We start from the raw sequence: 57,671 nt of genomic DNA, 5'->3' as shown, positions 1-57,671 counted from the left end.
TATAGCAGCATTTGTGAAGTTACTGGCTTGGGCAATACTTTTGATAAACACGGTAATTATGATATTTACGATTTTCGTAGTCCAGATGACACACGCATTACTAACCAGTTTGCAGCTGGGTTAAATGGTGAATTCAACACTGGTAACATTCAGCATCAAGTAGCTTTTGAATTACAACGTACTTATAAAACCTTAAAGCACCATACACCTTTGAATGTAGCGGTAGGAACAGGCAATATCTATGAAGATACGGTCGACTACAGTCCATCATCAGAAAGTCCAGGCGATCGTTACAAAGCTCTAGAGAGTGATCAGACTGCATTTACTGTATCTGACCGAGTTCAATTTAATGATCAGTGGTCAACTTTATTGGGTGGGAAACTTATTCACCTTGATGAGCAAGCTTATAATTCAGATGGGCAGCAAAGCCGTGATACGGATTTAAACAAATTCTTGCCACAATTAGCGCTCATGTATAGCCCAACTACTACAACTAATCTTTATGCTTCATATGCTAAAGGTTTATCAGATGGTGGTGAAGCACCATGGTTTGCTAATAATGCTTTAGAAGTTCTATCACCTAAAAACTCTGAACAATATGAACTTGGAGTTAAACAACAGATACGCAACTTCTTGGTAACAGCAGCTATTTTTGATTTAAAACAAGATAATCAATATAGCAAAGTAAATGCAGATGGAACTTTCGATTTTGTTGAACAAGGTGAGCAACACAATCAAGGTATTGAGTTAGGTTTAACGGGTGCCTTAACCGATACACTCGATGTAAGTTCAGGTGTTACCTATACCAAATCTCGTCTTGTTGATATTGATACTGACAACTACAAAGGTCATCAGACTCAAAATGTACCGAAAATCCGCGCAACTGCGCAGCTATCTTATAAAGTTCCTTCTATTGAAGGATTACGATTACTGAGTGGTATGCAATACAGCAGCAGTAAATATGCAAATAAAGAGGCAACGGCAAAAGTAGGTGGGTACAGTGTCTTTAATATTGGTGCTGCCTATAAAACAAATTTTGCTGGGCATGACACAACTTTTAGACTCAATATTGATAACTTATTTAATAAGAAATATTGGCGTGATGTAGGGGCATTTATGGGTGATGACTATTTATTCTTAGGTAATCCACGTACAGCCCAGTTCTCTACAACGTTTAGTTTTTAAAAAATTATGAAACAAATAAAAAGGAGCTTTAAAAGCTCCTTTTTATTTTTCAGGAATTAAGCCGACATTTTTGGTTTAACCATATTATTAATCGACAAGATATCATCAAGCACTTGAGTTGATAATAAACCTTCTTTTTGAACTAAAACCAATACGCTTTGTCCAGTTTCGTTTGCAGTTTTAGCAATACGAGTTGTAGTTTCATAACCTAGGTATGGGTTGAGTGCAGTCACAATACCAATTGAGTTTTCAACTAAAGCTTTACAGTGTTCAGGATTCGCTGTAATTGTATCAATACACTTGCTTTGGAACATTGCCATTGCTCTACCAAGTAAGTCCATAGACTCAAATAGTTTGAATGCAATAAGTGGTTCCATTGCATTTAACTGTAGTTGACCTGCTTCAGCAGCTAAAGTTACAGCCAAATCGTTTGCAATAATTTGGAAGCAAGCAAGGTTCATCGCTTCAGGAATAACAGGGTTTACTTTACCCGGCATAATTGAACTACCAGGTTGACGCGCTTCTAAGTTAATTTCATTAATGCCAGTACGTGGGCCACTAGAAAGTAAACGCAAGTCATTAGCAATTTTTGAAAGTTTCGTAGCAGTACGTTTTAATAGACCAGATAAAAGAACAAAGTCACCCATATCTGAAGTTGCTTCAATTAAATCTGGAGCTGACTTAATTTTCTTATCAGAGATTTTTGCAAGTGCCTGAATAGCCAGTTCACGGTAATTATATTCAGTCGTAATTCCCGTACCAATTGCTGTACCACCAAGGTTCATATAAGCTAAAACATTTGGAATAAGCGTATTAATTTGCTCAAGATCTTTCTGCAAGGTAACTGCAAATGCACCAAACTCTTGACCTAAAGTCATAGGTACAGCGTCTTGTAATTGAGTACGGCCCATTTTTAAAATGTGCGCAAACTCTTGAGATTTGTTAAGAAAACTTAAAATTAAATTGTTAAAAGGAAGATTTAACTCATCTAAGCTTAATAACAGACCTAAACGGATTGCAGTAGGGTATACGTCATTTGTTGACTGCGACATATTAATGTCGTTATTTGGATGCAAGTATTGATATTGCCCTTTAGAATGGCCCATATATTCCAAAGCAACATTTGCTAATACTTCATTTGCATTCATATTAGTTGAAGTACCAGCACCGCCTTGCATCATGTCGATTGGGAACTGGTCATGGAAATTACCACGAATAAGCTGATTACAGCTGTATTCAATTGCTTCGAATTTAGTTTGATCTAGGTTTTTAAGATTATAGTTTGCTTCAGCACAAGCTAGTTTAACCATAGCTAATGCTTTAATTAAATTAGGAAAATTTCCAACTTTACTATTTGTTAAGTTGAAATTTTCTAAAGCACGTAATGTTTGAACTCCGTAATAATGGTCATTGTTGATTTCTCGATGACCAATAAGATCCTTCTCAATACGGGTAGTAATATCAGCGTTCATCATTAAACTTCGATTCATTAAAGATGATTCATCTTAGAATTCGAAATGCTTCACTTCTAATGCATTTATTAAAGCAATTATGCATTTTTTGCATATCGAAAAATGAGTTAAGCAAAAATGAATAGTTAAAAATTGAATAGATCAATAGACTGCATTTTTATTAATATTTAATTATTTCAAATAATTATATTCATAGTTAATGTGCAGAATTGTAAAAATGATTACGTCAATTGAGTGTTTTAAATATGGTTAGGAGATAATTTTATTTTTTAAAAACAGTAAATTTAATTGAAATTTCATGTGAATATTAATTTTAAAGAATAAATAGTGAGCTTTGTTTAATAAATTTTAATAAAATTGTGATGCATTTCACATAAAAATACATATAATACAGAAAATTTTGATTTATTAAGTTTATGTTAAAAGTAACTGCTGGATTATTAATATTGGGAAGTTTTGCTTGCTATTTTCTTTGGGGCACTGAAGAAAAAGCTGAAACCAAAAGTTCACACATGCTTAAAGAGGCTGAGCAATCAATAAAAAATGCTGAGCTATCCATTCAAAAAGCAAAGCAAAATATTCCAACTGCATCGTATCGATGAGTTATAGCTTGAGATTGTTGTCTATTAAATAATCTCTTGATTCAAAATTATTGAGATGTAAGCGCTGTAAGAGACAAATGCATGAGAATGAAGTTTATTGCATATGACCCTAATTCTGGTGAAAAATTAAGCTTAAAAGAGCATGTTCATCACATGGATAAATATACAACTTATGTTTTTTTTAGCGATGAAAAAGACAACATGGTATTTAATCCACAAAAAAAACAAATATTTGAAATTAGTCAATATACTGCAAATATGATGGTTGAAATTTCAAGAAAATTATACTACTTGATTGGAGAGTATTAGTTTGCTTTGAATATCTCCTGTGTCCATAAAGTCATTATTGTGAATGATGACTTTATAAGTTCAAAATAAGCAAATCGATACTTTAGTATAATAGTCGGAATTGAATTTTCACTTTATACTCTTTATAAATATTGTATGAAATACAATTAATTATTATCACTACATAGAACTTGAAAATAAGTTGTAGTAATTATTCATTAAATTTATTTTTACTTTATAAGCTATTGTAAGAGTAAATAAAAGATTCTTATTTCTTGGTGAAATAAAAATGGAAAATGTTGTTTAATCAGATTTTATGATTGCTCTTAAAGTTGAATAGTGTACTAATTTAATAGCATCAAAATTTAGTCAATAACTTAACAATGGGTTATTGAAACAGTTCATAGTCCGCATTCTTCCCCAAGGTGCGGACTTTTTTTATCCAAATTTTACTTCATTCCTGAAGCTATATTTTTTATAAAAAATGATTAAATAAAAGCCTATAGTTATTTCTAAAACTTATTTGGTTGAACTGAATTATTTATTTTTCTGATGTTCTTTTATTCATTGATTTCAAAAATTTTTTTTATTAGATCGTACTTATGTTCATCTCTTAACGTGTTAAAACAAAACCTATTATTCTCTTATCTTGTTTTCTATGTCAGAATTATTAAATACTTCATTTTCATAGTTTGGCATTGTCCAATCTTTTCTCGCATTTTTGCAGGTACTCCCTATGTTTTACCATTTTTATTCATCTCTACATTTATTCATACGACTTCCCAAAAATATCAATTAATAAAATTATAAATATAAAAGGGAATAGATAAGATGAATTTAGAAGTTCGCTGGGTAGAGGATCTCCTCACTCTAGAGCGTGAACGCTCAATTTCAAAAGCAGCAGAGAAAAGGTTCATTAGCCAATCTGCCTTTACTCGAAGAATTCAGCAAATTGAAGAAATGATTGGTGCTGAAGTCATTATTAGAAACAATAAGAACAATATCGAATTTACAGACATTGGACGAATTTTGTTGGTAATGTCTAAAAATATTGAAAAGCAAGTCGAGGAGACCGCAAAACTCATTAAAAATATTAAAAATGAAACTGAATCTACTATTCGTTTTTGTGTTGTTCACTCACTAGCTTCAGGTTTTTTAACAACATTTTTAAAGAAATTTCCTACTCTTATTCGTGATTTAAAAATTGAAATTGTCGCAACGAATAGTGGAGAAGGCCTGTCTTTGTTAAAAGAAGGTGCCTGTGATTTCATGATTTGCTATGCAGATAAAAGCAATATTAGAAAAGTCGGAGATGATATTTTAAGTGGTATTAAAATTGCCGAGACAGTTATTGTTCCTGTTTCTGCTACAGAACCTGACCATAGCCCTAAACATACAATACAAAGCAATTTTGCATTGCTTGCTTATAGCAAACATGCTTACTTAAGAAAATTGGTAGACCAACTGATAGAAGGTAAACTTGTTTATAAAACGTTATATGAAACGGACAATGCAACTAACTTAAAAGAACTGGTTTTACAAGGTTTAGGGGTTGCATGGATTCCGAAAATTAACGTTGAAGAAGACCTTGCAGCTGGAAAATTAGTTATTTTAGATCAGCAAGAATATTGCCTCGCACAAGATATTTATATCTTTAAAAATAATTTGAGCGATAATAAATCGGTACAACAAATATGGAATGGTTTTAAAGCCCAGCAAGAACAATAACGCATACTCATTCGCAAGATGAAGTACACGATATTTATATATAAATTAATCAAATAAGTAGATTATGCTTGGGTCTTTATGATGAAAGGCATGATAAAGCATTGCCCCTCATCTAAGTTCTTTGCTAATTTAGAGTAAATTTCAATAAGTCAAAAGTAGGGCATAGGAATCTTTCTATCATTTATACCTGCTTTTGAACTTATTTCACTGGATTATTGAGTCCAAGCGGAGACAATTTTGTTTGATCTAGACAGTAGATTATTAAATATTTTTTATCATATTTATCGGTTTAAAAGTGTTTCAATGGCTGCAGATGCTATTGGTTTAACACAGCCGAGTGTAAGTAACGGTCTAAACAAAATTCGCCAACATTTTAATGATCCATTGTTTATTCGAGTTGGAAATGAAATGATTCCGACTGAACTTGCAAAGCAGATTTTTCCTCTGATTAGTGAAGTGATTGATAAAGTTGAAAGTATTAATAACTTTAATGTGAACTTTGATCCGCTAACGTCAGATCAGCTGTTTACCATTGCAATGACTGATGTATCACATTTGGTTTTATTGCCTCAGTTAACTAACTATTTAAAAGAAAAAGCACCTCTCATTCGTTTAAATATTAGACCAATTACGCCAGAAACCAGTTATCAAATGGCAAATGGTGAAATTGATTTGGCGATAGGTTTCTTGCCACAATTAGAAGAAGGTTTTTATCAACAGAAGTTTTTCCGTCAACACTATGTTGTGATTAGCTCAAAAAGCCATCCGCGTTTAGACCCGAATAACTTTACTTTAGAAGATTATATGCGCGAATATCATATCGATATTGATGCAGGTATTGGGCATTATCACATTAAAAATGAGTTGCAGAATAAAGGGTTGGATCGAAATATTTTGATTCGATTACCAAGTTATCTAGGGGTAGGTTTAGTTGTTCAGGAAACAGATGCAATTGCCACTGTTCCATATTATTTAAGCCAAGTTTTATTGGTTAGAGAGAATTTACAGATTTTACCTGCACCGCTTGATTTTCCAACTTATGACGTTAAGCAACATTGGCATATGTCTTGCCACCATAAGAGTAGTCATAAATGGTTCCGTCAAACTTGCTATGAGCTATTTAAAACAGCCTAAGAATTTTATTTATAAAAAAGAAGATGCAAGGAAAGTCCTTACATCTTCTTTTATTTTTTAATTAGATTTCAATTGCAACAGCAGTTGCTTCACCGCCACCAATACATAGGGCTGCAACACCTTTCTTTTTACCTAAACGTTTTAGTGCATAAATAAGAGAAAGGATAATTCTTGAACCTGTAGCGCCAATTGGATGACCTAACGCACAAGCACCACCATGTACGTTCACTTTTGCTTCATCTATTCCTAGCTCTTGAATTGGTGCCATTGCTACCATTGCAAAAGCTTCATTAATTTCCCAAGTATCTACTTCATCAACTGACCAACCAGCACGCTCAAGCACTTTTTGAATCGCACTAATTGGAGCAATTGTGAATTCGCTTGGATGCTGTGAGTGAGTAGAAGTTGCAACAATTTTCGCCAAAGTATTTAAGCCATGGCTTTGAGCATATTCTTCAGTAGCAAGTACTAATGCAGCAGCACCATCTGAAATTGAGCTTGAGTTCGCTGCTGTAATTGTACCGTCCTTACTAAAAGCTGGGCGCAATGTTGGGATCTTATCAAGATTTGCTTTTAATGGCTGTTCGTCTTGATCAACAACTTCCACGCCTTTACGTGTTTTTACTTCAACAGGAACAATCTCTTCTTTGAAATAACCTTCTGTAATGGCAGTTTGCGCTTTTTTAAGTGAAGAAATCGCAAAGTTATCCATTTGCTCACGGGTAAAGCCTTTGGTGTTTGCCATGTCTTGAGCAAAAGAACCCATTAAACGGCCTGTTTCAGCATCTTCAAGGCCATCTAAAAACATGTGGTCCTTAATTTCGCCGTGGCCCATACGGTAACCACCGCGAGCTTTCGGCAAAATATAAGGTGCATTGGTCATAGATTCCATGCCGCCAGCCACAATAATATTGGCACTGCCTGCTATTAAGGTATCCGATGCCATTAATACGGCTTTCATCGCAGAGCCGCAAAGCTTGTTTATGGTCACAGCTCCGACATGATCAGGTACACCAGCTTTACGCATAGCTTGGCGAGCAGGGCCTTGACCAATACCTGCACTGAGTACGCAACCGAAAATAACTTCATCTACTTGTTCAGGTTTAACACCTGCACGTTGGATCGATTCACGGATGACAGCAGCGCCAAGATCTGGAGCGGTTAGAGAAGATAAACTACCCTGAAAACCACCCATTGCCGTACGGCTACCTGAAACTATAACTATTGAACTCATCTTAATATCTCTTATTGGTGTTTTTGCTAAATTTGCCTTTAGCCTAAACCAAAGGCGCCACTAAATTAAAAAGTTGGAGGGGTGTAACTGAGCGTTCTACCAAAGAACCACAGCAAGAATAAAACTAATGGAAAATGCACAACGAGCTGAGTGACTGTAAACCCAATCACATCTTTTGCTTTTAGTTTTAAAATGCCTAACATTGGAAGCATAAAAAATGGATTGATTAAGTTTGGTAAAGCTTCAGCTGCATTATAAATTTGTACAGACCAGCCCAAATGAACCTTTAAATCATTTGCTGCTTGCATGACATATGGGGCTTCGATAATCCATTTTCCACCACCTGACGGTACAAAGAATCCAAGTACAGCAGAGTAAACTCCCATCACAATCGCAAAGGTTTCTTTTGACGCGATTGAAACGAAAAACTCGGCAACATAATGAGACAGTGATAAATCCTGACTGTTTAAAGCTTGCGTCATAATAAATGCAATACTTCCGTACAGAGGGAACTGAATTAAAATTCCTGAGACAGCCGGAACTGCCTTTGCAACAGCATTTAAGAAGTTTCGAGGTGTGCCATGTAATGCTAAGCCAAGCATTAAAAACACAAAGTTGTATGTGTTTAAACTTGAAATGGCAATAATTGGATTACTTTTTGAAAATTCAAAAAACATCCAGATTAAGCCTAATGCCACTACAATGACCGTTAAAATAGGCGAGTTTTCTAACCAATCGCCCGGACGATTTGATTTCTCCTCATATGGTTTGTCTTCTTCAAACTGCACATCAAAACTATCAATCGTTTTAACACTATTGCCTTTTGGAGCTGAAAAATATGCAATCGCGATTGAAACAATCACCAAAATAATGGTCATTGCAATTGATTGCCAAAGGAAAATCGTTTCAGTAAATGGAATAACACCAGTTAGGTTGTAAATTGACTCAGGTAAGCTACTTTTATTTGCCTGAAGCTGTGCTGCTGAAGAGCTGATTCCTAGTGCCCAAGTCGCCCCCATACCAATGATTGCTGCCGCAGCTGCTGCACGGTAATCCATATTCAGCTCTTTACGTTTAGCTAATGCAATCACTAAAAGCGCTGTAAGGATTGTACTAACAGCCCAATTGACCAGTGAAATTAATAAGCTGACAGTTGCTACCAAAACAATGGCACCGCGACCAGAGCTTGGAATACGTGCCATTTTTTGGATGAGGTATTTGACGGGCTTAGATACAGAAACGACATAACCTACAATAATGAGCATCGTCATTTGCAGGGTAAATGGAATAAGACTCCAAAAACCGTTACCAAATGAAGTCGCTACATCATGGATTGGGGCGCCAATACTCAAAGCAGCAATAGACACAATAATGACGCCAAGCAAAGCAAAAATATATGAATCAGGAAACCATTTTTCAGACCAGTCACTAATCCGAAGAGCAAATCTTTCAAAAATTCCTTGCTGTTTTTCCATAGCTGAAAAATCCTTCTCGTTCTTATTTATAAACAGCACATCCGGTGCTTAAAAGGGCTAAGACTCAAGCTCACTTTCTAACTTGAGTCTTGTACAGCTAACTAAATCTTAGAATTTACGCGACTAACGTTTTATAAAACTCGACACCTGTAGCGGCTTGAATTTGTTCAAGCGTGACATCTTTAGCAAGTTCAATCAGCTCTACGCCTTGTGGGGTAATATCCATTACACCCAAGTCAGTAATGACTCGATGAACTACGCCTTTACCTGTTAAAGGTAAACTACAGTTTTTTACGATTTTTGGTGTACCATCTTTTGCACAATGTTCCATAAGCACTACAACTTTTTGGACACCAACAACCAAGTCCATTGCGCCGCCCATACCTTTGACTTTCTTACCTGGAATCATCCAGTTGGCTAAGTCACCATTTTCAGAAACCTCCATTGCACCTAAAATTGCAATGTTGACATGACCACCACGGATCATGGCAAAAGATTCAGAGCTTGAGAAAAATGCAGCACCAGCGCGAGCAGTAACCGTTTGTTTACCAGCGTTAATTAAATCAGCATCGACAGTTTCTTCTGTTGGGAACTCACCAATACCTAATAGACCATTTTCAGACTGAAGCCAAACATTAATATTTTCTGGAATATAGTTAGCAACAAGGGTAGGTAAGCCAATACCTAAATTGACATAAAAACCGTCTTTAAGTTCTTTTGCAGCACGTTGTGCCATTTCGTTACGTGACCAAGCCATTTTATACTGCCTCCGTGCTTAAAGTTTTATGCTCAATACGTTTTTCAGGTGATGCATTCAGTACAATGCGGTTTACATAGATACCCGGCAAATGGATTTCATCCGGATCCAATTCACCAATTTCAACCACTTGTTCCACTTCTGCGATTGTAATTTTTCCAGCCATCGCACATTCAGGGTTAAAATTTTGAGCAGTTTTACGGAATACTAAATTACCTGCTTTATCTGCCTTATATGCTTTTACAAGAGCAACATCAGCTGTCAAAGATTCTTCTAGAATGTAGTTTTTGCCATGAAAAGTACGTTCTTCTTTACCTTCCGCAATGAGAGTACCTACGCCAGTTTGAGTATAAAATGCAGGAATCCCAGCACCGCCAGCACGTAACTTTTCAGCTAAAGTGCCTTGTGGTGTAAGCTCTACATCAAGTTCACCATTTAAATATTGGCGTTCAAACTCTTTGTTTTCACCAACATAAGAAGAAATCATTTTTTTGATTTGTTTGGTTTTAAGTAAAATGCCTAAACCAAAATCATCTACACCTGCATTATTTGAAATACAAGTTAGACCAGTTACACCGCTTTGCTTAACTGCAACAATTAGTTTTTCAGGAATTCCGCATAAACCAAAACCACCTACGGCAAGGGTTTGATTGTCTGCAATAACATCTTTCAGTGCTGCCTCTGCATTGGCATAAACTTTATTCATTCTGTTGTTTTCCTATATCCCTTAGTAGTTTAGTTTTAGCATCACAATTTGCGTTATAGAAGTTAATTTTTTTAAAGGATTAATAAGTATAATCAATGAATGGTATTAAATTTATAACAAAAGATCAGTTTTGGACTATGTAAAAAACTTTAAAAAATAATTTTAATTTATTGAAAAGTATCATTATTAATTAATTTTTATTAAACATGAGCGAAACTCATCCTAAAATACAGTATTTAATTTTTTAAAATTTATATTGAACCAAAGCTTCAATAAATTGAGTAGAAATATTTGAAATTTCAAAGTTCTTCTTATAAACAATTCCCACAGTCTTATGAATAGATTCATCCTTTAACTCAATCAACACGTTATGTTCTTTATCAATATGTTTTGCAAAGTGTCTAGGTATTGCACTTACCCCTATACCGTAAGCCACAAAACTTGAGAGTGATGAAATTTGATGACATTCCACTTTTAAATCGAGCGTTATGTTATTTCGCAGACAATTTTGCTCAACTAAATAACGAACAATTGAAGGTTTTTGTAAGGTCACAAATGGATTTGAACAAAGCTCATGCCATGTAATAGAAGATGATCGAGCAAGTGGATGAGTCTTTGGCAATAGAGCCAAGAAATCTTCTTCAAATAGAGGCTTAAATTCTAAGCCTTCTGTGAGATCGGGTTCAAAACAAATACCAAGCTCAAAAATACCATCTTGTACTTTTTCTATAATGGTCTCATTTGGAATATCGTGAATTGAAAAATTAAGATTGGGGTGAACAGCTAAAAACTGGTGAATTACTTCAGGTAAAATTGCATGAGTCACAAAAGGCATAGATGCAATACTTAAAGTCCCCCGATTAAGTTTAAAGCGTTGTTTAACATCATTTTCCATCTCATCCCAGTTGGCTAGTAACTTTTTTGCATAGGGAATAAGAGATTTACCTTCCTGTGTAAGCTCAACACGGCGTGTATTACGGTTAAAGAGTTTACCGCCTAACTCTTCTTCTAAACTTTTGATGGTAAGACTTAAGGCAGATTGGCTTAGATGTAGCTCTAAAGAAGCATTGGCATAGTTGAGGGTACGTGCAAGAGCTAAAAAAGCTTTTAATTGTTTAAGCGTCATTTCTTACCTTTAGATTACTCAACTTACGTTGAAGGGTAATTTATACGAAAATTTGCCTAGAATTATGTTTTTTGACAAAAAAATTAAGAAAAAGACTGATCAAATTCTTACTTAATATGGAACAAGCAATAGATATTAAAAATACTAGCTACTTTAGTAAGTCGTTCCAGCAAAATTCATCCTTATTATTTGCAAAATATATGAACATGCCAATTAGATTAAAAAATAAATAACCCATCCAAATTTTTTGAGGGGTAACTTTCAAACCCTCTAATAATATAGTTATAGAATAGATAGTGATCATAAACGTGAAAAAGATAATATAGGTCGTACTTACTATCAATTTATGTTTTGGTGCTAATTGAGCAATTTTATATCCAATCAAAATTTGCATTCCCCAATTTATAATGAGTGTAATTATAGTCAAAAGTAATTTTGGTGCATTTAAGCTTTCTAAGGAAACCTGTTCGATTAGGAAAATAGTTTGCCACAGTACAAACATACCAAGAGGATACAAGACAAATTTAAGCCACATAGTTTTTCATTTTCTTATAAATATTTATCTGGGTATTCTATTGAATTATAAAAATAAAATAAATACTATTGTGCAAAAAATATATCTACATGCAAAGTCGCCCTTATTTCAATTAAAATATTTGTGAAGTTTAAATTCTTTAGAACTTAATTTAAAAGATAAATGAAATTGTGCAAAGGTAAAATTGATGAATAAAAATGTTCTTGGCTTAGTATTGATACCATTTATATTGAGTGGTTGCGTCAAAAAAGCAGAAGAGAAAACTACAGAGAAAATAGAAAAAACACCAACTACAAAGGTGAAAGAACCGCCTCCAAAAGAAGAGAATGTTATTCCTGCCATGATAGCGCGCAATTTTGTTGTAAAGTTTGAACAGCCCAAAATTTGTGGACCTAATCCCGATGTAGAGGGGATTGTATGCACATCTAAAGAAGCTATTGCACTTAAAAGTAATATTAATTGGATTGATGAAATAATTGATAAAGAAATCCGAAAGGATTATGCAGATGCTATTACCCCTCCATCAGAAAAGCAAAAGCAATTAAATCAAACCCAAGCTGAAGGTCTTAATAACTGGTCAGAAAGTGTAGCTTATCGCTTTAATGGACAGTTTGGTCAATATGTGCAAATTTCAAAAGTTAGCTCGGAATATTCTGGTGGAGCACATGGCATATCCACTTTTGAAGATTATGTTTTTGACTTAAAAAGTAAAAAACGCATTGGATTAAAAGATATTGTAGTCACTGGAAAAATGAATGCACTTAAAGACGAACTGTGGAAACAATACGAATATTGGTGTCAAGAAAAAGATATGGAACCCTATATTAGTAAAGAAGACTTTAAAGTAAGTGAAAATTTCTATATTAACCAATCAGGTGGGATTACATTTGATTTTCAGATTTACGAGTTAGCTCCATATGTCTTAGGTCCTGTGAGTTTAGAGCTACATGATACAGACCAATTGATAAAAACTGAGTTTTTACCACCAAGGCCTGCTTTAAAAACTGAAGTGTAGAGATTCATAATAGTTTGTAAATTGATTAAACCACCTTCGGGTGGTTTTTTAATGCATGAGATGTTAAATTCCATCTCTAACAATATTGGGTAATATCATGAAAAAGATATTTTTTTTAGGATTAGTTTTAAGCTTAACTGGGTGTTCAACAGCTCCAGTTGTTTCAAATATTGCAAAATCAGTACCTAATGAAAGAATTTACAATCAAAAGTATTTAAAGAAACAGACCCCTGAACAAGCAAAAGTTACTTTTTTAAGAGATAAAGGTTTTTTAGGCTCTGGTTGTACTCATGATATTTATGTTAATAATGAAAAGGTATTTTCAATTCGCTCAAATGAAATCGCTACAATTTATCTTGAGCCTAAATATTATATTTTTAGATTAGAAACAGGTGCAGGAATGTGCCCGAATATTGCAACTTCTCAAGAAACGGAAGTCAAACCTGGAGCGGAGATCGAATATCGAATCTTACTTCCATCTGACTTTAACTTAAGACTAACTCGAATGAAGTAAGAGATTAAAAATTTCTACACCAATGAGTTGATTAAAATTAATGTTCATTAAGTTTTGATTAAACCCACTCATTGTTAAGTGGTTTTTTTCTTAATTGAACTAAGAATTATTAATTGCTTTAAAATTATTCTTTATGCAATTGAAGCCGTTTTTAGAAGAATTACCCTTAATATAAGAAATTTTAGATCCATATTTTTCGTTTAGTTAAACTTACCAATGGTAGAAATAATAAACCTCTGAATTAAATTGAAAATATGAGTTAAAACTTATAGTTAGCTAGTTATATTGGTCATACTTTAGTCTTGTTTTAAGAATTAAGGCTACCGATGCACAGACTGTAAGAACAAGTCCTAACTGTTGTACTAAACCAGCAAGTCCGAGCATACAACCCAACAGTAAATAATACGTTAAGCCGAATAAAGCACCAGCTTTTCCTGCTTGTTCTCGATAATGACGCAGTGCCAGACTAAGTATGTTTGGGATGACAATACCATAAGCAAGAACGACGCCAGCCATCGGAATCAAGATCCATATGGTTGTTTGTAACATCCAGGCAAACATGCTTGATAACATTGCGATGTGACAAGCATATCTTACCAATATTTCTGGTTCTATATTTGAGGCAAGTAGTTTTCTATTTAGTAAACTACCCATAAGAGAAGAGATTGCTAATAATAATCCTGTCCAGCCAAATTTTTCTGAACTCCAGCCAAGTTGATTAAAAAGAAATGGGGCAAGGCTGTAATAACTGAAAATCATTGTATTAAACAAGGCAATTAGCATGGCATTTTGCCAAAGCGAATTATCAAGGAACATACGGCCAGCTAATGTTCGTATGCGAGTGTGAGTTATTGGGTGAGACTGAGTTTCAGGAAGAAAAGCAGCACTTAGTATTAACAATAGTATGGCAAGTAAAAATAAGGCAATAAATACGCCCATATAACCCCAATGACTTACTAACCAGCCTCCACTTACTAAACCAAAAACAGGGCTTATAGCTAGTGCGGCTCCCATAAGGGAAAATACACTTGCTAGTTTTGTCGATTCATAACTGTCCCGAAGCATGGTTTGTACTACAACAGACCCAGCGGCAGCGCCAAAAGCTGAAATCATACGGGCGAATAACAAAATTTTGAAATTTACTGTTGTAATAGCTAATAATGTCCCAGCCCCATAACAGATAAGTCCTAACATCATGGCAGAGCGGCGACCAATTTGGTCACTTAACCATCCCCATAACCCTACACCTATAGCAAAAGCGATGAAATAAACTGAAAGCGTCTGAGCTGCCTGTTTACTATTAACTTCAAATGTGTGGGAAATGTAAGGTAGTGCCGGGCTGTATATGGTTTCAACTAATTGAGGGAACATAATCAGAAGTGTTAAAAGCCACAAGGGTGGACGATGTATGGCATTCATAAAATGTCTTAATAAATGAATATTAAAGGTTATTATTCTTGAAAGATGAAAGTCTGATTATCATAATAAGGACTGAATATATTAATTATTGGACAGATTTTGAAAATTGCATCAGATAGTATTTTTGATCCAGATATTTTCGCTGATCCAGTGATTGGTATTGCATCAGATATAGGAAAACATGATTCTGGTAAGCATTGTCATCTTCGTCATCAGTTACTGTTTTCGGCTGCTGGTAGTATCACAATAGAAATAGGTAAAATGACTTTTTTACTTCCACCACGACGTGCTGCATGGATTCCTGCAGGCACAACTCATCGAGCGATCATGCGTGGTGTAATGGCTTACCGCTCACTATATTTTTTACCAACATCAAATTTATCTCAGTTGCCAGTACAGATTGTTGAAGTCAATCCATTATTTTTTGAAGTAATTGAAAGAATGGCATTTTGGCCATGGGGAATGCAGGCCGAACAACAGGTAAGTTTAATTACTGTTTTTTGTGAAGAGATATGTGCTGCACGAAGTGAAAATTGGCAATTAATGTATCCATCAGATACTCGTCTAGAATCTTGGTTAGAGCACGTCCGTATGGGAGAACTACCTCCACGTTTAGGTCAGCTGGCTCAGATAGTAGGTGCTTGCGAACGTACTATTAGCCGAATATTTATTCGTGATACAGGAATGAATTATCAGAACTGGAGACAACAATGGAGATTATTAAGAGCAATAGAAATGCTATCTGAAGGTATACAAATAAGTGAGGTGGCGCAACAACTGGAGTTTATCAGTGATAGTGCATTTATCGTTTTTTTCCGTCAACATACAGGTACTACTCCAGTCCGTTATCTACAGAATATTTTTAGCGAAAGCTTGTATAAATAAAATTTTCTCTATCGGTAATATTAGAGTTAATCTTAAAACAAGTAGCAAAAAGACTCTCTTTTAGTACTTTAATTTAATCCATGTTCTTCATAAAAATTGATCTTATTAAAACTATTGGAAATAGGAAAGTGTTTAGAAAAGTTAAAGTATCTTCTGGATTTTTTATTCGAATTAATTTATTACTTTTATGTTAAAAAGCAGTTCCTTATACAGAATTTCTACTAAAATCCCTGTTTTTTACTGATTGCATTATGGTTATTTATGGGAAATTTAAGAATTTTAGGTGAATCTCTGGAAAATGCGGAAATATTAAAAGACGTTCAATATCATATTAAAGACAGGAGATTACCTATCTCTTTAAAAGATGATTTAAACAAACAAGTTATTGAGATTGAAAAATATTTTGGTGAAGATGACTTTGAGAAACTCGAAGTTAAGAAAAACAAAATTAACATCTGGACAGGAATTCTTGCAGTTCCTATCTTAATTTATTGTATTGCCTTGTTCTTAAGTCGATATGTACATAATTTTGGAATTAATATTGATGTAGACATGATGAATCATATGTTATTTGAAAATATATTGAAGTACATATGGGCTATTATTCTTTATGCAGCAGTATTTTTTGGATTAATTTTTTACTTTTATTTAATGAATAATCAAAGTAAAAAATTAATTGAAAAGAATGTTGAGAAGCTTCTGAGTAAATAAATTTTAGAACATTTAAGCCTCGCATTGGCGAGGTTTTTTTTGTCGGCATATTTAAACATTCTCTGGGCAATTTTTTCTAAAATTTCTTCTAAAAGAAATAGTAATAATAATTTTTAAAACTCAGAAAATAAATTATGTATGATTGACGTGATGATAGTGATAAGAGGATCCTTAAAATATTTAGGCATAAATTAGCAAGAAAATAATTAATGTTTAAAAAATGAATTATTTCAAGTATAAAAGAACCTATTACTTTATAAAAATGAGTTATTAAAAATGTCTCCTATCAAAGTACTTTTTGTTGCTGGATTTGGACCAATTACAAGAGTTAATGAAGAGAGTAAAGCACTCTATCAAGATACATTAAACCTTCCAATAAAAGCGATGGAAGGTAATGAATCTTATATGAGTACAGAAGATAGCGAGCTGGGTGGTGTAAAACACTTTGCACTGTGGCCATTACATCAAGCAGCAGAGTCCTGCTTTGGTCGAAAAGAATGGCCCGAGGAGTTTACTGTTCCTCAAAGTTGGATTGAGTTTGAAGTTGAGGATATTAATGAAGCTTCAGCTCATATGATTTCTAAAGGATATCAACTACTGGTAAATAATCGTTTAGAACCATGGGGGCAGTCAGTTACTCGCTTTTTAAGTCCTGAAGGAGTACTTACTGGGTTAACAGTTACGCCATGGCTACGTACCGCAAATGAATAAATTAGTAACTTTATCTAAAACATATGAGAAAAAATGTTTACTCAGGAATACCGTAGTTTGGTTTTCTTTGTCAAAATCTTGATAATCTTAAAGACCTGATTATTCAGTCTTATTTTTTGATGAACGGTGGCATTGTCAAGTTGATCCCATAGTTCAAATGGTAAAAACTCTGAACTATGATCAAATACCCATAACCATTGGTAACTATGATTCAGTGTATTACTATCAAAACGAACATCTTGAACTTTGACAATCTTAAATTGTTTATGATGTTCGTCTTGAAGAGTGATTTCATGGTTCTCCATTAGACATCCACAAATTAAAGACAGTTTTAATTTTACTAAAATTAAAAGTATCTGTTTAGTTGATTAAGTTGGCATTCATTTACAAAAGATTTCTGCTTGTTAAAGTTTGTCATTTTCAAAATGATAATAATCTTTACTTTTGAAATACAAGGTTTTAAGTAGGTTGCATTGTAAGGATAGTATGTAAGTGTCAGAATGCACCATTGACATTTACCTTCGAGTTATCGCTATGAGTTTAATAGGCTTTATGTATGCAAGTAAAACCAATAGTGAACATAGTCAAATAAAACAAGATTTAATTGATATTCTTACAGAAGCTGTCAAATTTAATTCTAAAAATGACATTACTGGTGTGCTTTACTATGGTAATGGGTACTTCTTACAATACTTAGAAGGAGAGAAAGAAAAAGTTGAGGCGCTGTTCTATAAATCAATTTTGAAAGATTCAAGACATCAAAACTGCGAAATCATCTTTTTGGAACCGTCTGAACAACGGTTATTTAAACATTGGAGTATGAAATTTGCTCCTATCAATACAAAAATAAAAGATTTCTTTTTTCATCATCATGTTGATGACTTTAATCCATATTTGCTTAACACTACATCAATTCCATCTTTTATTGAATTACTTGTAGATCAACCCAATTTGAAAGCGGATCAATATCAAGTTTAACCAATATTATAATTTTTGATTAGATATAACTTGAACAGGAAAATAGTAAAGGGCGATTATATTACAGCTTCTAAAAAAGCCCTGCATGACCAGGGCTTTTAAATTTTTATCAAATATAAATATGACAACTTAATGTTTATGGATGACTACTCACTAGTGATTTTTCAAACGCCATTTCCGCATCTTTTACAATACTAGAAAGTTTTTCTGGTTGAATAAATGCATTGGTTTGTCCAGCATCTTTACGCGCCTTATTGCCCAAGACATCTGCAACTTCTGGATGGCTAGTAAGCACAATATCTGCCTTCATATTTTTCAAAAGCTCAAAACTCTTACGATAATCTGCAACAATATTTGGATACTGATGATTATTTTGTAAAACATTACCAGCTACAGAAAGACTGCAAGGGAAAACAACAGTTAGGTTCTTACCGTTAGATTTAATTTCAGTTGACCAAGTTGTACAACCCGGAGTATGGCCCGGGGTAAGCGTGGCTTTAAGTTTTAATTTTCCTAGTTTAACTACTTCTCCATCGTGAATGACTTTATCAACTTTAACTGGAGTAAAAGGAATAGTTTGGAAGGTGTTTTCACCTATAGGTTTTCCTATTTCTAAAGCCTTAACATCCTGCTGCATTGCAATTAATTTAGCACCAGTATCTTGTTTAATGCGTGCAAGTGCACCTACATGGTCCCAATGAGCATGGCTTGTAACCATAATTTTTACATCTGATAACTTAAAACCTAATTGTTTAATGTTCTGCTCTATTTGCTCTGTATTTTCTGGAAGGCCCGTATCTATCAATAGAGCTTGATGACCAGAAGCTAACAAATAAGCTGCAAGACCATGAGTACCTACATAGTATATATTTTCAGTAATTTGAAATGGCTGAGTATTTTGAGTCCAGTCATCGGGTAACTTTATTGGTGCAGCTGAGGTAGATAAAGAAGTCAACAATATACTTCCTATAAACAACATCTTTTTCTTCATCTTTATTGGACTCGTAGGTTGGTCGCAGTAATTAAAGTTTTATATTTTAACGCCTTTGCCATGATTAGACCCTAATCTATTCATAAAAAACCTGATTATTCGTATAAAAAATTTCTGCTTAATTGTTAATGTAAAGGATGGAATGTATTTAGTAATGAGAAGTTAACCTTCTTAATATTTATTAATTTAATGATGTAATTAAACTAATTTAAAAAATATATTATTTAATTATCTTTATTAAATAATATAGAGATATTAATTTAATTTACTCAATAATTAATAAGTTTTATTAAAAAATAATGGTTTTTAAATGGTGTATTTTTACCATTTAAATTATTTAAGTTTCTGTATTTTATTGATATTTTAAAAATTAAATAAATTACATTGTTTTTAAATATTTTAGTGATATTTTATTTTTAAGCTCATTTACCTATTACCACTCATAGATACTGTGATTTTTATCATTTTAGGTTTGGGATAACCTAAATATCTTTTGGTAATTTTATTGAACCTAGTATTTATTCTTTAGGGAGAAAGAATATATGTGGGAATTATTTGTAATTCTACTTTCGCTTGGGCTGTTAATGTATACAGCTTACAAGGGCTTTTCAGTCATTCTCATGGCCCCCATTTGTGCCTTACTTGCAGTTTTACTGATTAACCCAGCCAATGTTTTACCGTTTTATTCGGGTGTATTTATGCCCAAAATGGTGAACTTTATTAAAGATTACTTTCTTGTATTTTTACTCGGGGCAATTTTCGGTAAAGTCGTTGAAATGTCAGGAATTGCTGAGTCTATTGCTAGAACCATAGTAAGATGGATTGGAGCAAAAAAAGCAATTTTAACCGTTGTATTGTTAGGTGCAATTTTAACATATAGCGGTGTAAGTTTATTTGTTGCTGTATTTGCCATTTATCCTTTTGCAAACCAGCTATTTAGACAAGCCAATATTCCAAAACGTTTAATTCCGGGAACTATCGCGCTTGGTGCATTTACATTCACCATGGATGCATTGCCGGGTACTCCACAAATCCAAAACGTAATTCCAACCACTTTCTTTGGTACCAATATTTATGCCGCACCTTTCTTAGGAATTATTGGTGCTATTTTTGTTTTATGCATGGGTTTAAGCTACTTAGAATGGCGTCGCCGTGCTGCTGCAAAAGCTGGGGAAGGATTCTCTGGTTTTGGTATAGACAATATGCACTCTCAAGAAATTGAAGCTGATATGGCTCTACAAAATAATGGAAGTTCGGCTCGTCAGTTTCTAGCATTTGTACCGCTCATTCTTGTTGCAGTAATGAACAAATATTTATCTAAAGCAATCAAAGAATGGTATCCAAATGGCTTTGATTTTTCCTCAGTTGGTCTTGCTGATTACACCGTAGATGTTGCAAAAACTGGTGCGATCTGGGCGGTTGGTCTTGCGCTAATTGTCGGGATTATTACTGCAATTTTGTTTGATTACCAACGTGTAGTGACGAACTTTAAAGAAGGCATTAATGCCAGTATTGGTGGCTCACTTTTAGCAGTGATGAATACGGCTTCTGAGTATGGCTTTGGTGCAATTATTGCGTCATTACCGGGCTTTGCCATGATTAGTCATGCAATGAGCAGTACCTTCACAAATCCTTTAGTCAATGGGGCGGTGACCACAACCGTATTAGCAGGTATTACTGGTTCAGCTTCTGGTGGTATGAGTATCGCTTTAAGTGCGATGGCGGAACATTATAACGCCGCGATTTTAGCTGCGGGTATTCCACCAGAAGTTATGCACCGCGTGGTTGCAATGGCGTCGGGTGGTATGGATACGCTTCCGCATAATGGTGCTGTAATTACTTTACTCGCTGTTACAGGTTTAACCCATAAACAATCGTATAAAGATATTTTTGCAGTTACGGTAATTAAAACATTAGCGGTATTTGTAGTGATTACGGTCTTTACCGTAACGGGTATTGTTTAAATCAGCACGTTATAAGTATTAAGGAGTAAATAGATGACTAAACTTTTAGACGGTAAAGTTGCTTTTATTACAGGCTCTGCAAGTGGTATCGGTCTAGAGATTGCTAAGAAATTTGCTCAAGAAGGTGCCAAAGTTGTTATTTCTGATATGAATGCCGAAAAGTGCCAAGAAACGGCGAATTCACTTAAAGAGCAAGGCTTTGAAGCATTATCTGCACCATGTGATGTGACCGATGAAGACGCTTATAAACAAGCAATTGAGCTTACTCAAAAGACCTTTGGCACGGTTGATATCTTAATTAATAATGCTGGCTTTCAACATGTTGCACCTATTGAAGAGTTTCCAACGACTGTTTTTCAAAAGCTAGTTCAGGTCATGTTAACAGGAGCATTTATTGGTATTAAACATGTTTTACCAATCATGAAAGCTCAAAAATATGGACGTATTATTAATATGGCTTCAATTAATGGCTTGATTGGTTTTGCTGGAAAGGCAGGTTATAACAGCGCGAAACACGGTGTGATTGGTCTAACAAAAGTTGCCGCTTTAGAATGTGCACGTGACGGTATTACGGTAAATGCTTTATGCCCAGGTTATGTAGATACGCCATTGGTTCGTGGGCAAATTGCAGATTTGGCTAAAACCCGTAATGTAAGTTTAGATAGTGCACTTGAAGATGTAATTTTGGCAATGGTTCCTCAAAAACGTTTACTCTCTGTTGAAGAAATCGCTGATTACGCAATTTTCCTTGCGAGTAGTAAAGCAGGTGGGGTAACAGGTCAAGCTGTCGTGATGGATGGTGGTTACACCGCCCAATAATTTAAGTGTTTTAAAAGCCGCTTATTTTAAATAGGCGGTTTTTTTATTCATTAAAATTTACGGTAGTCTACTGTTCAAAATAATGATTTATATCTACTCTATTTGTTTATAAAAAATCTAATAAAATAAGTTTGTTAAAGTATGAAATTATACTTTAAAGGTATTTAACTTATTTCCATTTTTAAAATCTAATAGAATATGAGAAAGTAATCTTTACTCTCTTTCTTGATTAGATATTTTTCAGGAAAATTCGTCAATTAAAGGATATTAATTGGCATACAAGTTGCTTTTTAAGCAATAAGTTATTTAGCTAGGTGAAAAGGATATGATATCACTCAGCCAACAGACGGAACTCAATCATTATTCTCGCAAAGCTGAATTTGCGCAGAATTTGATGTCCACAATTTGTGGTGAACACCGTCTAGACACAATTTACAAAGACACTCTCGATTTTCACTATGACGGAATGCGTTTGCCTAATAAAAAAATGGCAATCGGTACAATCAGTTATGGTGCAAACGTTGCCATTAACATCTCAAATTTAAAAGCATATAGCATTAGTTTGCCGATACAAGGTCGACAAGCCCTCAACATTCGTGGTGCTCATTATCAATCTGATGAAAACAAGGGCCTTATTGTTTCAAATAACGATCAGCAAGATTTGATTATCGATAAAGATTGCAGAAAATTTCAGGTGGTTATTCCTGAACGAAGTATGCAGATTGTCCTTGCGGATCTACTGAATAAGCCCATAGAGTCGCCTATCATTTTTAATCCTGAAATGCATTTGGACTCGGAGCAACTTATTGGTGCATGGTGGAAGAACATTCAAAATTTTTTACAGCTAAAATCGCAATATAGCAATTTTTATGGTTTGCAGATGTTGTCTGAAGACTATGAAAATTTTGTAATTAAAGCCTTACTATTATCTCAAGAAAACAACTACTCTGAAGCCTTAAAGTCACTCTCACATCAGGATGAGCCAGCTTATATTCGTAAGGTTCGTAATTTTATTATTGAACATGCGCACGAAGAAATCTGTGCAGAAGATTTGCAGCGTCTCGCTGGAGTTTCAAAATCAAAATTGTATGACGAATTTCAACAATACTACGGCACCAGTCCAATGTCGTATTTAAAAAAATATCGTCTCCAACAAATTTATAAAATCCTGAGCACAACAGGAGCAGATAGAAAGGTTTCTATTTCAAAGCTTGCCTATGACTGGGGCTTTAACCATTTAAGTCGTTTTTCTCAAGAATATCGCGAAGAGTTCGGCGAAAATCCAAGTGAGACTAAAGGCAAAATTTTCTAATATTTAATTTTTCCAAATAAAAAAACTGATTTAATTATTTAAATCAGTTTTTTTATTTATCGATTAATATTTATAGACTTTCTTCTAGCTTTAACACTTGTTTATTTTTAGATTTCTCATAAATCACTTTCAGGCTAAGTGCAATAAATGAGATGAAAGTTGGTAGTGCAAGAATAAAGAAAATACCGCTTAAGCTTAGGTTGAAAGTGAAAATAAGAGATCCAAAGAAAGCACCTAAAATTGCACCAATACGACCAATACCATGCATCCATGAAACGCCAACTGCGCGGCACACTGCCGGATAGAACATAGCTGCAAGTGGCAGTAATGAAGACTGAGCACCTGCGAGTAATGCACCAATTAAGAAAATAGTAAGGCCTAATAAGAAAATATTTGTGCTCACTAGACCTGCAACAATGAATAGTCCAAAAGCAATCAGGTATGAATATTTAATGACTGTAGTTGGATTCAGTTTATCCATGTACCATCCCATAATGGTTGCACCAATTACACCACCAAAAGGGAAAATCGCGGCAATTAAACTAAACTGTTGCGTACTAAAACCTGCTGTTTTTAAAATCGTTGGCATCCAGCTTGTTAAAAGATAAAACACCAAAAGACTGGTAAAGCAGCAGAGCCAAAGCATGCTTGAACCCCACAGGTATTTACCTAAAACGACTTTAACTGGATTTTCATCTGAAGCATTTTCTGCTTGAGTTAAAACAAGTTTTACCGGCTCTTGAAAAGAATGACCTTGAATGTTTTCTAAAATACGCTGAGCTTTGTCTTGTTGATGACGTGTAATTAAGTATTGAGTTGATTCAGGTAATTTAAGCAATAAAGCAACTACTAAAATGAGCGGAATGCTTCCGCCAATAATAATCACCTTAGCCCAGCCATAACTTTCTAATAGATAAGCTGACAACACACCACCACAAGAAATACCCAGCATAAAACCACAGCCAGCAAGACCTGTAAGGAATGCTTTACGCTTTACAGGCATATATTCAGACACAATGGTACTAATGTTTGGCATGGCTGCACCTAAACCAACACCTGTAATAAATCTATAAATCATTAAGTCTTGGGTTGAATTAGCAAAGCCACACAAAATCGTAAATATGGAAAATAAAAGACTTGTAAAAACAATGACGCCTTTACGTCCAAATTTATCGGACAAAGGCCCAGAAATGATTGCACCTATCGACATACCGACTAAGGCAGCACTTAAAACTGGAGCAAGTTGGGGCTTGGTAATTCCCCAATCATCTAGCAATGCAGGGGCAACAAAACCAATAATTCCTGTGTCTAGACCATCACAGAAGAAGACAAAAAAGCCTAGGATAAAAACCATCCACTGTAGTGGAGATAGTTTCTCACGGTTGATAATCGTGTTTGCATCTATCGTTTTCATACGTATTCCTTATTCATTAAAATTTTTTGCTGTAATTGACGAAGAAACGGTTTTCAGAGAAATCATTTCCATGCTTAACGTCATAATTGATGAAGATATACTGAAGCGCTAAGCCTTTGAGGAATGGCTGTTGAAGGGCATAATTGACAATAACGTTTGCTTCACTTTCTTTATTTTTTAAGCCATCTGCTGTCTTAAAGTGATCGCCATATACATATTTGAAAGTGGTATTTAAGCCAGGCACATAATCTTTAAAGTCATAGCCATAAATAAAGTGATAGGACTTTTCATCTTTTTTGAAGAAACCAGTCGTGTTCCAGTTAATGAAATAAGTTTCAGGCAAGAAACCATCTGGTAACGGGTAAGCAGACTCACCAATAATTTGCTGATAACCCACACCAAAACTATGATTTTTTACTTTAAGCGTTTCTAGTAGCCCTACATTTTGTGCATCGATGTCAAAAAGATTTCCATTATCTTTGGCATTGAAATATTTGAACTTTGAATTAACTGAAAAATTAGAATTTTTCCATATATAGTCAACGCCGACATAATGTTTGTTATATAAATCCTCCATATTCCCAAAGTAATATTCACCCTTCAACGCAGGCGTAAATTGATAGCGAAGATCTATGTAGTTAAGTCCATCGGAGTAGCCAGTCACACCTTTTGAAGTAAAAGAAAATCTGTGAAAGTCTTCTTCATTTCGCGGTGATACTTTTTCAATACGGCCAATTTCAGCAAAAAGCTTATCGTTTAGCTGACTCTTAAGATTAGTTCCCCAATAAGATGTCAGGAGTTGTCGACTTGCATCTACAGTGGTTACGGGTAAATCCAGCCATAACTCACCAATGCTGAGTACTGTCTTGTTGTAGCCTAGCTTTAAGGTCGCGCCATATTTTAGGTAATCAGGTGCTTGGGACTGCGTGGCTTTATCAAAAGGTAATACCGTATCTGCAACATGTTTATCTTGGCTTAAACGAACCGCATATTGTGCTGAAGCATTTGCGCCAATTTGAATTGGGGTTCCACCAATTTCTAACGGCGTATCATGCATATTTGAGTTGTAAAATAGAGAAACTGATTGTGACCAGCTACCTGTATCTTTTACATCTGGATTGTCATAGTTTCTGTCTATATATGCATTTTTTGATGTAAATTTCCATTCTTCATCCGCTGAATAAGCCTGAGTAGAAAATGCACTACAACATAAAATATTGATGAGCATTAACGTTTTTTGTTGTCCATAAATTGGCCATGGTCGATGCATAAATAAAACGCCTTAATTTAGAAAATGACTGGGCTTTTTTTATGTAATCAAACGAATTACATGACTTGATTGAACTATTTTTAGCCAATCGTCACTATCCAATAAGTCCTAATCTTCATCCATTTTTTCCAAATGAGATAAAAAGTATTAATTTAATTTTTTAATTTAAACTTTTGAAATATAGGTATTTCTTATTTTTTTAGTTTTTATCCAGTTTGATGGATTTTGATAATTGCGCAGAGATTGGATAGTGCTTGCAGCTTTTGGACAGTCTAAAAAAAATTTCGGATAGAAGATAAAGCCATAACAATGTCAGGAGTTGACACTATGGCTGGTCAAACCATTCAAATTAAAACAGCATCTGGAAAGCAGTTCAGTGCATATCTAGCGACGCCAGAAACAGGAAAAGGACCCGGTGTGGTGCTTTGTCAGGAAATCTTTGGGGTGAATGCAGCCATGCGAGAAAAAGCAGAATTTCTTGCAGAAGAAGGCTATACCGTTTTAGTTCCTGATTTATTTTGGCGTGTAGCACCTAATATTGAACTGGGTTATACACCAGAAGATTTTCAAAAGGCTTTTGAACTTTATCAGCAATATGATGAAAATCTTGGGGTTGAAGATATTCAGGACAGCTTATCTTTTTTAAAGACTCGACCAGAATGTGACACTTCTACAGGCCTCGGAGTTGTGGGGTACTGTTTGGGTGGAAAGCTTGCGTATCTGGCAGGTTGTCGACTTTCGGAAGTGGCATGTGCTGTAGGTTATTACGGTGTAGGCATTGAAAAAGCGTTAGATGAGTTAGCTAACGTAAAGGGTCGTTTGGTTTTACATATTGCAGAACTGGACCAATTTACACCGCCAGATGCAAGACAAGCGATTGTTAATGCAGCCAACCAATATTCAAATGTACAGACCTATGTTTACGAAGGTGTTGATCATGCCTTTGCACGCCCTAAAAGCAATCATTATCACAAACCGTCAGCACGTTTTGCCCACGAGCGTACAGTAACCGCTCTACATGACACGATTGGACCGAAATATGACTTAGTTGCGCTATGGGAAGAGCATATTCGTCATGAGTTTGATACGCGTGATGTGCCAGCAACCATGGCAACGATGGTTGCAGAACCTTATGTCAACCATATTCCAACTTTAACTGGTGGTGTAGGCCAAAGCCAGCTTGCCCGTTTTTATCAATATCACTTTGTTCATCAAAATCCGAAAGATATGAAGATCACTTCGATCTCTCGTACGGTTGGCTCAACGCAAGTAGTAGACGAGTTCATAATGAGCTTCACACATGACGTTGAAATTGACTGGTTATTACCGGGTGTAAAACCGACTGGTAAATATGTCGAAATTCCAATGTTAGGTGTAATTCAGTTCAGAGGTTCAAAGTTGTGCCATGAGCATATTTACTGGGACCAAGCATCGGTGCTCGTTCAAATTGGTTTATTAGACCCAACAGGTTTGCCAGTTGCAGGTGTCGAGACAGCACGAAAACTTCTTGATGAAGATCTTCCTTCAAATACGTTGATGCCATCTTGGTCAAGTAGTGAAGGCAAACCAGTCAATTAAGGAGGATCTGCAATGAATATAGATTTAAAAGGAAAAGTCGCTGTGGTGAGTGGCGGTGCAACACTGATTGGTAAAGCTGTGGTACAAGCCTTAGTCAGTGCAGGTGCTCATGTCGCTATTTTAGATATTGATGCCAAAGGTAAGGCGATTGCCGAAAGCTTTAACCATGATGTGATGTTTATTCAAACCGATTTAACCAGTGATGCAGCTATTCAACAAGCTGTGGCAGATATTCATCAACATTTAGGTGAAGTGAGTTACTTGGTCAATCTGGCATGTACATATTTAGATGAAGGTTTCAAATCTTCACGTCAAGACTGGTTACAAGCACTCGATATTAATTTGGTCTCTACAGTTGAGCTGAGCCGTGCTTTATACCATGACCTAAAAAAGCAGCAAGGTTCAATCGTTAATTTTACTTCAATCTCGGCCAAAGTAGCACAAACAGGGCGCTGGTTATATCCAGTGTCTAAAGCCGCGATTCGTCAACTCACACAAAGCATGGCAATGGATTTTGCTGCCGATGGTATTCGCGTCAACTCAGTTTCACCAGGTTGGACATGGTCTCGAGTCATTGCAGAAGTCAGCGGTAATAACCGCGAAAAGGCCGATAGCGTGGCAGCCGATTATCACTTGCTAGGCCGATTGGGTCATCCCGAAGAAGTTGCCAATGTTGTTTTGTTTTTATTGTCACCCGCTGCGAGTTTTGTCACCGGAGCAGATTATGCGGTCGACGGTGGATATTCAGTAATGGGCCCTGAAGGATCACAGCCCGCTATTCCACGTTTAGCCGAATAGCACAGCGTTTTAAAAGCACATTTAGAAAATTATGGAGAAGATTATGCGCCGTATTGCAATTGTTGGAGCAGGACAGTCTGGTTTACAGCTTGGTTTAGGCTTATTAGATACAGGCTATGACGTGACCATGATCACCAATCGAACTGCCGATGAAATCCGTAAAGGTAAAGTCATGTCAAGCCAGTGTATGTTTCATACCGCTTTACAAACTGAACGTGACTTGGGACTAAATTTTTGGGAAGAACAATGTCCAGCGGTAGAAGGCATTGGACTAGCTTTAGTTAATCCTGAAAATGGTGATAAAGCATTTGAATGGAGTGCTCGTCTTGAGCGCTACGCCCAATCGGTCGATCAACGCGTCAAAATGCCATATTGGATGGAAGAATTTGAACGCCGTGGTGGCCGATTGGTAATTCAGGATGTGGGAATAGACGAGTTAGAACAACTCGCAAACGACTACGAACTTGTATTACTCGCGGCTGGTAAAGGTGAAGTCGTTAAGCAGTTTGAGCGTGATGATGCACGTAGCGTTTTTGATAAGCCACAGCGCGCTTTGGCATTGACCTATGTCAAAAACATGAAGCCAATTTCGCCATACTCTCGTGTGACTTTTAATATTATTCCAGAAGTGGGCGAATACTTTTCATTTCCAGCACTTACCGTGAATGGTCCTTGCGACATTATGGTGTTTGAAGGTATTCCAAATGGGCCAATGGATTGCTGGCAAGATGTCAAAACATCTGAACAGCATCTGCAATGCAGTTTGGACTTACTCAAGAAATTTGTGCCTTGGGAATATGAACGCTGCGCGAATGTTGAGTTAACCGATGCTGGTGGATATTTAGCAGGACGTTTCCCGCCGACAGTACGTAAACCCGTTTTAACCTTACCGTCTGGCAAGAAAATTTTTGGTATGGCAGATGCCTTGGTGGTGAATGATCCGATTACTGGTCAAGGCTCAAACAACGCTGCTAAGTGCAGCAAAATCTATTTCGATGCCATTTTAGCCAATGATAATCAAAACTTTAGCGAACAATGGATGGTTCAAACTTTTGAACGTTATTGGGCTTATGCAGAAAAAGTGGTGGCTTGGACCAATAGCCTATTAGTACCACCGCAGCCCCATGTTGTTGAACTCCTAGCAGCTGCAAGCCAAAACCAAAGCATTGCTTCAATTATGGCCAATAACTTTGATGACCCTCGTGCCTTTGCTCCTTGGTGGTTTGATGCAAATCAGGCTCAAGCATTCATGGCCTCAAAAACCGCAGCAAAAGTAGCCTAGGTCATAGTCAAAGAGAGATATGAAAAATGGACACAATTGAAACTTTAGCTTTACAAGCGATTAATGCTGAAAACCCAAGAGAAATCCGTAATTTGCTTGGACAGTTTGCAACTGGCGTTACCGTGATTACAACTCGTGGTAAAGATGGTCGGAAAATAGGAATGACGGCCAATTCATTTTCGTCGCTGTCTTTAGACCCACCATTAATTTTGTGGAGTCTTTCAAAAACAGCGCCAAGTTTGTCTGATTTTGTAGAGGCTGAATATTTTGCCATTCACATGTTGGCACAAGAGCATCATCAGCTTTCAGGACATTTTGCTCGGGGTGCTGAAGATAAATTTGCAGGCATTGCCCATCAGCAATGCAATGCAGGTGTTCCTATTTTGACCGATGCACTCGCGACCTTGGTTTGCCGCAATGTAAATCAGTATGAAGGCGGCGATCACCTGATTTTTATTGGTCAAATTGAACAATACCAACAACGCCAAGGTGAACCATTGGTATTCCACGCAGGAAAGTATCGGATTGCCGCAGAGCATCCAGAATTAGCACATTAATTCACCACAATCACGATCAATCCGGTCGTGATTTTTTTATAGGAAATAAGAAGATGAAAAGCACTTTAATTAAGCATGGCTTTTTAGCAGGGACATTGTTGGGTTTGCCATTAGTTTCTCATGCCTATGATTTACCGACCGTAAACTTAGGTATGACCAGCTTTCTCGATGGCGGTTTACCCGCAGGACCTGGCTGGTATGCTCAAACTTACTTTCAAAATTACGATAGTAATAAACTTGCCGATCCCAATGGACAAAAATTAGGTTTACCTAAAACAGATTTAAATTATCAAGTATTGGTTGAGCAGATTAGTTATTTATCGAATGTCCGAGTAAAGGATAAAGCCAGCCTGGGTATGAATTTTTTAATTCCTTTTGTCAGCAAAATGGACATGGATGATGGATTGAATAATGCTGCTATTAAAGCCCAAAGTGGCTTTGGGGACATTATGATTGGACCTTTTATTCAGTTCGATCCAGTCATGGGTGCACAAGGGCCGAAGTTTGTACATCGTTTTGAGTTTCAGGTGAATTTACCTACGGGCGAATATGATCGGCAAAAAGATATTAACCCCAGTAATAACGCTGTTTCATTTGACCCTTATTGGGCTGCAACGTATTGGTTTAATCCTAAATGGACCGCATCCACACGTATCCATTATCTCTATAACTTTAAAAATAATGACCCAAGCTATGCTTTTGCTGGAGCAAATGATATGCAAGCTGGGCAAGCAATTCATGCAAACTTCGCAACAGACTATGCCATTACTGAACAGTTTCGCTTAGGACTAAATGGCTATTGGCTAAAACAAGTCACTGATACCGAAGTCGATGGTGAAAAAGTCAAAGGTAGACGTGAGCAAGTCTGGGCGATTGGTCCGGGTGCGATGTATAGTTTTTCTAAAAATGATCACTTGGTTGCAAATGCTTATTTTGAGCAAGATGCTGAAAACCGTCCAGAGGGAACACGACTACAAGTTCGTTATGTCCATCATTTTTAAATTATAAGAAAAGCCTTTTATATCAATCAATATAAAAGGCTTTTATCTATTTTGGTTTAAGAAAAAATTGAAGTAATTAAGCCTGAACCTTCAATGTGACCAGAACGGCGAGTAGACGAAGGTAACTCACCATAACGGCGTTTATATTCTTGAGAAAAACGGCCTAAGTGAGTAAATCCCCATTTAAATGCAACGTCTGTAACCGATAGATTTTCATTATGCATCAGCTCTAAATGAGCTTGTTCAAAGCGTAATTCTTTTAAATAAGACATTGGGGTAGTCCCCAAATAGTTTTTAAAACCAGTAAATAGGGTTCTTACGCTCACGCCTGCATGTTCAGCTAAAATTTCGACATTAAGTGGCTCATGTAAATGTTCTTTTATATAGGCTTCTGTACGCTTCACAAAATAAGGAGAGACTGTTTTTTCTTTATACTGATCTATTTTATGTAATGCGTTATTGGGTTGACCATAAATGAGTGCATTAAAAAGATTTGACTCAAACTGTTTAAAGGCTAAAGGATGATGAAGCGGGTGTTGCTCACATGCTAAAGCATCCATCAGTGTTCTAACGAGCTGTAAAAAGTAGGCTCCACTTTGTGTAGCAAAGTCTAATTTTGGGTCAAAAATGAGTAAGTTGTTTTCTGAATCAGCAATGTGCTGACGGCAATGATAAGTAAAATCATCCTTTGAAACTTTTAGAATGAGCTGTGGTGAGTTCGCGTGCCAGCGCATACGTAAAGATTGCTGAGGGGAAATAAGAGAGGCAACTTGAGAATAAGAAATAAACTTTTGCGAACCAAACTCGATTTCTGCATAGCCTTGAGTTGGAATTTGAATTAAGTAAAAGTTATCAAGATGATCTGGTTCAATAATGACATCCGCACCATATTCCAAGCGACTAATAGACAGGGCACCTGTTTTAACATGGTGCATGGTTGCACTGAAATCTCGCTTCTGTTGAGAGATTTTAAGATCATGCGGTTTAAAAATTTGCCCAACATTTCGGCAGGTTTCGCTTAAATCGTGATGATCAAACACTAAATTATGATTGGTAAAGATAGACTCATTTTGAAAATGACGTCCACTGAGTTCGTGGGAGTTGGCTTGGTTCATATTTATCCCTTTTGGCTCACTCCTGTATTTACCTGTGTTGTAAAAGCTTTAAAACTTCACTATGCAGCAAGTAAATACGGCACTTAAAAAATTAAGTTACTCGCAAATTACTATGAGATATAAGCAAAATACAGACCAATTTAACCGCTAATTAATGTGATTTTCTCAAATTTTTAGTTCGGATCTAGTCCATCAATTTAATAAATTCGAGAAAGAGAATAGAGGGATATAAAAGGTGCTATAAGTTAATCTCATCATGACCTTATTCCTTAAGATCTATCAAATTTATAGCAAATCCAAGTGAACTGGTCAATTTATTTTGTCGGAATTTATTGTTTTATATTATTGATATATAATAAATTTTAATTTAAATGCAAAAATTCAATATACCCCCTACAGAGTATATTGAATCATTTCAGGTTTTAGTGGTTTTTAAATTATTTATACTTTTAACGTGAGGTATTACTCTGTAAAAACTTCTCGCTGTAAATACGGTAGTTTTGCAAAGATTGTTCATCTAACCAATTTTTAACAGCTTCAATCATTGGCGGTGGACCACATAAATACATATCAAAAGCCTGCTCGGCCAGTTGATCTTTATTCAAGTGCTCATGAATATAGCCAGCTTTGCCTTGCCAAGCTTCGGTTGCTTTAGTCACAATCGGGTGATAACTAAAGTTTGGTAGCTGCTCCGCGTAGGCATGTAAACGCTGTTGTTCGCATAAATCGGTTTCATTATTTACGCCGTAGTACAACTGAACTGAAGGTGAGTTAGGTTGCTCAACCAAGTTATCAAGCATTCCCAAGAAAGCTGATAATCCTGTTCCACCTGCCACAAAAACAAGTGGTCGCTGTACTTCACGTAAATAAAAACTACCAAGCGGCGCTTCAATAAGTAGGCTTTGTCCAACCTGACAACGGTCACGCAGGTAATTGCTCATCACACCGTCTGGCAATAGACGAATTAAAAATTGCAATTGATTGGTTGTATTTGGTCTATTTGCAAAAGAATAAGAACGCCAATCTTCAGTATCTGGAATTTGCAAACGAGCATATTGACCCGGCAAAAACTGAAGTTGTGCGGTATGACTGCTCGCATCAAGATGTAAAATTGCTGTTGTTTCAGAAACCAGCTCAACCGCTGTCACTTTGGTTTCAATTTTTAAGGTATCACCAGCATTACAGATAGCAGAATCATGATCGAAATAAAAAGCTGCATCGGATTTCACACGTGTCTGGCAAGCTAACATTTTACGCTCAGCCAAATCACGCTCACTTAATGCATCTTCATCAACATATTCTTGTTCATAAATGCCGGTTTCACACTGACCCTGACAGGTACCACAAACACCTTCGCGGCAGTCAAGAGGTAGGTTAATCCCTTGGCGAACTGCTGCATCAAGCAACAATTCGTCGTTATTTACCGAAATGAAAAAGGTTTTGCCATCGGCAAAGTTAAGTGCAACTGAATGTCCCATTTTCATTCCCCTTAAACGTGATAAAAGTCTAAAACGGAATCAATTTTGTCATTAAGCAAAATGCTGTGCTGACGACGAATGCGGAAACCATCTGCTGTTTGGCGTAAAAGATAAGTAGCGTGTCCGTAAAAACAGCCTTCTAAACCTTGACGGTTATAAAGCGTTTGCCATGCAACTTTTGCTTCAATTAATCCATCATCCAGTGTTTTAACTCGAATGTTATTTATGCTGTGCAAAGTACGTGGTAAAGGTGTTGCCGAGGCTGCTTTTCCAGTACGAATACGGAATACACGGTCTTCAAGGCCTGTACGGTCCGCATAATAAATATAAGACAAGCCCTGATTTGGATCTTGAACATAGTTATGGTCATCAATCCACTGTGGAATATGATATTCACTATCTTCATCGTAAAGCTCTAGATAGGCATCCCAGCCATAAGCATCACAAAGTTCTGCTTTTTTGTACAAAAACTGAGATACAGCAAAATATAGTTCTTGTGACATGGTTACACCTCATCCATTACAGCATTGTTTTCGAAAGTAATATCCTGCATTTTCAATGCTTTCTTGTTTAAGCCGTCGAGCATTAGACGTTGCCAGTGTCCATGTTGATTTACATAGAGTCCTTCATGGGTAAATTCACGGCCAGTAATGACGGGTTGAATGCCTAAATCTTGTGAGTTTTTGGTCGCGCCATATTCCCAAGACTGACAACCACGTGAAATATCGCTCCAACGTTCAAGACGTGCTTGGAAACCTTTTTGTTGCTCACGGAATTCAACTAAATCGTCTGGCGTACCAAGGCCCGACACATTAAAGAAATCTTCAAACTGGCGAATACGGTTACGGCGTGCTTCTGCAGATTCACCTTTAACGCCAATACATTGACTAATGACTTCGGTTTTATTCCATGACACAGGGCGAACAATACGAAGTTGTGAACTAATTTGGTCCATAAAAAATAGGCTAGGGTACAAGTTTAAGTTTCTTAAACGGTGCATTGCCCATTCAGCATATTTGTCACCATATTTTTCGACCATATATGGCATAACCGTGCTGTAGCCCGGACGAACAGTTGGGTTCGGCATGTCACTAAATAAAACACTATGACCATTTTTAAAACTAAACCAGCCATCGTCAGTTTCTGAATCACCGGCACCTAATTTGCTGTAATCGAGCGTGTCGAGTTCTTCACCTTTTGATGCATTGACTTGCTGACGGTGTTGAACTGTAGAGACATAGTTATAGTGAACAGTACTTACATGATAACCATCTAGGCCATTTTCATTTTGTAGCTTCCAGTTACCTGCAAAGGTATAAGATGACTTGCCTTGAAGTACTTCGAGTTCACCTGTTGGCGACTGGTTAACCATTAAATCAAGGAACAATTTGGCATCGCCCAAAAAGTCTTCTAGAGAATCTGTTGCTTGAGTATCAAGGCTTACAAATACAAATCCACGATAGCTGGCAATACGGCCTTGTTTTAAGCCTCGGCTTGATTTATCAAAATCTTCACAATATTCACCAGGTGCTTTAACTTTCACCAAACGGCCATCTGACTTATAGCACCATGCGTGGAATGGACAAGTGAATGTAGATTGGTTGCCTTTAGCAACACGTGTTAATGTTGCGCCGCGGTGCTCACAAGCATTAACCATTGCGTGTAATTCGCCTTTACCATCACGGCTCACAATAATTGGTTGACGGCCAATTTGAACTGTTAGGAAATCATGATTGTTTGGAATCTCACTTTCGTGACATGCATAAATCCAAACCTTTTCAAAAATAAGTTCCATTTCCAAGTCAAACAGTTCAGGCTCGGTAAACATATTTCGTGCAATACGAAACACGCCATCGTTAGGACGGAAGTCGATACATCCATCTACAAAATCATTCCATTGTTTTAAATTAGATGAGGTCATTTGCTCAATCCTATTCATTCAGCTTTTAACTGATTGAACCGTGATTAGGCTTTGGTCTCTATCCGTTTTTTCCAGATCTTTATCCACTTTGTGCAGTTTTGATTTTTTAATAAGACTCTTTTTAAGAGCTAATCGAGATTTAAATTTGTATATGTCTTAGCTTGTTAAACTTCCCTATAATGTTAACGAGCATAAAATAAACTTTTGTGAACTAAGCCTATGAAAGAAAAAAACTTAAAATTACAGATTAGAATTCTTTTAGAGCAGAACATTGCATTTGGACCGGGTAAGGCAGACTTACTTGAAGCAATTGAGAAAACTGGTTCGATCTCACAAGCTGCAAAATCTATGAATATGAGTTACCGCCGTGCGTGGCAGTTGGTAGACACCATGAACCAGTGTTTTGAAACAGCTTTAGTTGAAACTCAAACAGGTGGAACACATGGTGGTGGGGCTGCCGTTACAGCTTTGGGCCAGAATGTCTTACAGCATTACCGCCAAATGGAAATCAATGCTCGACAAGCCTTAGAACAGGGCTATCAAATTATGGGTAGCTATTTAAAGAAATAAGATGAGAAATATTTTATAAATCAAAGAATTTAAGCGAGAATCAGTTTTTGCTTAACTATAATTTTTAACTGCTTAGAAAAAAATATCCATCTTTATAAATAATTTCTACTTTTCATCGTCTATGCTTATCGCTATATTCTTGGGTATATATCGCTGCAAAAAACGACAAAAAGGTAAACATAATGGTAAGTGATACGAATATAAAAAAGTTGGCTTTAGTCTGTTCGGTGCTCAGCATAGGATTAGTCTTTAATGTTCCAGCCAAAGCTGAATCGGTTACCGTTTATGCAGCAGCGAGCTTAACCAATGCTATTAACGATTTAGAAAAAATTTATGAAAAACAAAATAAAGTAGAAGTTAAAACTTCATATGCAGGCTCATCGACCTTAGCGAAACAAATTGAAGCTGGGGCACCAGCGGATGTATTTATTTCAGCAGATACCCAGTGGATGGATTATCTGCAAAATAAAAAATTAGTTGCAACAAATGACCGTATAAATCTATTAGGCAACCGTCTGGCTGTAATTACCCCTAAAGGGCAGTCACTAAATGTAAAACTAGATAAAACCACCGATCCCAATAAAGTATTTACTGGCAAGATTTGTACAGGGGATACCAAAAGTGTGCCTGTAGGCAAATATGCTAAACAAGCATTTACTAACCTAGGTTGGTGGACCCGTATTGAGCCAAAGTTAGTTGAAACAGAAGATGTTCGAGCGGCATTAAACTTTGTTGCGCGAGGTGAATGTCAGGTTGGCATTGTCTATGCAACTGATGCAGCGATTAGTAAAGATGTAACAGTAGTTGGTGTATTTCCAGAAAATACGCATTCACCAATTATTTATCCTGTAGGGTTGATTAAAAAGAATCCAAGCTCAACAAAGTTCTATCAATTTTTACAGAGCAATCAAGCCAAAGCTGTTTTTAAAAAATATGGTTTTAGCGTGTTGGCTCCAGCAAAGCCATGATGTTTTCTTTAACTCCAGAAGAACTGAGCGTTTTGCAACTTTCTTGTAAGGTGGCAGCGAGTTGTCTTGTCGTCAGTATTATTCCTGCAATTTGTGTGGGATGGTTTTTGGCACGTAAAGAGTTCTGGGGGAAGTCATTCATTGAAACATTGGTGTTTTTACCTTTAGTGCTACCGCCGGTCGTTCCTGGTTATTTGTTATTACAAGTTTTTGGGAGCCGCGGCATTATTGGACAATATTTGGCACCGCTCGGAATTGATTTTGCATTTAACTGGAAAGGTGCCGTTCTTGCTTCAGCAGTAATGGGTTTTCCGCTATTGGTGCAATCGATTCGACTAGCGATTGAACTGGTCGATCAGCGCTTAGAAATGGCAGCAAAGACACTAGGTGCCTCATCTTTAGGGGCATTTTTTCATGTCACTTTACCTCTTGCCAGCAGTGGTATTTTAATTGGTGCTATTTTGTGCTTTTGCCGCAGTTTAGGTGAGTTTGGTGCGACTATTACCTTTGTGGGTAATATTTCAAATGAAACGCGTACTTTGCCTTTGGCTATGTATAGCTTAATGCAACAGCCCGATACAGAAGCAGCTATTCAAAGGCTTATTGTTTTATCATTAAGTGTGGCTTTTTTAGCCTTATGGTTTGCACAGTGGTTTCATCGTTATCAAAAGAAGCGTTTAGGACGGTAAGGTTATGTTGATTGATTGCCGTTTTCAGCTACAGATGGGTCAATTTCATATTGAGCCTAACTTCCAGTCGGATGCTTCTGTTATTGGGCTATTTGGTGCATCGGGTTCAGGTAAAACATCAATTTTACATGCCATTGCAGGGCTGAACACACCGCATAGTGGACTCATTAAGATACAGGGCCAAACATGGTTTGATTCAGATCACAAAATTAACTTGAGCACGCAAAAGCGACATGTTGGATTGGTCTTTCAAGATGCTCAGCTTTTTCCGCATAAAACAGTAAAACAAAACTTATTATTTGGTCTTAAGCACCTATCCCAACAAGAACGTCACTTTGAAGCAGATTACATTATTGAATTATTAAAGTTAGGGCACTTATTAGAACGTATGCCCATCAAACTCTCAGGTGGTGAAAAACAGCGCGTGGCACTGGGTCGAGCATTATTATATTCACCTAAGCTGTTATTGCTTGATGAGCCGTTATCAGCACTAGATGCGAATCATAAAGCTGAAATTATTCCTTTTTTTCAGAAGGTAAAAGAGGAAATAAAAATTCCGATGATTTATGTGAGTCATGATATTCAAGAAATTAAACAACTGACCGAAACAATGTGGGTTTTATAATTTTTCATATTTCACACATTATTTCAGTCTAGTCGATTTATGGTTGTTAGCTAGCCCATAAACTACCCGTTGGAGCAGATTTTCGGCGATCTTGGGCTTGTTGATAAAAACGCCAGAAAGCGAAAGCAAAAATGATAGCTAAGAAATCAACCACTAAGATTTCTCCGCCATGTACCCATAAGCCACTTTGAGGAATGAAGTAGGCTAAAAGGGATGTAAGCGGAATCGCAAATAACACTAAAACCAAGGTTAACAGCAGTTGTGGTAAAGCTTTTGCATAGCCAATCACAAAGGTATAAATCAAACTCAGTAGGAAAATCGCATAATAACCATACATAAAGAGGTGATTCATGCTTTCAATATTGAGTGTAGCGAAAAGCCAACGACTGGCCAACATTGTACCTACGACAGCTAAAACACACCCTAAACATGCACCTATCGTTAAGTTCGCAAGGAACACTAAATCTTTACGTTGAACAGGAACAGGATCTTCAGCACGCTTTTGCTTACGTGCACGAGTTTCAACCCAAAGGATGTTACCTGTATAAAACAAGAAAGCGCCACCGACACCTAACACAAAATAAATCCAACGTACGCCCGTACCCCCAAAACTTCCAAAATGTAGGCTAAACATGGCGTTGATTAACTTATTCCCGGCATCAGTCTGTGTGTTAATGCCTTTATGGTTAAAGTGCTCAACTGCATATGGGTTCATACGCATAAAGTCATGATTTGCACCACGCAACATCTGATCTGAACTATACAGGGCAATACGTGCATTGGCTTTTTCAGGTTTATCTAGGCCACTGAACTGGATATAGTCAACAGAATATTCAGGTGCTACTTTTTTAGCTTGAGCTAATATTTGCTGCACATCAATTTGTGTTTGTTTAGGTTGAATAAGCGCTGGGGGAGAACGCTGAAAAACAGGCTGTCCTTTGAGTGCAAGTTGTCCAATTGCATCATAAAAAAGGTCATGAAAAGCAAAGACAATAACGCTAATACTAATAATGATGTGGAACGGTAAGCTCGTAATTCCAATAACATTATGCGCATCTAACCAAAAACGCTTTTTATTTTTACCAGGGCGAATAACAAAGTAATCCTTTACCAAGGTTGGCAAAAGAATAATGACTCCTGAAAGTAAAGCAAGAAAATATAAAATCGAAACCACGCCCATCACATAGAGACCTAATCCGTGATGGCCTGCCATGCCCGGTATGCCTGCTGTTTCATGTAACTGTTCAATTAGCCAGCCTGCTTTAGATAAGTTTTCTTGGGCAACGATTAACTGACCTTTATCATCTAAGCTAGCCATCCACGTAGACTGAGCAGCATTAAAGCCATCTCCACGTTCATGTTCACTCCAAGTAATGGGTGCATAGTGAAATTCATTGGACGATAAATTTAGTGTGAAGTTCTTTTGTGCAGCAGGATAGGCAGTCTGTACTTTTTGAATGAGTTCATTATATTGGTCGGGTGAGACTTTCGGTAAAACTTGCTGTGTTGGCGTAGCCCACTTACTAATATGGTGCTGAAACATGCTGAGCCCACCAGCAAAGAAACAGATAAAAAGCAAAATACCTGCACATACACCCACCCAAGTATGCATACTTTTTGCTAATTTCATGATGTCTGAACGTACTTTCATGTTTAACCCCGTAAGACAAAAATACAGCTATACGCTAGGGCATTAGCAATGAATAAATAGATAAGCGCTTTTCGTCCAGTCGTAAAAAAATAACTGCCAAACATAATAGGCATCCAAAACCAAGGAACACTCCACATTCCTACTTGCACCAATAAATCCATGGCAACATAAGGTTGGCCTAATAAAACAATTAAATTACCAATAGCGATAGAAAGACTTAGACCAAAAACACCACCAGCAAAAGTTTTACTCCACCAGTCTGGCTGGATCGGAGACTGAATTTTAGCTTTCATGAAATCAGTTTCCGTTTAAAAAGCGCCATAAAAGGGAGGAAAGACCACGCAAAAATGATGAGCATAAACCAACAAAAAGCAGCAACCACTTTTGGTAAGCTTGCAAAGAGCGCAATAAATCCAATGCCTAATAGCACTAGACCCAAATACTTAAAGAAAGTAGGAAGATGTTGAGACAGTAGATTTTGGTTGCTATGACTACAATAGATACTGACCGCTCCCAACAGGGTCAAAAAAAGTCCTATAAGTTTCATAATCGATGTTTATAAGTAAATTAAAGTCAAAATTTACCCAACAGTATAAGTAAATAATAATTATTATCAAATGATAAATATAATTATTTATATGTTTGTGGTGAGTAAGTTAAGATAGGAGGTAACTCATTAAAAATATTTATTTTGAAGTCGAATACATTGAGCAATTATCTATACATTCCTGAACAAATCAGTAAATCAATTTATGAAATCTCGAGTCCTATTTTTCTTACATCAGAGCTATTTTGTTATGGGCTAGATTTATCGCAAACAACGCATTTGCATATACACCAACGATTAGAGCATCCCCTAAAAATTGCTCAAGCGCGTGTCGAACGTAAAAATGAGTACTTATGTGGCAGGGTCTTAGCTCAGGCTGTTTTAAATCATCATTTCGGTTTAGATCAGCCAATAACCTCTATGTATGAACATTTACCCATTTGGCCCTCTCGTATTTTGGGTAGTATTAGTCATTCACAAAATAAGTTAATTGTTGCGCTATCTAACCATGCGGTTTATTTGGGAATTGATATTGAGCACTGGGTGACCTCAGAATTTGCTCAAGAGAGTGCACATCTTGTTTTAACGCCGTCTGAGTTCGATTTATGGAAAAGTAAAGCGGCTGATTTTTTTGATTTTGCCCGTTATGTAAGCTTGATTTTTTCTATAAAAGAAAGTCTATATAAAGCGGTTTATCCTACTGCAAAGCAATATATCGATTTCTTAGAAGCATCTATCGTTGATATTAATTTTGAAAATCAAACATTAACGCTAACTTTCTTGCCAGAAATTCAACAACGTTATCAACTCTTAGAACAATATCAAGGTGGTTGGACTGTAGAGCAAGACCATATTATGACTTGGGTTTTTCAAGCACGAAATTTTGCTTAAAATAAAAGAAGGCAACGAATTGCCTTCTTTTATTTTAGGGTTTAATTTTCTTGTAATTTAGGATCTTGGAATCCTGTTTCACGCATATCTTGAGAGTTGAATAAGAACATAAATCCTACTGCAAAGCTTAATATGCCAAAGAAGAGAATACTTCCTGATATTGGTAAAAACCGAGTTAAGAGACCTAAAGTTGTAGTGGCAATTGAGTCGCCTAATGCATCTTGTGCGAGCCAGATTGCGTTAATCCGCCCTAGATATTCATCAGGAGTATGTCCTTGCACAATGCTGTATTGAAGCAAGTTGGCAATCGACATCAAATATCCGAAAACACATAAAATGGGTAAAGTCACGATGAGCCAAGGTGAAAGTCCAATCATAATCATACAACCAAAAACACCTAAGCACGTATAAAGCATAACTAAGCCGGGTTTAAGTAACTTTGTTGTCCATCCACTCAATAAGGCACCTAAAGTTGAGCCTAAAGGCACGGCCGAATACATAAGTCCGAGTTCAAATGCGCCGCCGTGAAAAATTTCATCTGCCATTTGCGGAAAAATAATACGAATAGCACTGCTAAAACTGAGCAATGTTCCAATTAAAATGGTGCTACCGACTACTTTATTTTTAAAAACAAACTTAAACCCTTGAGCTAATTGGCGAAGAGGACTCTCACCATTTGATGCATGTTGCGGTTTAAGGGCAGGTAGTCCCATTAATAAAAACACAGTGAGTAAAGTACCCACCGTTGAGACCCAATATACGGTTGCAACACCACTAGCAGCAATTAAAATACCGCCGATTGCTGGTGAAATAACGGTTGCAAGACGTACGGATACCATACTGATCGCACGGGCTTGTACAATATTCTCGCGCCCTACAATCACAGGCATGATCGCCATCATTGCTGTTACACCCAGTGCACCAAAGAAACCATCCCATGCTGAGAGAAAATAAATCGCATAGAGCGAAGGGTGCTCAAACATGGCGTTGATGGCGAGGCCTGCAAAGCCTAAACCACACACACCACGTGCCAATAAAATCAGCCATTTCCGATCTTTGCGGTCTGAAAGTAAGCCACCAAGTAACAAGCCAATAAACATGGCAATGCCTTCAAAAGCCATTGCAACTGCAACGTTCAATGAGCTACCAGTGATGTCATAGACTTGTTTTGGAATAGCTACGACCAACATGCCAATAGTTAACAATGACAGTGTGCGAGCAATAAATACATGTCGGAAATGAGCATTACGTTTTAAAAGACTAAAATCGGTCAATATAGATTTGAAGCTCATGGCGTGTGCTCCTCTAAACCGCGTGCCTGACAAATCATACGGTTTAAAATCGGACCAAGTGTTTCAAGCTGCTGTGGAGACAATATATCGGTATGGTCTGCTTCGCTTAGTCGAACAATATTAAGTTTTTTAACTAAAGGTGACCATTGTTGTTCTGGTTGGATATACGGCAGCAAGTCTTTTTCAGCGACAACTAAGTGTAGTTCACCATCAAAGCTCGGCATCTTATAAGGTTTTAATAAACGGACGGCATCGCGATAGTTCGCAAAAATATCCTCTTGTAAACGGCGGGTTTCTTCACTTAATGCCGTATCTGCATCTGCTAAAATATCATTGAAGAATTGAAGCTGTTCTTGTTCGGCTTCTGCATTCATTTCCTCTACCGACAAATGTAACCACTGATGAATTTCAGCAGGGTAAGTGTCTAATAAGCCGAGATAATCAACTTTTTCACCTTGTTCAGTGAGCTTCGCTGCAACTGCATAAGCCACAGTGCCGCCAAGTGAATAACCTAGTAATGTATAAGGTCCAGTTGGTTGTTGCTTGCGAATAATCTCAAGTTGTTTTTCAACCAGTTCGTCCATGTCATTGCTATTTGCCAATAGGCCATCTGGTCGAGGAGACTGCAAACCGATAATAGGCAAATCAGAATGCAGATAACGATTCAGAACCGTATATTGCCATGCCGAACCAGAACCTGGGGAGAAACAGAACAATGGATGCCCAGAGCCAGAACGGATTGGTAAAATAGGTTGCATACCAGTTTGTTCAACTTCTGCCAAACGTTCTTGTGAAAGAAGCAAAGCCGCTAAATGCTGAATAGTCACATGACTCATTAACTGACCAATTGGAATGGTCCGCTTAAATACTTTTCGGATTTCAATTGCAAGCTTCATGACCAAAATGGAATGTCCACCAATGGCAAAGAAATCTTCGTTAACACCAATATTTTGATCCGTATTTAAAACTTGTTGGAAAATACGTGTCAGTTCATGTTCAAAAGCAGTGGTGGCATACTGTTTTTTTGTATTTGAAGACTCTAGCTGCGGTTGTGGCAGTGCTTTACGGTCCAGCTTACCATTATGACTTAATGGGAATTGTTCGACCAACATATAGTGTGTCGGCACCATATATGCAGGAAGCTGTTTCGCCAATTGTTTCTTTAACTTGTCGATGTCCACAGGTGCAGTTGTTTGCAAGTAAGCAACCAACTGAACATCAGCTTTATTTTGTTCAGAAGAAATAGGGTGTACAACCACATCAAGACCACTGATTAAGCGTAATTGTTGTTCAATTTCACCCAGCTCAATACGTTGCCCACGTATTTTTAACTGGTCATCAGCACGGCTTATATATTGAATACTGCCATTTGCATGCCAACGGGCAATATCACCAGTGCGGTACATACGTTGACCTGCTGCGAATGGATTTGCCACAAAACGCGTTGCTGTTAAGTCCGCTCGATGCAAATAACCCATTGCCAATTGATGACCTGCTAAATAAAGCTCACCGTCTACTCCAACAGGAACAGGGCGTAAGTATTGATCTAAAATATAAAGCTGGGTATTCCAGACTGGATAGCCAATTGCAACGCTACTTTCTTCCGGATGTAGTCCCAGTGTTGCGTCCATATAACTCACATCTACCGCAGCTTCTGTTGGGCCATATAAGTTATGCAACTCACAGCTAAAGTGCTCGGTAAATGATTTTGCTAAAGCTGTTGGTAATGCCTCACCACTACAGAACACTCGGCGAATTGGTAAACTGTGACGCTGAGCAGATGACAAAATTTCGGTAGCAGCATTTTCAAAAACAGCCAACATTGAAGGTACAAAATGTAATGTTGTTACTTGGTATTTTTGAATGAGGCTTAATAATGCCAATGGGTCACGGTGTGCATCCACATGTGCCATAACCAATCGTGCACCTACTAAATATGACCAGAAAAACTCCCATACCGAAACATCAAAAGTGCATGGCGTTTTTTGTAAAATTGTATCGGTTGCTGACAGTGGATACTCTGATTGCATCCATAAAATACGGTTCACAATGGCTTGGTGAGAAACCATGACACCTTTTGGTTGGCCTGTTGTACCCGATGTATAGATTAAATATGCCGGATGCTGTGGCGTAATGACTGTTGTTTTATAGCTGCTTAAATCAACCTTTGTTTCATCAAACAATTCATTAAAAGCAAAGATAGCTATTGATGTAGAGGCAATAGCAGCTAGATCTTTTTGTTCACCAATTACAAGTTTAGATTTGGCATCCTGCAACATAAATTTGATGCGTTCAGACGGATGTTGTAAATCAATAGGTAAATAAGCTGCACCTGCTTCAATCACCGCTAAAATAGCGATACTCAATTTGACTGATCTTGGTAGGGCAACCGCAACAATATCTCCAGCCTGTACGCCCGCGCTTTGTAATTGCTGTGCTAAAGCACAAACTTGCAAACGCACCTCACTGAAACTGAGCTGATGATTTTCATCTGATAACGCCGTTTGTTCAGGCGTAATTCGAGCTTGTTCTCTGAGTAATTGCTGTAATGTGCTCTGACGAACATAGTATTGAGTTTGATTCGTTTTCTGGATTAAATCGCGTTCTTCGGCCAGTTGTAAGCGATAATGACTTAGAGAAGTCTCTGGTTCATTTAATGCAATTTCAATCAATTGAACCATTCGCTCTAGGAAATGTTCAGGTTGATCAATTACACCACGCTGTTCGAGTAATAGTTCAATTTGATGATCAGGAATAACTAACAAAGCAAGTGGGTAATGGCTATAGCCACGATTTGTGAGTTTTGAAATCGCAGCATCACCAAGTTTTTGCTGTAAATACTGATTATCAGGATAGTTTTCTACGACTAACAAACTATCGAAAAGATTGCCTTGTCCCACTAATTGCTGAATTGCACCCAGACCCAAACCATCATGTTCTAAATGTTCAACATGCAATTGCTGTAACTGAGTCAATTGTTCCCAAAGTGTTTGCTGCATGTTGAGCTTTACACGCACTGGAATCGTATTTAAAAACAATCCGATCTGCTGATCTAAGCCATTGATAGGTGCTGAACGCCCAGAAACAGGAGTACCAAACACAATATCTTCACGATGAGCATAAATATTTAAAGTCATTGCCCAAATCATTTGCATGAAGACATTGAGCGTGATGCCTTGCTGGCGTAATTTGTGTTGAAGTTTCGCACCCAACTCAGCACTTAAACGATATGAAGTTTCCTGTACAGCTTGCTGTGCTTGATTAAATAAAATAAGTGGCCGTAAATCTGCTAAATCACGTTGCCATATTACTTTTGATGTTTCATGGTCACGTCCAGATAAAGCTTTAATCACTGTTTCATAACTATATTCAAGAACAGGCAGTGGTTGGTTAGTTTGCTGATAGGATTTAATAAAGTCTTGTAAAAACAGCGGAGTTGACCAACCATCTGTTAACAGATGATGCACCATAATCAATAGTTCTGACTGTTCTGGAGCATGTTGAATTAAGGTTGCCCGAATTAAGCCATAGGGTTGGTCAAGGTGAATCGGTTGCTGCAATGCTTCTTGAATGGTTTGCTCAAGCAGATCGGGAGTGACTGAGCAAAACTGAACTGGCCAAGCTTGAGTAGGATGTAATGAATAGATAAAAACAGGTTCTTCAGCTAATTCACTATCAAAATGTCCACCTAATTGAGGGTGACGTTTTAATACGGTAATCAACGCTTGCTGTAAACGTACCGGATCAATATCTCCATTTAAACTAAGACGAGTAAAGGCATTATAATTCGATTGTTTTTCTACTTGAGATAAGAACAGCATGCCTTTTTGCAAAGGAAGCAAAGGTAAAATGGTGCTATTTTTTCCATATTTTTCTTGAACTTTTTGTTCTAGCTCTGCTGAAAATAATGGTTTTGAAATAGCCGCTTGTTGCTCATCTAAACGGGTGAGTTGCGGTGCCATAGCGGCCACTGTTTTAAATTGGAATACATCACTTGGTCTTAAGCCGTAACCACGTTGGCGCAATTGAGTACAAAGCATAATGGCCGAAATACTATCGCCACCTGTCATAAAGAAGTCGTCATCAATTCCAATTGCGTCAAGCTTAAGAACAGATGCAGTAATTTGACATAGAAGTTGTTGTTCAGACGTTTCGGCCATTCGGCTATGGGTACGAATTTGAGGTTTTGGCAGTGCTTTTTTATCAACTTTGCCGCTTACATTTCGTGGAAATTCGGACATAACAGTCAGGGCAGATGGCACCATATATTCAGGTAAGTTTTGACGTAACTGACTTAAATATTGCTGACTTAATTGCTCACTGGTTTTTTCATCAAGTTCAATGTCTTTAACCACACAATAACCGAGTAAACGATGACTATTATTAATCGGTTCTGCAATGACTACTGCGCTTTCAACATTGGCTAAAATCGAAAGCGCATTTTCAACTTCACCGATCTCAACTCGATAACCACGAATTTTGATCTGGTCATCACAGCGCCCCATAAATTCAAGTTTACCCGCGCTATTCCAGCGAACTAAATCACCCGTACGGTACATGCGCTGTCCATGTTCAAATGGATTCGCTACAAAGCGGGCAGCACTTAAGTCAGCGCGACCTAAATAACCATTGGCAATACCAAAGCCAGAAATATAAAGCTCACCAATAACCCCAGTCGGGCATCGTTGCAAGTGGCGATCTAGTACATAGGCCTGTGTATTACCAATCGGGTTACCAATGACAGGGCGAGCGGTCTGTTTTAATTCTGCTCGGAAAGTATCAACCGTATATTCTGTTGGGCCATATAAGTTATGAGCAAAAAGCGCTGGCTGAGCATTAAGCTGTTGCCATAAAGCTAACGGTGCAGCTTCACCACCAATCAAAATAAGACTTGGATGATGCTGATTTTCAGCAAATAAACCATTCGTCATCATTTGCGCGCAAAAAGATGGCGGTAAATCAAGTGTATCAATTTGTCGCTGCTGAATTTCTTGCACTAGACCAAATGCATCTCGACGCATGTTTTCATCAAAAATATGTAGCTCTTGGCCCCATAACATCCAGAAAACTTGCAACCAAGATGAGTCAAACGAGAACGAGTGTGTATGCGCTGCACGTAACGGACGCTCAGGGAATCGCTCATTTACAGCTTCTAATACAGGCCAATAAATGGTTGGCTTATGCGACAAAATGAGGTTGAGTAAAGAACCATGTGTGTTCATTACCCCTTTAGGACGACCAGTACTACCTGAGGTAAAAATTATATAAGCGACGTCTTGGAAATTAAATTTACGATTTTCGGCAGCTATATCACTCGCATCTTGCTTTCGAATGTGTGTTTGAACATCTTCATGATCAAGATATAACTGCTGAATGTTTTGTGGTAGTTGCTGTGCAAGTGCTTGAGTAGTTAATACAAATAATGGGTTGGCATCTTCACACATCATTTGCATACGATCGATTGGGTAATCTAAATCGAGAGGCAAGAAACTCGCACCAGAATTGAGTACAGATAACATCACCACAACTGAATCAATCGAACGAGGAATAGCGCCAGCAATGACAGTTTGCTTTTTGGCTCCATTTTCTTGTAAAAAACGAGTCAGTTGATTTACTTGTACTGCAAGCTCAGCAAAACTCAGATGCACAAGGTTTGGACGTTCGCCACTCACGATTGCCTTACGTTCGGGATACTTTTTAACTTGTTCATAAAAAATATCTAGAACATTATTATATTGTTCGGGGTGACTAACACGTGGTCCAATACCACTTTGGGTCAGGGCAGCAAGTTCATGCTGTGGGGTAATATTAAAACTATTCCATTGTTGTTCTGGTTGAATCAGCGCTTGTTCAAGCAATAGAGTTAAACGTTGCCCATGCATAAAGAGCTCATCTTGTGTATAGCGCTCTGCATCTGCACGCAGTTCTATAATCAGCTCTTGGTCTTGAACAATAAAAGAAAACTCAAAATCATCAATTGGTCCTGTAGAAATGTGGTGTGTTTTGACCTTTTCACCATCTAACACTAAATCTTGGTCAAAAGCTTTATAGTTCAAAATAGGGCCGTACATTCGTTCATAAATGTCGATACTATTTAAATCTCTTAAAATCTGTTCAGCATCATATTTTTGATGTGGACGTATCTGTTGCAGCTGAGTTTGTACATGCAGCGCTGAGCTCATCCAGCTGTCTTTTTCACTCACACTGAACTTTACCGGTAAGACATTTACTGCGGGTAAAGTCGAGCGAATTGCTTTTGAACCTAAACGGCGCATAAATGGAATACCGACAACCAATTCTGCTTTGTCGGTCATTTTGTAAATATATTGTAATGACAATGACATCATCATGTCATTCAAACCAACTTTAAGATTTGAAGCAATCTGTTGTATCAGGGCTAAAATTCCTGAAGAAAAACGAAGGTGATGCTTAACAAATTGTGCTGTTGTTTTTGCTGCCAAGTGATGAGTACTTAAAGTGACAGGACTCGGTAAATCTTGGCAATATGACTTCCAGAAGTTCTGATCTTGCTTAAATTGATGGCTATTTTCATAAGCCTGACGTTCTTGAATAACATGTCGAACTTCAATAAAAGGCGAAGGACTAAGATCTTTTCCTGCACGTAATTGCTGGTATAAATCAACAATACGTTTAGTCAGGTTAATCATGCTAAAACCATCAAGCATGATGTGATGATAACGCTGATACCAATACACTTTGTCATGCGTCGTAAATAACACCTGACGGTATAAGTGATTATCGGTTTCTTTAAGTGATTTTGCGCATAACCGATCTGTTGGCATCCAATCCCATAAACGTTGCTGAGCTTTTTTAGGCGTTAAATGACAAAAATTAAATTCTTCTATTTGTATTTGAACTTGATTGTTAAGCTCAATAAACGGTTGAGACGCGTCAGATGAATATGAAGCAATGACCGTATCGGCTTCATTTAAACCAATTTGAATGGCTTGTTTAAATAATGAAAGATCAACCGATTTAGGAAGTTCAAGACAGTGAGCAATGGTATATAGATCATTAATAGAACTTAAATGATCGGCTAGAAATATCCCCAATTGTGTAGAAGTAAGCTCAAAGCGTGTTGGCCCAGAAAGCTCTTGGGTAAATTCATTATGTAATGCTTGATTCATGACTGTTCTCCATTACGCTTGTTGAAAAGGATTAATGGTTAACCAATGCTTTTTTACATATGCAATACATGAAGCCCGCGTATCTGGTCCATGCTGAATATCCCACCCCGATGGCACCTGATGTTGAGCAGGCCATAAACTGAACTCACCTTGCTGATTTTTTAGAACTTGAAAAGATAAACTTTCGTTATCAAATGGATTGATATAATTTTCCTGTAAGTTACTCATGATATTGTTATCCTTGATGAAACAAATGGTTATAGTGAAAGAGTTTGTTGCAATGCCTTAAGCAAGTCAGTACGCCAGTTCACGGCATCATGTCCGCCTGAAAAACTGTGAAAACTCACTTGATTGAATGATTGCAATTGTTGATAAAGCTGAAGGGCATCGTCCCGCATATCGGTTTCATACGTGCCAGCACTGATATAAATTCGAGTTGTTTTTGATAATTGATCAGATAAGTTTTTAAGCAGTTCTAAAATATTACCTTTATGCTTTTGCCCTAAAATACTGTTTGAAAAATCTGACCACCAATAAGATCCAGACTGCAAAATCAGGGAAGTAAAAATGGTCGGGAACAACAAGGCGCTATGTAAAGCGCATAATCCACCTAAACTTTGACCACATAACGTAATGTCTGTTTTAGAAACAAAGGAATATTCTTTTAGAAGCGTTTCAATGAGTTCATCAACCAACGCCCGACTAAATGCATCATGGCAACCATAATCTTGTTGGCGTTGTTGACTATTTAAACTATGAACAAAAACATAAACTGCTGGACGAATCTTATTTGAATCAGTCAAATGTTGAATTTCGGGCAGAATTGAAAGCTCTCGACTCCAGATTTGACCATCAAGCAATATGACGAGTGGCAGGTCTTCTTGAACCGATTGATGACTAATAAAAATGTCGACCAAATAGTCTTGTTGGCATAAGCGACTTGACCATTGGAATGTCTTTGTAATCGGGCAATCGTCTATGAAAGATATTGTGTTTTCGAGTTGAATTTGATTGATGTATCGGGCCAGATGTCCCGTATAAAACTCATTTTGATTAAATGAGTCAATTTGAGCATTTTGTTTAAGCTGTGTTTGCCACCATGAGCGTCGTGTTGACGCACAATCTGTTTCTGGCGCTTCTTCACTAGCGGTCACTACAACATAACTACCAGCCCAAGCTAGAGGCAGCTCTATTTCAAAAAAATGCACATCTGTCCCAGCTATACGGCTAAAACGATTCCACTTTTGATAGATAGAAGGGCTTTGTGAATAAATATCAATATAGACAAAGATACTTTCTTTAGGCTCAGGACTACGCCAAACAAAGGTACATAGCGCTTTATTTTTTTGTAGGTTAACGAGTGGGCTACCTATTTTTTTAACGATATTCCACCAGACCTCACTCCCAACATTGAGTTGTTGGAATAGGGGATGTAAGGGATGAGAAAATGGCTTCATTTTGAGTCCATCTCGACAAGAAAGCGCGGTCAAATTATCAAAATGATTATCATTAGTAAATGAAAACAATTATCATTATAATCAATAAAGAAATGCTTATTTTTATAATATTAATTAAAAACAATAACTTAATTTAAAATTATGGTTAATAAATAGCTTAATTTAGATTGTAATCATATGTTTGATATTTATTGCACTTGATAATAATGATAATTATTTGCAATTATGTTGCGCAATTTAATATTGCTTCAAACAGGAGTTAAATATGAGCTCTACCATCGTAGTCACAGGTGCTGCAAGAGGTATTGGAGCTGCTATTGCAAAAAAATTATTGCAGCAAGGGTATCAAGTGATTGGTATTGACCAACAGGAAAACCCAGAACAATGGGAAATCATTCAAAAGCTAGAAAACTATGAAATATCACGTTGGCAAGGAATTTCACAAGACATTACACAGCAACAAACTACTCAAAATTTGATTGCGGAGCTTTTGGAAAAGCACAACATTACAGGCTTAGTAAATGCAGCGGGCGTATTAATTATGCGTTCTATGCTTGAAGCAAAAACAGAAGACTGGCAAACACTTTTTGCTGTAAATGTCATGGCACCCATCGCAATTAGTCAACAACTTGCCAAGCACTTTTGTGAAAAAAAGCAGGGGAGCATTGTCACGATTAGCTCGAACAGTTCACGTATGCCACGTATACAACTTGGCATGTATGCAACGAGTAAAGCTGCACTGAGTCATTACTGCCGTAATCTTGCACTTGAAATCGCACCTCACCAAGTCAGGCTCAATATTGTTTCACCAGGCTCTACGCTCACTCAAATGCAGCAGCAGCTTTGGACAGATAATTCGCCTCCACCTGCTGTTATTGATGGTGACTTAAACCAGTACCGCACTGGTATTCCACTTAGAAAACTTGCTCAGCCTGAAGATATCGCTAATACCGTTAGCTTTTTACTTTCAGACCAAGCAGCACAAATTACTATGCAAGAAATTGTGGTCGATGGGGGAGCCACATTAGGCGTTTAAATATTAATTCATCACAACAAAATAATTTTATAAGGAGTTGCGAGATGTCGGTACAGCATCCGTATTTTATCCAACGAGAAAATTTTACTGAAAGCAGAATTACACTCGCAAAAGAAGTTTTAAATTGCACTGATAACGCTGGTTTTATATTTACGACTCCTGAATACATCATATCGAGTCATCAAAAACTTAAAGATATTGAGGTTACAAAAGACACTCAGTTAAAAGAGTGGCTAACCGAAGCCCGTTTACAATTACAACAAGCGATTGCAGATGGTTATAGCGATGCCAAGGTTATGGGTGGGTTGCCATTTAGTTCATCGGCAGATGTTAATTTAATGCTGATGCAAGATGCCAAGGTTTACCAGAAAGCTTTATTTTCACAAACCGATATTAATCTTGATGACTTAATCTTAAAGCAGGCCGATTATTTACCTTCAGGTGAACACTATAAACAGCAGGTTGAATATTTAGTACAACAAATGCGGGCACAAAAGCTAGATAAAGCAGTACTTGCTCGTATTTTACAACTTGAATTTGAAGAGAATCTTCCAGTCTCAGATGTATTTTATAACTTGGCCAAGCATAATCCTGAAGGATATAACTATGCAGTCGCAAGACACCCTCAAAGCGAAGGTTGGTTTGTTGGTGCAAGTCCTGAACTATTAATTGCAAAGCAAAATAATAAAATCTGGAGTAAACCTGTTGCGGGCACATTAGCACGCGATGATGATCCGATTGTTGACCAAAATAATGCAAGAGCTTTACTAGCTTCACAAAAAGATCAACATGAGCATGCTCTTGTCATTGAAATGATTGCTGATGAACTCACACCTTTCTGCAAGCAACTGCATGTGCCCAAACAGCCTTCACTTATTCGCACCAAACGTCTTTGGCACTTGGCCTCACACATTACGGGTGAGCTTAAGCAAGCCGATACTCATGTTTTTGACTTAATTCAACGTCTACATCCGACACCGGCAATTTGTGGTGAGCCAAGCTCTGTAGCAAAAAATTTGATTCATCAACTTGAACCATTTAACCGTGAACTATTCGCTGGAACAATGGGTTGGGCCGATGCCGAAGGTAATGGTGAATGGTCGGTGACTGTTCGCTGTGCTCGTATTTATCAAAATATTGCCCGTTTATTTGCCGGTGCCGGAATTGTGGAAGCCTCACGTCCACAAGCTGAACATGCCGAAACTGCTGCAAAGTTCCGTACTGTACTTGATGGCTTGCACATTTCACCAGACCAATTACCACGATAAGGAATAAATAAATGACAACTAAGAATTATTTAGTTGGCGCTGTGCCATATCCAGCTGAATTTGCTGAGGTTTACCGTAAAAAAGGTTATTGGCTTGGACAAAACTTGAGTGATTTCTTGCGTGAAAGTGCTCAAAAGTATGCGAAAAATATTGCAATTTATGATGGTGATAAAGCTGTTAGCTATGAAGAATTTGACAACCTAGTTGATTGTTGTGCCAACCATTTATATCAATATGGCTTACGTGCGGGCGATAAAGCCGTCGTACAAATGCCAAACCGCTATCAGTTCTATATTCTATTTTTTGCACTGATTCGATTAGGTGCTTTACCAATCATGTCTTTGCCTGCCCATCGATATGCTGAACTCAGTAGTTTTTTCAAACAAACCCACGCAAAAGCTTATTTCTGCGCAGATTTTGGCGCCCAAAAATTTGATTACCGAGAGCTTGCTGAAAAGCTTCAGCAAACAGCACCTTGCTTAGAGCATGTATTTGTACTTGGTGATGCTGGTAATTTTGTTGCTATCGAAAATCTATTAAAAGAAACAGAAATTCTAGCGGAAGCAATCTCGCCAACTACAGCAAATCAAGTGGCTTTTTTACAGCTTTCGGGGGGTAGCACAGGTGTTCCAAAACTGATTCCACGTACTCATGATGATTATCTCTACAGTGTTCGTGAGAGTGCCAAAATCTGCCAACTTAATCAGTCATCACGCTTACTCATGGTTTTACCTGCGGCACATAACTTTTCAATGAGCTCGGCTGGTTCTTTAGGCATTTTTTATGCTGGTGGCGCAGTGGTTTTAGGTACAGATCCAAGTCCGGAAACTGCATTTCCACTTATTAAAAAACACGGTGTGACAGATGCTTGTTTAGTTCCTGCATTGGTTCGACCTTGGATGGATAAAGCAGCCAAAGATCAAGATCCAATATTATCGACTCTACGTTGTTTACAAGTCGGAGGAGCGCGTTTACCCGATGCTGTTGCCTCACGTTTAATTGATGAGTTTAAGGTTAATTTGCAACAAGTCTTTGGAATGGCTGAAGGACTTGTGAACTACACCCGTTTTGGCATGTCAAAAGAACAAATTATTCATACCCAAGGTTTAAAAATTTCGCCAGATGATGAAATTTTAGTACTAGATGATCATGACCAACCCGTAGAAGTGGGAGAAGTGGGGCATTTACTCACTCGTGGTCCTTATACCATTCGTGGCTATTACCAAGCACCAGAGCACAACGCTCGTTCTTTTACACCAGATGGTTTTTATCGTACAGGCGACCTCGTTCGTATTCGTGAAGATGGCTGCATTGTTGTAGAAGGACGTTCGAAAGAACAAATCAATCGTGCTGGTGAAAAAATTGCAACTGAAGAAGTCGAGCAAGCTTTATTAACTCATCAACAAATCCGCTTGGCAGCACTTGTCGCTATGCCTGATGAGATTATGGGTGAAAAAAGCTGTGCCTTTATTGCATGGCAATCACAAACCAATGATCCAAGTCCAATTCGCCTTGCTATGTCAGTTCGTCAGCATCTTAAAGACTATGGACTGGCTACCTACAAAATTCCCGATCGAGTCGAATTTATCGAGCAATTTCCATATACAGCCTTTGGAAAAATCGACAAAAAAAGATTACGTCAACAACTTGAAACTAAAACCAATGTTCTTGCTTAAAGATAAAAAAGGAAAAATTTAATGAGTATTCCCAAAATTGCCAGTTATAGTATGCCTCAAGCCCATGAGTTTACACCTAATAAAACCCATTGGCAGTTACATACCAATCGCGCCGTGTTATTGATCCATGACATGCAGCAGTATTTTTTAGACTTTTATGATCAAACTCAAGCGCCTATTCCAGAGCTTATTAAAAATACTAAAGAACTGATTGAAACTGCCCGTAAGTTTAATATCCCTGTGGTCTATACCGCACAACCTGGTAATCAGACACCTGAACATCGCCAGTTATTAACTGATTTTTGGGGAACTGGTCTAAAAGATGACCCGTATATTACTCAGATTTTGCCGGAAATATCGCCCCAGAAAAATGATACCGTTTTAACAAAATGGCGTTATAGCGCATTTAAGTTTTCACCACTTGAACAACTCATGCGCGAGTCAGGTCGTGATCAACTTATTATTTGTGGTGTTTATGCCCATATTGGCTGCCTCATGAGTGCCGCAGAAGCATTTATGCTCAACATACAACCATTTTTATGTGGTGATGCACTCGCTGACTTTAGCCGTGAAGAACACGACATGGCATTAAAATATGCAAGTACACGTTGTGCTCAAGTCATGACAACTCAACAAGTGACTCGCGCTTGGACACTTGAACAAGCAGCCTCGCCATTAACCCAAGCTGGGATTGTTCAAGCGGTAAGTGAGCAACTACAGATTCCAGCTTCGGACATTCAGTTAAATGATGATCTACTCATGCTTGGGCTTGATTCTGTACGACTCATGACTTTAGTGGGTAAATGGCAGGCTTATGGTGCTCAAGTGAGCTTTGAAGATTTAGCAGAACAACCAACTTTAGAAGTATGGATTGAGAAACTAGTCGCTTAAATTTAATCAATAAAAAAGCAGATCATTGATCTGCTTTTTTATTCTATAAAGATGGATGATCTTTTCTATATTTAGATACGCGTCTAAACCACCCCCGTCCAAGCGACCATTGCAAAGCCGGTAAACTATGTACCAAAACAAAGAAAAAGACCGTAAATACAGGGACCAGTAAGGTTCCAATAATCACACTGCCAAATACACTCATACCAATTTCATGGCGACTCACTGCACCAGCACCTGTAGCAACGACAAGGGGAATGACGCCCGCACCAAAAGCTAAAGACGTCATTAAAATAGGACGTAAGCGCAGGGCTAAAGCTTCACATGCGGCGGTAACATAGTCTTTACCTTGTTTTATGGCTTTAGTCGCGAACTCCACAATTAAAATTGCGTTTTTACAAGACAAACCAATACCCGTTAGTAAGGCAATTTGGAAATACACATCGTTTGGTAAGTTAAAAATTTGAGCAAATAAAATAGTTCCAGTAATTCCTAGCGGAAGCCCAAGCAAAATAATAAGAGGCACTTTCCAGCTTTCATATAAAGCAGCTAAACATAAGAAAATAAATAAAATAGAGATAATATATAAAAACAAGGCTTGCTGGCTCGATTGCTGCTCTTGTAACGAGAGACCACTCCATGCGACATCTACACCAGATTGTTTACTCACCATATCACTTAACTGTTGCATTGCCTGACCTGAGCTAAAGCCAGAACTAACATTTGCTTCAAGTTGTATGGCAGCAAGTCCCATAAATCTTGCTAGTGTTTCTGGGCCACCAGTCCACTCACTTTGTCCAAAATGCGCAAGAGAAAGCATTCCACCTGTATTATTACGGACGTGCCAATAAGCTAAATCTTCAGGTTTAGAGCGAAATTCAGCATCACCTTGCATAATGATTCGTTTAATTTTGCCTCTTTCAACAAAATCTCCCACATAGTTTCCACCCCAAGCAGTCGATAAAGTTGAACGAATCGCTTGTTGAT

Annotated in this window: 51 protein-coding genes and 1 pseudogene (2 of these 52 only partly in view); 29 read left to right on the top strand and 23 right to left on the bottom strand. The window is 37.3% G+C overall.

Annotated features, from left to right (window positions below; all coding sequences use genetic code 11):
* Positions 1-1,185, top strand: the 3' portion of a protein-coding gene (locus I8T81_RS10085) for a TonB-dependent siderophore receptor (RefSeq protein WP_198071043.1). It extends 1,020 nt beyond the left edge of the window; 1,185 of the gene's 2,205 nt are visible here — the last part of the coding sequence; the start codon falls outside the window, past its left edge; its stop codon occupies positions 1,183-1,185.
* A 56-nt stretch (positions 1,186-1,241) separates the two neighbouring features.
* On the opposite strand, the gene I8T81_RS10080 is transcribed toward I8T81_RS10085, so the two are convergent.
* Positions 1,242-2,660: an aspartate ammonia-lyase gene (locus tag I8T81_RS10080; RefSeq protein WP_151683142.1), complete on the bottom strand. Its 1,419-nt coding sequence runs from the start codon at positions 2,658-2,660 to the stop codon at positions 1,242-1,244.
* A 413-nt stretch (positions 2,661-3,073) separates the two neighbouring features.
* On the opposite strand from I8T81_RS10080, the gene I8T81_RS10075 reads away from it, so the two are divergent.
* The 4 genes from I8T81_RS10075 (at position 3,074) to I8T81_RS10060 (ending at position 6,409) form a co-directional block, all read left to right on the top strand.
* Complete coding sequence (locus I8T81_RS10075; RefSeq protein ID WP_198071042.1) at positions 3,074-3,259, top strand: hypothetical protein; 186 nt, start codon at positions 3,074-3,076, stop codon at positions 3,257-3,259.
* A gap of 87 nt (positions 3,260-3,346) precedes the next feature.
* Positions 3,347-3,568 (top strand): hypothetical protein, encoded by a 222-nt coding sequence (locus I8T81_RS10070; RefSeq protein WP_077164232.1) that lies wholly within the window; start codon positions 3,347-3,349, stop codon positions 3,566-3,568.
* An 810-nt stretch (positions 3,569-4,378) separates the two neighbouring features.
* Complete coding sequence (locus tag I8T81_RS10065; protein WP_019459097.1) at positions 4,379-5,275, top strand: LysR substrate-binding domain-containing protein; 897 nt, start codon at positions 4,379-4,381, stop codon at positions 5,273-5,275.
* Positions 5,276-5,512: 237 nt separating this feature from the next.
* Positions 5,513-6,409, top strand: a complete 897-nt coding sequence (locus I8T81_RS10060) for a LysR family transcriptional regulator (RefSeq protein ID WP_004887299.1) — start codon at positions 5,513-5,515, stop codon at positions 6,407-6,409.
* A gap of 61 nt (positions 6,410-6,470) precedes the next feature.
* Here the strand turns inward: I8T81_RS10060 and I8T81_RS10055 are convergent, their stop codons facing one another.
* The 6 genes from I8T81_RS10055 to I8T81_RS18915 all read right to left on the bottom strand — a co-directional run bounded on the left by I8T81_RS10055 (position 6,471) and on the right by I8T81_RS18915 (position 12,242).
* A complete protein-coding gene (locus tag I8T81_RS10055; protein ID WP_198071041.1) occupies positions 6,471-7,643 on the bottom strand; it encodes a thiolase family protein in 1,173 nt (390 codons plus the stop codon).
* A gap of 65 nt (positions 7,644-7,708) precedes the next feature.
* Positions 7,709-9,118 carry a short-chain fatty acid transporter gene (locus tag I8T81_RS10050; RefSeq protein ID WP_198071040.1) on the bottom strand — a complete coding sequence of 470 codons (1,410 nt, stop codon included), beginning with the start codon at positions 9,116-9,118 and terminating at the stop codon, positions 7,709-7,711.
* A 115-nt stretch (positions 9,119-9,233) separates the two neighbouring features.
* Positions 9,234-9,875 (bottom strand): 3-oxoacid CoA-transferase subunit B, encoded by a 642-nt coding sequence (locus tag I8T81_RS10045; RefSeq protein WP_019459100.1) that lies wholly within the window; start codon positions 9,873-9,875, stop codon positions 9,234-9,236.
* 1 nt (position 9,876) lies between these two features.
* Positions 9,877-10,581: a CoA transferase subunit A gene (locus tag I8T81_RS10040; protein WP_019459101.1), complete on the bottom strand. Its 705-nt coding sequence runs from the start codon at positions 10,579-10,581 to the stop codon at positions 9,877-9,879.
* Between the two features lie 244 nt (positions 10,582-10,825).
* Positions 10,826-11,707: a LysR family transcriptional regulator gene (locus tag I8T81_RS10035; RefSeq protein WP_191011441.1), complete on the bottom strand. Its 882-nt coding sequence runs from the start codon at positions 11,705-11,707 to the stop codon at positions 10,826-10,828.
* A gap of 148 nt (positions 11,708-11,855) precedes the next feature.
* Positions 11,856-12,242 carry a hypothetical protein gene (locus I8T81_RS18915; RefSeq protein ID WP_227602133.1) on the bottom strand — a complete coding sequence of 129 codons (387 nt, stop codon included), beginning with the start codon at positions 12,240-12,242 and terminating at the stop codon, positions 11,856-11,858.
* Positions 12,243-12,429: 187 nt separating this feature from the next.
* Here I8T81_RS18915 and I8T81_RS10030 point away from each other — a divergent pair, with 187 nt between their 5' ends.
* On the top strand, positions 12,430-13,257 hold the full coding sequence (locus tag I8T81_RS10030) for an RsiV family protein (protein ID WP_198071039.1): 828 nt from the start codon (positions 12,430-12,432) through the stop codon (positions 13,255-13,257).
* 97 nt (positions 13,258-13,354) lie between these two features.
* On the top strand, positions 13,355-13,771 hold the full coding sequence (locus tag I8T81_RS10025; RefSeq protein WP_086496229.1) for a hypothetical protein: 417 nt from the start codon (positions 13,355-13,357) through the stop codon (positions 13,769-13,771).
* Positions 13,772-14,047: 276 nt separating this feature from the next.
* Here I8T81_RS10025 and I8T81_RS10020 read toward each other — a convergent pair whose 3' ends face one another.
* A complete protein-coding gene (locus I8T81_RS10020; RefSeq protein WP_198071038.1) occupies positions 14,048-15,190 on the bottom strand; it encodes a multidrug effflux MFS transporter in 1,143 nt (380 codons plus the stop codon).
* Positions 15,191-15,289: 99 nt separating this feature from the next.
* On the opposite strand from I8T81_RS10020, the gene I8T81_RS10015 reads away from it, so the two are divergent.
* The 3 genes from I8T81_RS10015 (at position 15,290) to I8T81_RS10005 (ending at position 17,497) form a co-directional block, all read left to right on the top strand.
* Positions 15,290-16,075: an AraC family transcriptional regulator gene (locus I8T81_RS10015; protein ID WP_198071037.1), complete on the top strand. Its 786-nt coding sequence runs from the start codon at positions 15,290-15,292 to the stop codon at positions 16,073-16,075.
* A 261-nt stretch (positions 16,076-16,336) separates the two neighbouring features.
* On the top strand, positions 16,337-16,786 hold the full coding sequence (locus I8T81_RS10010) for a DUF6097 family protein (RefSeq protein ID WP_198071036.1): 450 nt from the start codon (positions 16,337-16,339) through the stop codon (positions 16,784-16,786).
* A gap of 276 nt (positions 16,787-17,062) precedes the next feature.
* A complete protein-coding gene (locus I8T81_RS10005; protein ID WP_191011452.1) occupies positions 17,063-17,497 on the top strand; it encodes a VOC family protein in 435 nt (144 codons plus the stop codon).
* A gap of 41 nt (positions 17,498-17,538) precedes the next feature.
* On the opposite strand, the gene I8T81_RS10000 is transcribed toward I8T81_RS10005, so the two are convergent.
* Positions 17,539-17,802, bottom strand: a complete 264-nt coding sequence (locus I8T81_RS10000) for a hypothetical protein (protein ID WP_198071035.1) — start codon at positions 17,800-17,802, stop codon at positions 17,539-17,541.
* A gap of 229 nt (positions 17,803-18,031) precedes the next feature.
* On the opposite strand from I8T81_RS10000, the gene I8T81_RS09995 reads away from it, so the two are divergent.
* Positions 18,032-18,475 carry a BLUF domain-containing protein gene (locus I8T81_RS09995; protein WP_198072762.1) on the top strand — a complete coding sequence of 148 codons (444 nt, stop codon included), beginning with the start codon at positions 18,032-18,034 and terminating at the stop codon, positions 18,473-18,475.
* A 136-nt stretch (positions 18,476-18,611) separates the two neighbouring features.
* Here the strand turns inward: I8T81_RS09995 and bla are convergent, their stop codons facing one another.
* Positions 18,612-19,466 (bottom strand): putative subclass B3 metallo-beta-lactamase, encoded by an 855-nt coding sequence (gene bla / locus I8T81_RS09990; protein WP_151762380.1) that lies wholly within the window; start codon positions 19,464-19,466, stop codon positions 18,612-18,614.
* A 542-nt stretch (positions 19,467-20,008) separates the two neighbouring features.
* Between bla and I8T81_RS09985 the strand changes: the two genes are divergently transcribed.
* The 3 genes from I8T81_RS09985 to I8T81_RS09975 all read left to right on the top strand — a co-directional run bounded on the left by I8T81_RS09985 (position 20,009) and on the right by I8T81_RS09975 (position 23,561).
* Positions 20,009-21,430: a GntP family permease gene (locus I8T81_RS09985; protein ID WP_198071034.1), complete on the top strand. Its 1,422-nt coding sequence runs from the start codon at positions 20,009-20,011 to the stop codon at positions 21,428-21,430.
* A gap of 33 nt (positions 21,431-21,463) precedes the next feature.
* Positions 21,464-22,249 carry a 3-hydroxybutyrate dehydrogenase gene (locus I8T81_RS09980; RefSeq protein ID WP_198071033.1) on the top strand — a complete coding sequence of 262 codons (786 nt, stop codon included), beginning with the start codon at positions 21,464-21,466 and terminating at the stop codon, positions 22,247-22,249.
* Between the two features lie 325 nt (positions 22,250-22,574).
* Positions 22,575-23,561, top strand: a complete 987-nt coding sequence (locus I8T81_RS09975) for an AraC family transcriptional regulator (RefSeq protein ID WP_198071032.1) — start codon at positions 22,575-22,577, stop codon at positions 23,559-23,561.
* Between the two features lie 70 nt (positions 23,562-23,631).
* Here I8T81_RS09975 and I8T81_RS09970 read toward each other — a convergent pair whose 3' ends face one another.
* Both I8T81_RS09970 and I8T81_RS09965 read right to left on the bottom strand, forming a co-directional pair.
* The gene (locus I8T81_RS09970) at positions 23,632-24,975 is read right to left on the bottom strand and encodes an MFS transporter (RefSeq protein WP_198071031.1); all 1,344 of its coding nucleotides are present in this window, start codon (positions 24,973-24,975) and stop codon (positions 23,632-23,634) included.
* Positions 24,976-24,991: 16 nt separating this feature from the next.
* Positions 24,992-26,203 carry an OprD family outer membrane porin gene (locus tag I8T81_RS09965; RefSeq protein WP_406935406.1) on the bottom strand — a complete coding sequence of 404 codons (1,212 nt, stop codon included), beginning with the start codon at positions 26,201-26,203 and terminating at the stop codon, positions 24,992-24,994.
* A gap of 369 nt (positions 26,204-26,572) precedes the next feature.
* On the opposite strand from I8T81_RS09965, the gene I8T81_RS09960 reads away from it, so the two are divergent.
* The 5 genes from I8T81_RS09960 to I8T81_RS09940 are packed head-to-tail and all read left to right on the top strand — an operon-like array spanning position 26,573 to position 31,461.
* Positions 26,573-27,823 (top strand): dienelactone hydrolase family protein, encoded by a 1,251-nt coding sequence (locus I8T81_RS09960; protein ID WP_198071029.1) that lies wholly within the window; start codon positions 26,573-26,575, stop codon positions 27,821-27,823.
* A 12-nt stretch (positions 27,824-27,835) separates the two neighbouring features.
* Positions 27,836-28,621: an SDR family oxidoreductase gene (locus I8T81_RS09955; RefSeq protein ID WP_001017893.1), complete on the top strand. Its 786-nt coding sequence runs from the start codon at positions 27,836-27,838 to the stop codon at positions 28,619-28,621.
* A gap of 43 nt (positions 28,622-28,664) precedes the next feature.
* Positions 28,665-29,903, top strand: a complete 1,239-nt coding sequence (locus tag I8T81_RS09950) for a styrene monooxygenase/indole monooxygenase family protein (RefSeq protein ID WP_198071028.1) — start codon at positions 28,665-28,667, stop codon at positions 29,901-29,903.
* Between the two features lie 26 nt (positions 29,904-29,929).
* Positions 29,930-30,460 (top strand): flavin reductase family protein, encoded by a 531-nt coding sequence (locus I8T81_RS09945; RefSeq protein ID WP_016141070.1) that lies wholly within the window; start codon positions 29,930-29,932, stop codon positions 30,458-30,460.
* Positions 30,461-30,513: 53 nt separating this feature from the next.
* A complete protein-coding gene (locus I8T81_RS09940; protein ID WP_198071027.1) occupies positions 30,514-31,461 on the top strand; it encodes a SphA family protein in 948 nt (315 codons plus the stop codon).
* A 56-nt stretch (positions 31,462-31,517) separates the two neighbouring features.
* Here I8T81_RS09940 and I8T81_RS09935 read toward each other — a convergent pair whose 3' ends face one another.
* The 4 genes from I8T81_RS09935 to antA form a co-directional block, all read right to left on the bottom strand.
* The gene (locus I8T81_RS09935; protein ID WP_198071026.1) at positions 31,518-32,576 is read right to left on the bottom strand and encodes an AraC family transcriptional regulator; all 1,059 of its coding nucleotides are present in this window, start codon (positions 32,574-32,576) and stop codon (positions 31,518-31,520) included.
* A 449-nt stretch (positions 32,577-33,025) separates the two neighbouring features.
* Positions 33,026-34,060 (bottom strand): anthranilate 1,2-dioxygenase electron transfer component AntC, encoded by a 1,035-nt coding sequence (antC, locus tag I8T81_RS09930; protein ID WP_134261700.1) that lies wholly within the window; start codon positions 34,058-34,060, stop codon positions 33,026-33,028.
* Positions 34,061-34,065: 5 nt separating this feature from the next.
* Positions 34,066-34,557, bottom strand: a complete 492-nt coding sequence (gene antB, locus I8T81_RS09925; protein WP_198071025.1) for an anthranilate 1,2-dioxygenase small subunit — start codon at positions 34,555-34,557, stop codon at positions 34,066-34,068.
* A 2-nt stretch (positions 34,558-34,559) separates the two neighbouring features.
* Entirely contained in the window at positions 34,560-35,975 is a 1,416-nt protein-coding gene (antA, locus tag I8T81_RS09920) for an anthranilate 1,2-dioxygenase large subunit (protein ID WP_005305140.1), read from the bottom strand.
* A 219-nt stretch (positions 35,976-36,194) separates the two neighbouring features.
* On the opposite strand from antA, the gene I8T81_RS09915 reads away from it, so the two are divergent.
* The 4 genes from I8T81_RS09915 to I8T81_RS09900 all read left to right on the top strand — a co-directional run bounded on the left by I8T81_RS09915 (position 36,195) and on the right by I8T81_RS09900 (position 38,827).
* Complete coding sequence (locus tag I8T81_RS09915) at positions 36,195-36,545, top strand: winged helix-turn-helix domain-containing protein (RefSeq protein ID WP_198071024.1); 351 nt, start codon at positions 36,195-36,197, stop codon at positions 36,543-36,545.
* A 182-nt stretch (positions 36,546-36,727) separates the two neighbouring features.
* Complete coding sequence (gene modA, locus I8T81_RS09910; RefSeq protein ID WP_198071023.1) at positions 36,728-37,513, top strand: molybdate ABC transporter substrate-binding protein; 786 nt, start codon at positions 36,728-36,730, stop codon at positions 37,511-37,513.
* Positions 37,510-38,202, top strand: coding sequence for a molybdate ABC transporter permease subunit (modB, locus tag I8T81_RS09905; RefSeq protein ID WP_000971585.1), 693 nt, complete (start codon positions 37,510-37,512; stop codon positions 38,200-38,202). The genes modA and modB overlap by 4 nt, the downstream gene beginning before the upstream one ends.
* A gap of 4 nt (positions 38,203-38,206) precedes the next feature.
* On the top strand, positions 38,207-38,827 hold the full coding sequence (locus tag I8T81_RS09900) for an ATP-binding cassette domain-containing protein (protein WP_198071022.1): 621 nt from the start codon (positions 38,207-38,209) through the stop codon (positions 38,825-38,827).
* A gap of 46 nt (positions 38,828-38,873) precedes the next feature.
* Here I8T81_RS09900 and I8T81_RS09895 read toward each other — a convergent pair whose 3' ends face one another.
* Together I8T81_RS09895 and I8T81_RS09890 are read right to left on the bottom strand one after the other, a co-directional pair.
* The gene (locus I8T81_RS09895; RefSeq protein ID WP_198071021.1) at positions 38,874-40,478 is read right to left on the bottom strand and encodes a PepSY-associated TM helix domain-containing protein; all 1,605 of its coding nucleotides are present in this window, start codon (positions 40,476-40,478) and stop codon (positions 38,874-38,876) included.
* A gap of 2 nt (positions 40,479-40,480) precedes the next feature.
* Positions 40,481-40,771, bottom strand: coding sequence for a hypothetical protein (locus I8T81_RS09890; RefSeq protein ID WP_077163931.1), 291 nt, complete (start codon positions 40,769-40,771; stop codon positions 40,481-40,483).
* A gap of 413 nt (positions 40,772-41,184) precedes the next feature.
* Here I8T81_RS09890 and I8T81_RS09885 point away from each other — a divergent pair, with 413 nt between their 5' ends.
* On the top strand, positions 41,185-41,916 hold the full coding sequence (locus tag I8T81_RS09885) for a 4'-phosphopantetheinyl transferase family protein (RefSeq protein WP_198071020.1): 732 nt from the start codon (positions 41,185-41,187) through the stop codon (positions 41,914-41,916).
* Positions 41,917-41,957: 41 nt separating this feature from the next.
* Here I8T81_RS09885 and entS read toward each other — a convergent pair whose 3' ends face one another.
* The 4 genes from entS to fes are packed head-to-tail and all read right to left on the bottom strand — an operon-like array spanning position 41,958 to position 51,813.
* Entirely contained in the window at positions 41,958-43,208 is a 1,251-nt protein-coding gene (gene entS / locus I8T81_RS09880) for an enterobactin transporter EntS (protein WP_198071019.1), read from the bottom strand.
* Positions 43,205-50,356 (bottom strand): non-ribosomal peptide synthetase, encoded by a 7,152-nt coding sequence (locus I8T81_RS09875; protein ID WP_198071018.1) that lies wholly within the window; start codon positions 50,354-50,356, stop codon positions 43,205-43,207. The genes entS and I8T81_RS09875 overlap by 4 nt, the downstream gene beginning before the upstream one ends.
* 12 nt (positions 50,357-50,368) lie before the next feature.
* A complete protein-coding gene (locus I8T81_RS09870; protein ID WP_151683090.1) occupies positions 50,369-50,584 on the bottom strand; it encodes an MbtH family protein in 216 nt (71 codons plus the stop codon).
* Between the two features lie 29 nt (positions 50,585-50,613).
* Positions 50,614-51,813, bottom strand: coding sequence for an enterochelin esterase (gene fes, locus I8T81_RS09865; protein WP_198071017.1), 1,200 nt, complete (start codon positions 51,811-51,813; stop codon positions 50,614-50,616).
* A gap of 265 nt (positions 51,814-52,078) precedes the next feature.
* On the opposite strand from fes, the gene I8T81_RS09860 reads away from it, so the two are divergent.
* From I8T81_RS09860 to I8T81_RS18910, 5 genes and pseudogenes are all read left to right on the top strand, one after another.
* Positions 52,079-52,849, top strand: coding sequence for an SDR family oxidoreductase (locus tag I8T81_RS09860; protein ID WP_046812794.1), 771 nt, complete (start codon positions 52,079-52,081; stop codon positions 52,847-52,849).
* Between the two features lie 44 nt (positions 52,850-52,893).
* A complete protein-coding gene (locus I8T81_RS09855) occupies positions 52,894-54,117 on the top strand; it encodes an isochorismate synthase (RefSeq protein ID WP_198071016.1) in 1,224 nt (407 codons plus the stop codon).
* A gap of 11 nt (positions 54,118-54,128) precedes the next feature.
* The gene (locus I8T81_RS09850; RefSeq protein WP_198071015.1) at positions 54,129-55,793 is read left to right on the top strand and encodes a (2,3-dihydroxybenzoyl)adenylate synthase; all 1,665 of its coding nucleotides are present in this window, start codon (positions 54,129-54,131) and stop codon (positions 55,791-55,793) included.
* 21 nt (positions 55,794-55,814) lie between these two features.
* A pseudogene (locus I8T81_RS09845) lies at positions 55,815-56,465 on the top strand (isochorismatase family protein); the annotation flags it as partial.
* A gap of 18 nt (positions 56,466-56,483) precedes the next feature.
* Positions 56,484-56,684 (top strand): phosphopantetheine-binding protein, encoded by a 201-nt coding sequence (locus tag I8T81_RS18910; RefSeq protein ID WP_373368118.1) that lies wholly within the window; start codon positions 56,484-56,486, stop codon positions 56,682-56,684.
* Between the two features lie 43 nt (positions 56,685-56,727).
* On the opposite strand, the gene I8T81_RS09840 is transcribed toward I8T81_RS18910, so the two are convergent.
* Positions 56,728-57,671, bottom strand: partial view of a multidrug efflux RND transporter permease subunit gene (locus tag I8T81_RS09840; RefSeq protein ID WP_198071013.1) — the 3' end only. Its footprint extends 2,206 nt past the window's final position; 944 of the gene's 3,150 nt are visible here — the last part of the coding sequence; the start codon falls outside the window, past its right edge — the gene reads right to left on this strand; its stop codon occupies positions 56,728-56,730.

It is taken from the genome of Acinetobacter seifertii, assembly GCF_016064815.1.
Lineage (GTDB): Bacteria > Pseudomonadota > Gammaproteobacteria > Pseudomonadales > Moraxellaceae > Acinetobacter > Acinetobacter seifertii.
Note: the sequence above shows the minus strand (reverse complement) of the source record. Positions and strands in the feature narration are given on the sequence as shown.

Excerpts from the sequence above, each read along its gene's own strand:
- I8T81_RS10030 (WP_198071039.1), top strand. The coding sequence starts at position 12,430 with ATGAATAAAAATGTTCTTGGCTTAGTATTGATACCATTTATATTGAGT.
- I8T81_RS09850 (WP_198071015.1), top strand. The coding sequence starts at position 54,129 with ATGACAACTAAGAATTATTTAGTTGGCGCTGTGCCATATCCAGCTGAA.
- I8T81_RS09945 (WP_016141070.1), top strand. The coding sequence starts at position 29,930 with ATGGACACAATTGAAACTTTAGCTTTACAAGCGATTAATGCTGAAAAC.
- I8T81_RS09890 (WP_077163931.1), bottom strand. The coding sequence starts at position 40,771 with ATGAAAGCTAAAATTCAGTCTCCGATCCAGCCAGACTGGTGGAGTAAA.
- fes (WP_198071017.1), bottom strand. The coding sequence starts at position 51,813 with ATGAAGCCATTTTCTCATCCCTTACATCCCCTATTCCAACAACTCAAT.
- I8T81_RS10040 (WP_019459101.1), bottom strand. The coding sequence starts at position 10,581 with ATGAATAAAGTTTATGCCAATGCAGAGGCAGCACTGAAAGATGTTATT.
- I8T81_RS09935 (WP_198071026.1), bottom strand. The coding sequence starts at position 32,576 with ATGAACCAAGCCAACTCCCACGAACTCAGTGGACGTCATTTTCAAAAT.
- I8T81_RS09860 (WP_046812794.1), top strand. The coding sequence starts at position 52,079 with ATGAGCTCTACCATCGTAGTCACAGGTGCTGCAAGAGGTATTGGAGCT.
- antA (WP_005305140.1), bottom strand. The coding sequence starts at position 35,975 with ATGACCTCATCTAATTTAAAACAATGGAATGATTTTGTAGATGGATGT.
- I8T81_RS09915 (WP_198071024.1), top strand. The coding sequence starts at position 36,195 with ATGAAAGAAAAAAACTTAAAATTACAGATTAGAATTCTTTTAGAGCAG.
- I8T81_RS10010 (WP_198071036.1), top strand. The coding sequence starts at position 16,337 with ATGGGAAATTTAAGAATTTTAGGTGAATCTCTGGAAAATGCGGAAATA.
- I8T81_RS10005 (WP_191011452.1), top strand. The coding sequence starts at position 17,063 with ATGTCTCCTATCAAAGTACTTTTTGTTGCTGGATTTGGACCAATTACA.
- I8T81_RS09875 (WP_198071018.1), bottom strand. The coding sequence starts at position 50,356 with ATGAATCAAGCATTACATAATGAATTTACCCAAGAGCTTTCTGGGCCA.
- I8T81_RS09980 (WP_198071033.1), top strand. The coding sequence starts at position 21,464 with ATGACTAAACTTTTAGACGGTAAAGTTGCTTTTATTACAGGCTCTGCA.
- I8T81_RS10070 (WP_077164232.1), top strand. The coding sequence starts at position 3,347 with ATGAAGTTTATTGCATATGACCCTAATTCTGGTGAAAAATTAAGCTTA.
- modB (WP_000971585.1), top strand. The coding sequence starts at position 37,510 with ATGATGTTTTCTTTAACTCCAGAAGAACTGAGCGTTTTGCAACTTTCT.
- antB (WP_198071025.1), bottom strand. The coding sequence starts at position 34,557 with ATGTCACAAGAACTATATTTTGCTGTATCTCAGTTTTTGTACAAAAAA.
- I8T81_RS09955 (WP_001017893.1), top strand. The coding sequence starts at position 27,836 with ATGAATATAGATTTAAAAGGAAAAGTCGCTGTGGTGAGTGGCGGTGCA.
- I8T81_RS10020 (WP_198071038.1), bottom strand. The coding sequence starts at position 15,190 with ATGAATGCCATACATCGTCCACCCTTGTGGCTTTTAACACTTCTGATT.
- I8T81_RS09965 (WP_406935406.1), bottom strand. The coding sequence starts at position 26,203 with ATGCTCATCAATATTTTATGTTGTAGTGCATTTTCTACTCAGGCTTAT.
- I8T81_RS10025 (WP_086496229.1), top strand. The coding sequence starts at position 13,355 with ATGAAAAAGATATTTTTTTTAGGATTAGTTTTAAGCTTAACTGGGTGT.
- I8T81_RS10075 (WP_198071042.1), top strand. The coding sequence starts at position 3,074 with ATGTTAAAAGTAACTGCTGGATTATTAATATTGGGAAGTTTTGCTTGC.
- entS (WP_198071019.1), bottom strand. The coding sequence starts at position 43,208 with ATGAGCTTCAAATCTATATTGACCGATTTTAGTCTTTTAAAACGTAAT.
- I8T81_RS09855 (WP_198071016.1), top strand. The coding sequence starts at position 52,894 with ATGTCGGTACAGCATCCGTATTTTATCCAACGAGAAAATTTTACTGAA.
- I8T81_RS09975 (WP_198071032.1), top strand. The coding sequence starts at position 22,575 with ATGATATCACTCAGCCAACAGACGGAACTCAATCATTATTCTCGCAAA.
- modA (WP_198071023.1), top strand. The coding sequence starts at position 36,728 with ATGGTAAGTGATACGAATATAAAAAAGTTGGCTTTAGTCTGTTCGGTG.
- I8T81_RS10080 (WP_151683142.1), bottom strand. The coding sequence starts at position 2,660 with ATGATGAACGCTGATATTACTACCCGTATTGAGAAGGATCTTATTGGT.
- I8T81_RS09985 (WP_198071034.1), top strand. The coding sequence starts at position 20,009 with ATGTGGGAATTATTTGTAATTCTACTTTCGCTTGGGCTGTTAATGTAT.
- I8T81_RS10050 (WP_198071040.1), bottom strand. The coding sequence starts at position 9,118 with ATGGAAAAACAGCAAGGAATTTTTGAAAGATTTGCTCTTCGGATTAGT.
- I8T81_RS09995 (WP_198072762.1), top strand. The coding sequence starts at position 18,032 with ATGAGTTTAATAGGCTTTATGTATGCAAGTAAAACCAATAGTGAACAT.
- I8T81_RS10000 (WP_198071035.1), bottom strand. The coding sequence starts at position 17,802 with ATGGAGAACCATGAAATCACTCTTCAAGACGAACATCATAAACAATTT.
- I8T81_RS09960 (WP_198071029.1), top strand. The coding sequence starts at position 26,573 with ATGGCTGGTCAAACCATTCAAATTAAAACAGCATCTGGAAAGCAGTTC.
- bla (WP_151762380.1), bottom strand. The coding sequence starts at position 19,466 with ATGAAGAAAAAGATGTTGTTTATAGGAAGTATATTGTTGACTTCTTTA.
- I8T81_RS10065 (WP_019459097.1), top strand. The coding sequence starts at position 4,379 with ATGAATTTAGAAGTTCGCTGGGTAGAGGATCTCCTCACTCTAGAGCGT.
- I8T81_RS09895 (WP_198071021.1), bottom strand. The coding sequence starts at position 40,478 with ATGAAAGTACGTTCAGACATCATGAAATTAGCAAAAAGTATGCATACT.
- I8T81_RS10035 (WP_191011441.1), bottom strand. The coding sequence starts at position 11,707 with ATGACGCTTAAACAATTAAAAGCTTTTTTAGCTCTTGCACGTACCCTC.
- I8T81_RS09970 (WP_198071031.1), bottom strand. The coding sequence starts at position 24,975 with ATGAAAACGATAGATGCAAACACGATTATCAACCGTGAGAAACTATCT.
- I8T81_RS09900 (WP_198071022.1), top strand. The coding sequence starts at position 38,207 with ATGTTGATTGATTGCCGTTTTCAGCTACAGATGGGTCAATTTCATATT.
- I8T81_RS09870 (WP_151683090.1), bottom strand. The coding sequence starts at position 50,584 with ATGAGTAACTTACAGGAAAATTATATCAATCCATTTGATAACGAAAGT.
- I8T81_RS10055 (WP_198071041.1), bottom strand. The coding sequence starts at position 7,643 with ATGAGTTCAATAGTTATAGTTTCAGGTAGCCGTACGGCAATGGGTGGT.
- antC (WP_134261700.1), bottom strand. The coding sequence starts at position 34,060 with ATGAAAATGGGACATTCAGTTGCACTTAACTTTGCCGATGGCAAAACC.
- I8T81_RS09950 (WP_198071028.1), top strand. The coding sequence starts at position 28,665 with ATGCGCCGTATTGCAATTGTTGGAGCAGGACAGTCTGGTTTACAGCTT.
- I8T81_RS18915 (WP_227602133.1), bottom strand. The coding sequence starts at position 12,242 with ATGTGGCTTAAATTTGTCTTGTATCCTCTTGGTATGTTTGTACTGTGG.
- I8T81_RS09940 (WP_198071027.1), top strand. The coding sequence starts at position 30,514 with ATGAAAAGCACTTTAATTAAGCATGGCTTTTTAGCAGGGACATTGTTG.
- I8T81_RS10045 (WP_019459100.1), bottom strand. The coding sequence starts at position 9,875 with ATGGCTTGGTCACGTAACGAAATGGCACAACGTGCTGCAAAAGAACTT.